This window comes from Pseudonocardia thermophila (genome assembly GCF_900142365.1).
Taxonomy (GTDB): domain Bacteria; phylum Actinomycetota; class Actinomycetes; order Mycobacteriales; family Pseudonocardiaceae; genus Pseudonocardia; species Pseudonocardia thermophila.
Genome location: NZ_FRAP01000017.1, coordinates 1 through 55,573, shown reverse-complemented (window position 1 = coordinate 55,573; position 55,573 = coordinate 1). Strand labels below are relative to the sequence as shown.

The window sequence follows — 55,573 nt, the reverse complement described above, 5'->3', positions numbered from 1 at the left end:
CGGCTGATGGAGTTCCGCAAGTTCCTCGGCCAGTGGCAGATCCTCGTGATGCGCAACCGCGCCGAGTCGATCGTCGGCGAGTCCATGCGGCAGATCGACGAGGAGTTCGCCGCGAGCTGGGACGGCATCGAGATGCTGCGCTCGCTCGGCCGCGACTTCGAGTCGACGATCGTCCCGATCGACGTGGACGCGCTCGAGCGGCAGATGAGCATCATCCGGGCCAAAGCGGTCGAGTCGCGGGAGATGGTCTGACCGCTGTCGGCCGCGACGGGCGCAGGTGCCGAGGGGGAGCGTCGTAGCCCTCACCCTCGGCACCGGGTCGTGCCCCCTCATGGACCGGCTCCGCACAGCGCCCGGGGAGGATCCACCGATGGTCACGCCCGTCCTGTCGGTTCCGCCAGATGCCCCGGCTGCAGGCCGCCCCGCCGCACCAGTCGCACGACCGCTGGCAGCGGGAAGACCAGCAGGTAGAGGTTCGGGGCCCACCACAGCGGGGAGAAGTCGCCCCGCAGCGTCCAGAAGGCGATCGCCATCAGCCCGGACGCCGAGGTGAGGACGAGCGAGACGAGCATGAGCGGCGCGCCCGTGGGCGATCCGCGCCGCAGCAGGACGAGGCTCGCGAGACCGGTCGCGCTCACGATCGCGTCGAGCCAGAGGAACGACCAGTTCCAGGCGACCATGCGCGGATCGGCGTAGTCGGCGAAGGCGAGTTCGGGCGGGATCAGGCCGAGCCCGGTGACGGAGAAGTAGACCACCAGGCCGGCGTCGGTCACGAGCATGAGCGCCTTGGTGAGACGGAAGCGATCACCCGGGCGGCCGGCCCGTCCCGGATCAACGCGCACCATCGTCGATCATCTCCAGCAGGCGCTGCCGGACCTGTTCGTGCAGCCCGCGCCCGGGCTCAGCGAGGCCGAGCAGCCGAGCCGCCCACCACCCGTCGACGGCGAGCCGCACGACGGTGGCGATCGCCGGGTCGACGCCGTCGCCGGCGAGGCGGCGCTGCCAGGCGGCGTAGCGCTCCCGCAGCGGCGCGAGCCCACCGGGATCGACCAGCACCCCGGCCAGCAGCGCGGCGGTGATGCGGTCGATCGGCCCACCCCCCTGGGTATCGGGGTGCTCGGGGATCGTCGCCGCGACGTACGCGCGCAGGAAGTCCCCGGGCCGCTCCCCCGCCCCCTCGAGCGCCCGGTCGAACGCCCCGACGAGCCGGTCGATCATGGCGGCGACCAGCGCCTGCTTGGTCGGGAAGTGGTAGAACAGCCCGCCTTTCGAGACACCGGCGCGACGAGCGACCGCCTCGAGCGTGAGCGCCTCCGCGCCGTCGGTGAGCAGCACCTCTGCGGCTGCGTCGAGCAGCCGGTCCTTGGAGCTCGGTCGTGGCACACCCATAACTATACCGGCCAGCCGGTATAGTTATGGTCCGCGCGGAAGGTGCAGCCGTATTCGCGTGCGCTCCGTGAGGATCCGCGCGAGGCACCCGCGAGCGGATCGGCGCTCGGTCAGCGGTTCATCGCGATCATCTGGTATCGCTGCGCGCCCACGGACTCCTCTGCAGAGCAGGACCCCGTCCACACGACGTGCTCAGCGCAGCAGCTCCGTCAGCTCCGCGGCCGCTTCCTGCAGCGCGGCGGCGATGCGCGTCCGCACCGCTGCGGGCATGCGGATGGTCGGCATCGAGATGTTGAGGGCGAACAGCGCACCGTTCGGGCCGACGACGGGAACCGCCACCGAGGCGACGCCGTCCTCACTCTCCTGCATGCTCGTCGCGTAGCCGCGCCGGCGAGCGGTGGCCAGCTCCCGCTCCAGCACGTCGCGCGAGGTGATCGTGCGCGCGGTCAGCGCCTCGAGCTCGGTGTCGGGGTAGCGGCGGTGCAGCTCCTCGGTGGAGAGGGTGCTGAGCATCGCCTTGCCCGTCGACGTGCAGTGGGCCGGCAGCGACCGACCCGTGCGGGAACCGACGCGCACTGCGCGGGTGCTCTCGATCGAGTCCAGGAACTCGACGACGGACCCGTCGAGGCGGCCGAGGTGCACGGTCTCGTCGTAGGTGGCGTGCAGTCGCTCGAGGATCGGCCGGGCCCTGACCCGCACGTCGACCCGCTGCTGCGTCGCTGCCGCGATCATGGTGAGCGCGCTTCCGGGCTCGTACGCGCGAGACACGGCGTCCTGCCGGACGAACCCCCGGTGCTGGAGGGTGGTGAGCAGCCGGTGCGCGGTGGAGGCGGCGACCCCGAGGTAGGTGCTGACGTCGGTCAACCGGACCCGCGGGCGCTCAGCGAAGAGCAGCAGGAGGCGCAGCGCGTTGTCCACCGACTCGATCGCCGACGGCGGGAGCTTCGAGGTCCCGGGGTCGTCCGGGGACGCCGGCGCCGTGCTCATCCCGCCAGCCTAATCCGCGCCGACATCTGCCCGTGCCAGCTCGTGACGCCACGCGGTGGCCACCGTGAAACCCGACCCGAGATCGGGCAGTTCGGCGAGATCCGCATCGGGCAGGTCCACCAGGCGCCCGCCGGAGGCGGTGATGCGCAGGGTCAGCCCGGCCAGGCGGTCGACGCTGATCGCCTGCAGCACCGCCTGCTCCACCCCACCCGCAGCGCTGGTCAGACCGTGGCCGCGCAGCAGCACCACCGGCCGGTCGCCCAGCGCGTCGACCATCTCCCGCGCTAGCCGCCGGTTGCGCACCAGCACGCCACGTGGATAGACGGGCACACCGCCCGCCGCGAGCTGGGCGCCGGGGATGTCGAAGGCACCCACGATCGGCCGGATGCTCAACCCGGCGAGATCAGCGGCGACGACGTCGGGCGGGTGGGCGTGGACGACGGCCTGCACGTCGGGGCGGGCCCGCAGCACCTCCGTGTGCAGCGGCAACTCGTTCGGCACAGCGTGCTCGGCGAGCTCCCCCTCCCCCGCCGGTGCCCCGTCGAGGTCGACGTGGCGGATGTCAGCGGGCTCGGTGAACGCTAGGCCCCGCTCGTGCGGGCCCCGGCAGCGCACGAGCAGGGTGTTCGGGCCCGTGCGCAGGCTGACGTGGCCGAGGACCCCGTCCGCGAGTCCCCGCGCGGCCAGCACTCGGCAGGCCGCAGCCACCAGCGCGCGTTCCTGGGCGAACCCGGTCACCGCACCCCCATTCCGCCGTCGGAGTGCAGCACGGTGCCGGTGACGCCGCGTGCTCTCGGTGACGCGAGGTAGACGTAGGCGCCGGCGTGGTCGGCCGGTTCCAGCGCGACCGCGAGCGGGGTGCGGGCACGCATCGACTCCGCCCGGCCGGGTGTGTCGGCGAGGCGGACATCGCCGAGACCGAGTGCCCGTGCGCCGCGGAAATCGGTGCCGAGCGTGCCACCCGGAGCGACCGCGTTGACCCGCACCTCGGGGGCGAGTTCGTGGGCCAGTGCGGTGACCAGTCCCCGCACGGCGAACTTCGAGGCCACGTACAGCACACCGCCGCGACCCGGGTAGTGCGCCGACGTCGACGTGGTCAGCGTGATCACGCCGTGGCTGCGTTCCAGGTGCGCCACCGCAGCGCGCACGGCGTGCAGGCAGCTGCGGACGTTCACCGAGAAGATCTCGTCGAAGGCGGCGTCGACGGCGGCCGCCGGCAGGTCCCTGACCCCGAGGTACTGGTCGAACACGCCGACGCAGACCACCAGGCCGTCGAGTCCGCCGAACGCCTCGACGGCAGCGGCCACGCCCGCCGCGCAGTCCTCGGCCGTGGTGGCGTCGCCCTGCACCGTCGGGATCCCGGCCTGCCGCAGGGCTGCGCACTTGGCGTGGTCGCGCTCCAGCACCGCCACGTGCGCGCCCTCAGCGAGGTAGGCGTCGACGACGGCGCGGCCGATCCCCGACCCGGCCCCGACGACCAGCGCCCGGTGGCCCGCCAGCCATACGGTCACGGGTCCTCCCGGTCACCGGGCTCGACGAGCGACTCGCGCGGCTTGCCGATCATGGCCGAGAAGGTCTCGGGCGCCTGCCAGGTCAGGGCCTCCAGCTCCAGCGGGCACAGCTCCACCGCGGTCCCGCTGCGCGGGGACTCGATGCGCAGCCGGGGCCCGTTCCGCCCGTCCACGCGGGTGACGCGGACCTCCGCGAACTCGTTGCCCACGAGGATCGGGCGGAGATCAGTATTCACAGGAACACCGCCAGGTTCTGCATCCGCAGCACCGACTCGTCGACGGTGATGGTGCGGTGCGCCAACCGCAGCCCGGCCGCGGTGCGGCGCAGCACGTCGCGCCGACCCGCCGAGAGCAGCGCCGACTCGCGGACGTCGCCCCGGCTGCGGAACAGCAGCACCGCCGACTCCGCGAGGAGCTCGTCGGCCGAATCCGTGGCGAAGGTGCGCACGTTGGTGACGAAGTGCCGCAATCGCGACGGCGGGTCCTCGGTCCAGGCGTGCTCGGTGGCGAACCGGGCCACCCGCCTGCCCAGGGAGTAGCGGTCCTCGTCGAAGTGCGCCATGCCGGGCGCGGAATCGAAGCCCGCGGCGCGACCGGTGGTGACCCGGACCGGCATCACGTACCGCACATCGTCGGTCATCAGGTCGAGCCACGCAGCGTAGTCCTGGGCGTCGAGCAGGTACGCCTCGTCCACCAGCCACTGGTGCACCAGCAGGTGCCGCTCGTCCCCGAACGGCAGGGGCCGGGCCGTCACGACCCGGTCCCGAACCCGACGGCGGACGGTGTGCGCACCGGGGTCTCCAGGCAGTCGGCCCACCGCGCGAGCAGAGCGCGCTGGTTGTACTCGCCGTACCCGACGTAGGCCGTGCCCGCCCCGGACCACTCCAGCGGCGCGACGACGGGCTCGTCGTCGGCCAGCAGCCCCATCCGGCTGTTGAGCAGCAGCCGACGCGCCATCGTGCCGGCCGCGGTGCTGGTGAGCGACACCCAGTTCTCCACGTCGTCCTGCTCGAACATGCCGGAGCTGCCGAAGCACATCAGGTACGCCTTGTACGAGAGCGCCTTGAACTCCTCCGGCGCCTCCTTGTCGACGGCGAACCACGACAGCACCTCGGTCTCGTCGGGCCCGACCGGCTGCCACTGGCGCAGCGAGATGAAGGGCAGCACATCGTCGCTCTCGCCGACCTTCGGCCAGTTGTGCACGAAGCTGAGGTTGGGGAACACCGACGCCGCTGAGACCATGAACCCGTCCTCACCGATGACAGCGCGCTGCGCGGGCGACCATTCCCGCAGCATCTTGTCGATCATGACGTCCGGGTAGCCGACGTACCGCAACCGCTCGCGCAGGTCCCCCGGCGGCAGCTTGTACGTGGTGCCACCGCCGCTGCCGGCCCAGTACGTGCAGCCGTCCTTGCGCTTCTCCGCCTTGGGTTCGCGGAAGAGCCCGATCTCCACGACGGAGGTGTGGGTGTGCGGCGTGTGGTACATGTCGCCGGCGAAGTTCTCGGCGCCGATCTTCCAGTTGGCCTTGATCCGCCAGCGCTGCGGGCCGCGCAGCTCGATGCCGCTCGGGCTCTGCCGGGTGTAGTAGTCCAGGTAGAACACGAAGTCGCCGAGGAACTCCCGCAGCGGCGGCGCGTCCGGGTCGAGGCTGGCGAAAACCAGGCCGTTGTAGGTGTCGAGCGCCGGGGCCGGCAGCAGACGCTGATCCGAACGGCGGAACCCGGCGTCCCCGCCGTAGGCCTCGCGGTGGAAAGGCAGTCCGACCAACCGTCCGTCGTTGCGGTAGGACCACCCGTGGTACGGGCACCGGAAGTGCGAGGCGTTGCCCAGTTCGGCCCGGCACACCTGCATGCCCCGGTGCAAGCACATGTTGAACAGAGCGTGCACCGCGCCGTGCTCGTCGCGCACGACGATGAACGAGTCATCGAGGATGCGGCGCACCACGTAGTCGCCGGGTGCCGGGATCTCCGACTCGTGTGCGAGGAACACCCAGCTGCGGGCGAAGATCCGCTGCGCCTCCAGCCGGAAGATCTCCTCGTCGTTGTAGACGTGTGCCGGGATCATGCCGCGACGCACGTCGGCCAGCACGGTGGTCAGATCGGCCGGGTCGTCCATCCGTCCCCCTGGGTCGGTCATCGGGTGCCGAGCTGCGGCAGTCCGGCGAACACCGCGAGCACGTCGCGGCGCGGCAGCCGTTCCACGTACCCGCCGGCCTTCAGCTCGACCTCCTCGCCCAGGTCGTGAACGACGAGGCCGCCGTCGAGCTCGTTCGTGCCGAGGTGCATCTCGTAGGCGACGAGCGCCCGGGCGGCCCTCAGGAACATCTCCCGCGGGTGCGGCAGGCGCCCGGCCGGCGTGGTGACCACGATGTGCTCGCCCTCCGCCGTGAAGGTGAAGCCGCCCACCCGTCCGCTGGGATCGGGCTCGACGGGGTGCGCGCCCAGATCGGCCCAGAACGGGTTGCGGGGCAGCACCTCCAGCGTGATGCGCCGCCGCCCGTCACCGGAGAACGTGCGGTGCGCGATCCCCGCTGGGAGCCGGAAGAGATCGCCGGTCCTGGCCAGGTAGTGGCCGTAGCGCCGTTCGCCCTCGGTCTCCTTGAACTCGACGCGGACGCTGCCGTGCACGAGGTAGAGGTACGCGTCACCGTCGTGGTTGGTGTTCCAGAAGGGCAACTGGTCGGCCGCCCCGGTGGACTCCCAGATCACGGCCGGGCCGAGGTCGCCCAGCTGCGCCGGCACGTGCGTGGGCCGGTCCGCAGCACCCCCGAAGGCGACGAGGTTGATCAAGTCGAACGCATCGTGCCGACCGGTGATGTGCATCTCGCCCGGGGTGCAGGGCACGTCGGCGAAGTCCGGGTGCAGCATCATCGGCGCAGGTCGTTCTGCTCGAGCCAGGTGACGACGCGATCCGCCACCCAGGCGACCAGCTCGGGCTGACCCTGCAGGTAGTGCGACCCACCCTCGACGGCGACCAGCTCCTTGCGGTCGTGCGGCACCGCGTCGTAGATGGCGCGGGCGTGCGCCGGGAAGCAGACCTGGTCGGCGGTGCCGTACATGACCATCGTCGGAACCGATGTGCGACCCAGGTGGTACGGGCCGTCGCAGTTCGAGTCGTCGATGCTCCACTGGCTCAGCCAGGAGCGCAGGCTGGTGTGGTGACCCAGCCCGGCGGGGATCATGTTGGCCTGCTTCGCCGGGCCCCACATGGTGCCGGCGACCCGGTCGGACGGATCGATGGTGACGTCGACGAACCGCGGGTCGGCGGTCGTGCCGTGCACCACGAAGGGCAGGTCCTGCACGCCGTCTGGGTCCTTCGCGAGCGCGGCGAGCTGATCACGCACCCACGCGGTGATGCGCCGGTTGCGGGCGAGCTGAGCCTCCCGGTAGCGCTGCAGGAACTCAGCCGAGAACGGCGGACCGTTCCGCGGGTCGAACAGGTCGAGTTCGGGATCGCGGCGCAGCGGATCGTGCTCGTCGACGATCGCCGGGTCGAGCCATTCCGTGTAGACGATCGCGCGCCCCGGGTGCGCCATCAGCTGCAGCAACCCGTCGGCGGGTGGGAGATCGGCCTTCGTCAGGTCGGGCGGGTCGCCGGCCGGGGTGCTGGTGATCGTGGGCGATTCGGCCTGGCTCTGGTAGAGCGCGGTGAGTCCGCCACCGCCGGAGTTGCCGCCGAGCACGATCTTCTCGTAGCCGCGTTCGCGCAGGAACCGCACGGCGGAGCCGATGTCCAGCACGCAGTTCTCCATGAGCAGCGTGCTGTCGTTGCCGATGTAGCGGGTGTTGAGCCCGACCGCGTCGATGCCGCGCTCGGCCAGGTGCGGCAGCAGGTAGTGGCCGAGGAAGTTCGAGCTCGGGTGCACGACGGCGACGACGGTCTTCGAGCCCCCCGGCGCGCGGTGCAGGGAGCCCCAGACCTTGCCGGCGATGCGCGAGACACCGGAGTAGACGTCGATGCTCGCGCTCGCGATCATCGGGATGCCGAGCAGTTCCACCACGGTCGTTGGTCTCCAATCCAGGGTCAGGAGATGAGCCGGCCGCCGTCGACGACCATCGTCTGGCCGGTCATGAACGCCGACTCGTCGCTGGCGAGGAAGAGCACGGCGTTGGCGATGTCGGTGGGCTCGCCGGGCCGTCCCATCACCAGCTTGCTGTTGAGGAACGCGAGCCGTTCCGGATCGGCGAACACCGGTTCGGTGGCGGCCGTGCCCTTGATCAGTCCGGGTGCGACGGCGTTGCAGCGGATGCCCTGGCGGCCGAAGTCGAAGGCCACCGAGCGGGTCAGCGCCACCACGCCGCCCTTGGCCGCGATGTAGGCCGCGAAGGTCGGCGTGGCCGCGAGCCCCGACGTCGACGCGGTGTTGACGATCGTGCCGCCACCGGCTTCCACCATGTGCGGGATGGCCGCCTTGCAGCCGAGGAACACGCTGGTCAGCGTCGTGGCGATGGCGCGGTCCCACTCCTGCATCGACGTGTCGACCACCGAGCGGCCCAGCGGCGCCCAGTAGGCGTTGTTGTGCAGCACGTGCAGCCGGCCGTACGCGGCGACGGCGCCGTCGACCATCGCCTGCACGGCGTCGGGATCGGTGACGTCGGTAGCGGCGAACCGGGCGGTGCCGCCCTCCGCCTCGATGAGCGCGACGGTCTCCGCGCCGCCCCGCTCGTCGATGTCGGCCACGGTGACGCGAGCGCCCTCGCGGGCGAACCGCCGCGCGGTCTCCCGCCCGATGCCCGACGCGGCACCGGTGACGATCACCGACTTGCCGACGAACCGGTCGCGCACGACGGTCGTGGTCACGAGCTCCCCTCCGATCCCAGGTAGCTGCGGACGAGTGCGGTGTCGGCGAGCAGCTCCGCAGCGCTGCCCTCCCCGGTCACGCGGCCGGCTGCCAGCACGTAGCCGCGGTCGGCGACGCGCAGGCCCTGCACCACGTTCTGCTCCACGAGCAGCACGGTCTGCCCCTCCGCGGCGAGCCCCCTGATCAGCTCGAACACCTCCGAGACGAGCAGCGGCGACAGGCCGAGCGACGGCTCGTCGAGCAGCAGCAGCCGTGGGCGGGCCATCAGGGCACGGCCGATCACGAGCATCTGCTGCTCGCCGCCGGAGAGGGTGCCCGCCTTCTGCGTGCGCCGGTCGGCGAGCCGCGGGAAACGGGTCAGCACCTCCTCCATCGCGGTGGCGGCCTCGGCCGCGCGGCGGGTGAACGCACCCAGCCGCAGGTTCTCCTCGACGGTCAGCCGCGGCAGCACCCGGCGGCCCTCGACCACGTGCACCATGCCGGCCCGCACGAGCAGGTCGCTGCGCATGCCGGTGACGTCGCGGCCGTCGAGCAGGACCTTGCCGGCCCAGGGCGTGATCATGCCGGACAGCGCACGCAGCACGGTGCTCTTGCCCGCACCGTTGGGCCCGAGCATCGCCACCAGCTCGCCGGGCCGCACGACCAGGCTCACGTCGTCGACGCCGGTGATGCGTCCGTAGCCGGCCCGCAGGCCGTCGACGCGGAGCACCTCGTGTCCCTGCTCAGGTACCAAGGTAAGCCGTCCTCACCTCGTCGCCCGCCAGCACGACGGCGGGCGGTCCCTCGGTCAGCGTGCGGCCGAAGTTGAGCACCGTGACGTGGTCGCAGACCTTGGCGATCACGTCCATGTCGTGCTCGACCACGACGATGGTCAGGCCCTGCCCGCGCAGCTCGTGCAGACGCTCGACGAGCGCGTGCCGCCCGTCGGTGGTCATGCCGGCGGCCGGCTCGTCGAGCAGCAGCACCCGCGGGCGGGCCGCCATGGCGCGCGCCATCTCCAGCTGCTTCTGCAGCCCGTACGGCAGTTCAGCCGCCCGGCGTGACCGGTAGGGAGCCAACTCGAACAGCTCGAGGGCGGCCTCGGCCTCGGCCCGCAGGGCTCGCTCCTGCGGTGTGGGGAACGGCCACAGCGACCGGAGACCGGTGCGCGCGCGGGTGTGCTGCCCGAGCAGGACGTTCTCCAGGACCGTCAGTCCCCCGTAGAGCCGGATGTTCTGGAACGTTCGCACCAGGCCGAGCGGGACGCGGAGCTGCGGGGTGAGCCGGGTGATGTCGCGCCCGGCGAGCTCGATCCGGCCTGCGTCGGGGCGCACGTAGCCCGACATCACGTTGAGCAGCGTGGTCTTCCCCGCGCCGTTGGGCCCGACCACGCCGTGGACGGTGCCCTCCTGCACCGCGAGGTCGATGTCGGCGAGTGCCTCGACCCCCTGGAAGCGCTTCGTCACCGCGGTGACGCGCAACAGCTCAGCCAACGGGCTCACGCTCCCGCTCCACCGCGACGGCCCCGTCCCGGCGCAGGCGCCGCAGCAGCGGGCCACCGCCGGACCGCTCCGAGCGTCCGATGAGCCCCTGCGGCCGCACGATCATGAGCACGACGAACAGGAGCCCGTAGACGATCATGTACCAGTCGTTGAGCCACTCGAACCAGATGGGCAGCACGCTCAGCACGATCGCGCCGACGGCGGCACCCCAGAAGTACTGCACTCCGCCGAGCACGCAGTAGAGGATGATCAGCAAGGCCTGCTGCGGCCCGAACAGCGACGGCGTGATGATCATCAGTTGGTGCGCGGCGAGGGCCCCCGCCACTCCGGTGACGGCCGCGGACGCCGCGAACGCACCTACCGCGATGCGGGTGATGCGCAGGCCGGACGCCGTGGCCGCGCGCTCGTCCTCGCGGATCGCGGCGTACGCGAGACCGAGCCTCGACCGGGTGAGCAGCACCAGGTACACCACGACGACGGCGATCGAGCTGTACACGAGGGTCAGCGTGGTGCCGGTCATCCCGATCATGCCGGTCGCGCCGCCGACGTAGTCCCACTGCGCGAACAGCAGCTCGACGAGCTGCCCGAAGATGAAGGTGATGATGGCCAGGTAGAGCAGCGACAGCCGCAGCGCCATCCAGCCGATCACCGCCCCGGCCACCGCGGCGACGACGGCAGCGACGAGCATCGCCACCGGCAGCGGCCAGGCGAAGTTGAGCGTGAGCATCGACGCTGCGTACGCCCCGATGGCCATGAAGGCGGCGTGGCCGAACGAGTACTTGCCCGTCGACACGGCGATCCAGTAGCCCAGCGCCAGCAGCACGTTGATGCCGACCTGCAGCAGGACGGCTTCCGCGTAAGGCGACATCACACCCGCTCCAGCACACCGGCGTTGCGCCCGAACAGCCCCTGCGGCCGTACCAGCAGCACGATCCCGACCAGCACGAACACGATGAGGTCCCGCAGAGTTGCCGAGAGGTAGGCGACCGTGAGCGTCTGCAGGACCCCGATCACCAGCGCGGCGATCACCCCACCGGTCACGCTGCCCAGCCCGCCGAGCACGATCACCATCAGCGCGGTGAGGGTCGAGGTGAACCCGTCGAACGGGCTGACCGAGTGGTACGCGAGCCCGGTGAGCAGGCCCGCTGCACCGGCGAGCACCCCGGAGAGGGTGAACGTCAGCAGGATGACCCGCTGCACCGGCACGCCGAGCAGCGCCACCATCGTCGGATCGTCGGAGACGCCGCGGATGGCGGTGCCCCACACCGTCCGGTCGAGGAACACGTACAGCCCAACCGTCATCAGCGCGGCGAGCACGATGATCACCAGCTGGGCGCCGGAGACGCGGAACAGCCCGAGATCGAGGTCCACCCCGGCGAGCACGTCGGGCACCGAGCGCTGGTCGCTGCCGAACACCTTGACCACCACCGCGGTGAGCACCAGACCCATCCCCAGGCTGGACAGGATCGACGCGGTCGGGAAGCGGTCGGAGACGTACCGGAACGACGCCACGTAGACGATCACGGCGAGCAGCCCTCCGGTGGCGATCGCGGCGAGGAACGCCACCGCGAACGGCAGGCCGGTCTCCATCAGGACCGCGCCGACCACCGCGCTCACCATCGCGGTCTCGCCGAGCGCGAAGTTCAGCCGGTCCATCGCCCCGACCACCAGGTTGAAGCCCAGCGCGACGAGGGCGAACGTCGCGCCGAGCAACACCCCGTTGAACAGCTGCTGACCGAGCATCAGCTCGCGGACTTGTCGATCACGAACTTGCCGCCCTGCACGACCGACCGCAGCTGCGGACGCTCCGCCGTGCCGTCCTCGGCGAACGTCGTGACGTCGGCCATCCCGACGTAGCGGTCCATCGCGTTCAGCCCCTCCTGGATCTGCCGGCGCGCGTTCGCGATGTCGGTGCCGTCGGGGGCGAGGTTCTTCTCCTTGATCAGCGTCGCGACCATGTTCACGGCGTCGAAGGCGTAGGCGAAGTTCAGCGGGATGTCGGCCTGACCGGTGTCGGCCTGCGCCTTCTCCAGCAGCGGCGCCGCCACGGGGTTCGAGCTGTGCGGGTCGTACTGAGCCGCGGCGATGGTGCCCTCGGTCGCCTCACCGCCGGCCGCGACGTAGGCGGAACCACCGGACTGCAGGGCCCCGGTGCCCAGGAACGTGGCGCGCAGCTTCTGGCTGCGCGCCTCGCGGGCGATGCGGCCCGCGTCGTCGGGTCCGGCGGCCAGGGCGAGCACGTCCGGATCCGCGGCGGCGATCGAGGTGATCTGCGAGGCGAAGCTCGAGTCGCCGGAGGCGAAGGTGGCGCGCTGCACGACCTGCACGCCGGTGTCGGCGAAGATCTGCGTGAACAGGTCGGCCTGCGCCTTCGTCGTGGCGTTGGCCTCGTCGGTGATGATGGCGGCGGTCGTGAAGCCCAGGTCGCGGATGGCCTTGCTGAGCACAGCGGTGCTGTTGGCGGCGTCCGGCTGAGCCAGCGTGAAGCCGTACGGCCGCGAGTTCGCGAGCACCCCGGGCCGCCCGGCCCCGGGACTCACGATCGGCACCTCGAGCTTGTTGGCCGTGGCACAGGCGATCTCGCAGCCCGCGCTGTCGACGGGCCCGACGATCGCGTAGACCTGGTCCCGGGTCGCCAGCTGCGGGATGAGGGTGGCGAGGCTGGTGGGGTTGTTCTGCCCGTCGACGGTGACCAGCTCGACCTTGTTGCCGTTGATGCCGCCGTTCTCGTTGAGCACCTTCACGGCGTATTCGGCGCCGGCGACCATCGTCGTGTGGTTGGCCGCGAACGGCCCGGTGGAGCTGGTGACGACACCGATGCGGTAGACACCGCCACCGGGCTCTCCGCCGCCCGGCTCCCCGCCGCCGCCGCACGCCGTGAGGGCGAGCGCCGCGGCGAGGACGACAGCAGCGCGTCCTCCTCGAAGCATCCTGACGTCCTTTCCTGTGGCCCCGCCCTGCGGGACCGTGCGACTCTGCACGAGAACGTGGGGGACTGCGGGCCGCGGGGGCGGCCGGTGCGGTGGATCAGGCCGAGACGTCGGAGTGCTCGGCGATCCACTGCTGGACGAGCTCCTCCCCGCGGCGGTGATCGTCCTCGGTGAGCGGGCGGCGCTGCCACGTGAACTCCAGACGCAGCCCGTTGGGGTCGAAGAAGTACAGCGACTGCCAGATGCCCTCGTGGTCGACCACGCCTCGCACCTCGACACCGTGCGACTCGAGGCGCTCCTTCCAGGCGAGCAGCTCCTCCTCGCTGTCGACGTTCATCGCGAAGTGGCGGATCCAGGAGGGCACGCCGTCGTCGCGCCCGGCGTAGGACTGGCCCTCGACCTCGAAGAACGCCATGCACGAGCCGTCCTCGAGGCCGAAGAAGGTGTGCAGGAAGGGAGTCCTGTCGCCGGTCGAGGGCACGACGTCCTCCCGGACGGCCGACAGGAGCCGGAAGCCCAGCACCTCCGTGTAGAAGCGGTAGGTCTCGGCCGTGTTGTTGGTCGGCATGGCCACGTGGTTGAACGACTGAGGGATGCGCATGGACGGGCTCCTCGGCGATGTCTCACGAGCGATGGACGGAGTTTGTACGCAATCAGAGGTCAGCGCAAGATGCAATTGCTCGAACCTCACGAGAAACGGCCTGCCTCGACGGGACTTGTACACACGAAGTTGTAGCAGCTCCAAGGCGTGGCGGGGCTACGACGGGGTCGTCCCCGCCGTACGAAGCGATTCCGTAGCACGGAAAGAGCTTCCGCCGTTGCAGCAGTCAGCTCATGTTTGTATGCACTGCGTCGGCCTGGCCGTCCTCGGCCGCGCGCGTCGACTCGACCACGGTCGAGCGTGCGGCCAGGATGTGCGCCCGCATGAGCGCCTCGGCCCACGCGCCGTCACGAGCCCGCAGCGCGTCGACGAGTTCGTTGTGGTGGCGCTGGCTGGCGCTCATCCGCTCCGGCGAGTAGTGCTGGAAGGTGCGGTAGATCAGCGGACGCTCCATCAGCCCGCGCACCAGGGAGTCGATCTGGGCGTTGCGCGAGGCCTTCACGATCGTGCGGTGGAACTCGCCGTTGAGCGCCGTCATCTCGTCGGCGCGCGCCGGGTCGGTGACCGCGATGGCCGACATGCGGCTGGCGATCGCGGCGAGGTGATCGAGCTCCTCCTCCGTGATCCGGCTGGCGGCCAGTCGCGCCCCGTACCCCTCGAGCAGCGCCCTGGCCTCGTAGAGGTCCTCCAGCTCGCGCTCGCTCCACGCGGCCACACGCGCCCCGCGGTTGGGCTCGAAGTCGACCAGTCCCTCCGCGTTGAGCCGGCGCAGGGCCTCGCGGACGGGAGTGCGCGACACACCGATCCGCTCCGCCAGGATCTCCTCGCGCAGACGCTCGCCGCGCGCGAGCTCCCCCGACAGGATGCCCGCCCTGATCGCGGCGTACGCAGACTCTGCAGCCTTGGCCACGGCCCACCGCCCTCCCCTAGTCCCCCCGCGATGAGGTGCAACGATCCCGTTCGTCCCCGGGTCGCGGTCACGGTACGTCGACCCGGCTCGGGGGGAACGTGCCGGCCCTCGGCAGCAGCGCGGGCACCTGCTTGCCGAGCAGCTCCCCGACCGTGCCCGACAGGGCGCAGAGCGCGTCGAGGTCGAGTCCGGTCGCCAGCCCGCTGCGGGCCAGGAGGTACGCGAGGTCCTCGGTGGCGACGTTGCCCGTGGCCCGCGGCGCGAAGGGACAGCCACCGATCCCGCCCACGCTCGCGTCGAGCGCGGTCGCCCCGTGCTCCACGGCGGCCCAGGCGTTCGCGTATCCGGTGTTGCGCGTGTTGTGGAAGTGGAACCGCAGACCGGCTGGGTTCCCCCACTCCCGCACCGCCGATGCCAGGTGGGCCACCTGGTCGGGGACCCCGCAGCCGATCGTGTCGGCGAAGGCGATCTCCCCGGCGCCGGCGTCCAGTGCGCGCCGGGCCAGCCCCAGCACCCGCGCCGGATCGATCTCCCCCTCGAACGGACAGCCGAACGCCGTGGCGATCGTGACCGTAGCGGCCAGCCCCGCTGCCCGGGCGTCCGCGACGATCTCGAGCGCCTCCGCCATCGACTCCTCGGTGCCGGCGTTCTGGTTGCGTCTGCTGAACGTGTCGGAGGCGCACACCACGACGTCGATCTCGTCCACACCCGCCGCGAGGGCGCGCTCGAGGCCCCTCCGGTTGAGCACGAGCCCGGCGTAGGTGACCCCCGGGAGGCGGCGGGCACCGGCCAGTACCGCCTCAGCATCGGCCATCGCCGGCACCAGGCGCGGATGCACGAACGAGGCGATCTCCAGCCGCCGCGCTCCCGCGGCCAGCAGACCGTCCAGCAGTCGCAGCTTGTCCGCCGTCGGGAGCACCACGGGCTCGTTCTGCAGCCCGTCGCGCAGTGCCACCTCGACGATCTCGACGGTGGGCGCGCTCACGACGCGTCCCGCTCCACCGGCAGGTCGTCGACCACCTCGGCCTGGTGCGCTCCCAGCTCCGGGCCGGTCCACCGCACCCGGCCCGGGGTCTCGCTCAGCCGCGGCGCCACCGCCTGCATCGGAACCGTGCCCAGCACGTCGTCGGGCACCTCGATGATGCTGGCCCGTGCCTGGAAGTGCGGATCGGCCAGCATGTCGGCCGCGGTGTAGACGCGCCCCGCGGGCACGGCGTGCTCGTCCAGCCGCGCCAGCACCTCCTCGGCCGGCAGCCCGCTCGTCCAGTCCGCGATCAACTCGTCCAGCTGCTGCTGGTGCGCACCCCGGGCGGCGTGCGTCGCGTAGTCGGGATCGGTGTCCAGCTCCGGCCGGCCCATGGCGGCCGCCAACCTGCGGAACACGGTGTCCTGGTTGGCTGCGACGAGCAGCAGCTCCCCGTCCCTGGTCGGGTAGACGTTGCTGGGGGCGATGCCCGGCAGCACCGCACCGGACCGGCCGCGGATGACCCCGGCGAGCGCGTAGTCCGGGACCAGCGCCTCGGTCATGGCCAGCACCGACTCGTAGATCGACACGTCCACCACCTGACCACGCCCCGTCCGGGAGCGAGCCTGCAGCGCCAGCAGCGCGCCGAACGCGGCGTGCATCCCGGCCAGCAGGTCGCCGATGGACACGCCGGTCCGGCTCGGCGGCCGGTCCGGTTCCCCGGTCAGGTGGCGCAGCCCGCCCATCGCCTCGCCGATCGAGCCGTAGCCGGCCCGGTGCGCGTACGGCCCGTCCTGTCCGAACCCGCTCACCCGCACCAGCACCAGCCCGGGGTTGGCGGCCGAGAGCACGTCCCAGCCGAGCCCGAACCGCTCCAGCGTGCCGGGGCGGAAGTTCTCCACCAGCACGTCGGCCTGCTCGGCTAGCCGGGCGACGGTCGCGACGCCCTCCGGGGTGCGCAGGTCGGCGGTGACGCACCGCTTGCCCCGGGCGATCACCGCCCACGACAGCGATTTGCCCTCGACCTGGTGGCCCCAGCGGCGCATCGGATCGCCCCCGCCGGGGGGCTCGACCTTGACGACGTCGGCGCCGAAGTCGGCCAGCAGCTGGCCGCAGAACGGGCCGGCGATGAGCTGGCCCAGCTCCACGACGCGGATGCCTTCGAGTGGAGTTCCCTGCACGGTGGTCATCAGCTGTGCACCCATCCCCCGTCGATGTTGAGCACCTGTCCGGTGAGGAAGTCGGAGTCCGCGCTGCAGAGGAACTCCACGACCGGCCCCAGGTCGTCCGGCGTCCCGAGCACCGGCAGGCACTGCTCGGCCACCACCCGCTCGCGCAGCGCCTGTGCGGCGGCCGGCGTGTGCACGTCCTTCGGCGTGGCGACCGGGATGTAGCCCGGCGCGATCGCGTTGACCCGGATGCCGTCCGGGCCCAGCTCCCTGGCCAGTGCGCGGGTCAGCCCGATGACGCCTGCCTTCGCGGCGGTGTAGGGCGTGAGCCCGACCGGGCCGCCCTTCGCCACCGTCGTCGACGTGACGTTGACGATCTTCCCGTAGCCCGCCGCACGCATGTGCGGCACGACGGCCACCGCGCACACCCACTGCCCGGTGAGGTTGACCGCCAGCACCCGGTCCCAGTCGGCGCGGGAGAACGTGTCGAAGGGCGCGGTCGGGAACAGGGCGCCGCCCGCGTTGTTGACCAGCGCATCGATGCGGCCCCACCGCTGCACCACGGCCTCCACGGCGGCCGCCACCTGCGCCTCGTCGGTGACGTCGGCGACGTGTGCGCCGACCTCTGCTCCCGTCCGCTCGCCGATCTCGGCGGCGGCGTCCCGCGCAGCGGCTCCCGCGACGTCCACGACCGCCACGGCGGCCCCCGCCGCAGCCAGCCGCGCGGCGTAGGCCCGGCCGAGGCCCTGTGCGCCGCCGGTGACGATCGCGACGCGCCCGGCCAGCTCGCCGCGGACCGTCGCCTCGGTCGATGCTGCCGTCATCGTGAGCCCACGATCTGCTCGTGGGCCTGCACGGCGCGCTGTGCGAGCCGGCCCGGGTCGAGCGCACCCAGCGGGTGGTCGACCACCACCAACGGGTACTCGGGCACCCCAGCGGCCGTCGCTGCGATCCGCGCGATCGTGACCAGCTCGCTCGTGACCACCACGTAGGTGGGGACACCGCGGCGCTCCAGCGCGATGGCGTCCTGCACGGTGCACGAGCAGCAACCCGCGCAGTCGCCGACGCCGGTCACCACGACGTCACAGCGCTTCGCCAGCTCGTCGATCAAGGCGGCGGGCGCGACCCGGCCGATGTTGGGCTTGCGCCGCACCACGTCCTCGCGGTGGCCCTCGTCGGCGAAGCGCTCCCCGAGCAGCGCCAGTACGCGGTCGCTGTTGGGCTTGCCGTTGTCGAGCCAGCCCACGGACAGGCCGGCGAACGAGGTGGGACGCGCGACGAGCTGTACGGAGCGGGTGGCGGCCCCCGCCGTCGGATCGAGCACGACGAGTGGTGTGGTCATGGTTCCTCCGTCAGGAACGTGGGTGCAGGGGTTCGGTCACGGGCGTGGAGTCGTGCCCACCGATCCAGTACGGGATGACGGCCGAGTAGCCGTAGAGATCGCCGCCGGCGACGGTCACGAGCACGTCCTCGGGGCGGCGGACGACACCGCGCCGCTCCTCGGCCGGTGCGGGGGTGTCCGGGGGCAGCCGCCCTGCCCGCACGAGGTCGGCGACGCTGCGGTGGGCGCGGCGGAACAACTCGGCCTGCACATCGGCCCGGCGCATGCCGGCCCGCGCCATGATCGCGGCGTGCAGGGGGCCGAGGACGACCAGGACGCAGCCTCCGGTGTAGTGCGAGACCAGCATGGCGTCGGCGATCGTGGCGAGCACCGGGCCCGGCTCGTGCGACCAGTCGTTGCGGGCGTTGATCGGGGCCTCCCCGGCGAACACGGTCACCGCCGACTCGTCGGCCGGCACGCCGCGGTCGGCGTGCAGCGGCTCCCAGGGGTTGGCGGTGCGGCTCTCGCCGATGCAGTAGCTGAACTTCCCGGGATGGCCGAACGTGGCCTTGTCGTAGAGACCCGGCACGCCGCCGCAGAGGTTCTGCAGGATCAGGCGCACTGCTCGGCCGATCGTCGCGTTCGCGACGTGCCCCGGGCCGAAGACGCTGTACGAGGTGTTGACGTTGATCTGCTCGACGATCGGGCCGCTCAGCACCAACAGGGGTGCGGTCGCCCCGCTCACCGTGGTGCTGTGCAGGCAGAACTCCTCGCGGGTGAGGGCGCGCACCGCCGCGAGGAGCACTGACATGTACTCCTCGCGGCAGCCGGCGGCCACCGCGTTGACGGCGATCTTCTCCACCGTCAGTTCGCGTGCCTGCTCGGGCAGCACCCCCACCACCTCGTCGGGGGCGCGCCCGGACGCGGCCACGAACCGCTCCACCCGCTCCGGCGTCGGCGCCACGACGGGCAGCCCGTCGCCCCAGCCGGTGCGCACGAAGAGGTCCTGCACCGCCTGCTCGTCGGCCACCTCGTACCTCGCCGAGGTGAGCGTGCCCGTCATCGTGCCCGCTCCTTCCGCTCGTCCAGCGCGGCCGAAGCGGCCGCGATCGTTCGTTCCACGGCCGCTGCCCACCCGGCCGGATCGGTCGCACCCGCGATCGGGAACAGCAGCACTCGATCGACTCCGGCAGCCGCGTAGCGGCCCAGCCGGTCGGTGAGCTCGGTCGTGTCGCCGTGCAGCAGGAAGTCATCGACGATCCGCTGGTCGACGGCGGCCAGCGCGCCCGCGCGGTCCCCCGCACGCAGCAGCCGGGCGATCTCGTCGATCCGCTCGCCGTGGCCGGTCGCCGCGAACAGGCGGGTGGCCGCGGGGTGCAGTGCGTAGCCGACGACGAGCTCGCGGCCAGTGGCGTCGGCATCGGCCCCGCTGCCGAGGCAGCACGGCACGAGGCACGTAACGCGCAGGTCGCCGCGATCGCGTCCGGCGGCGCGCAGTCCCTCCGTCACCCGCTGCAGCGCCGCGTCGACGCTCGCCGGGGTGACCAGGTTGAGCAGTACGCCGTCGGCGATCTCGCCGGCGAGCCGCAGCATCCGCGGCTGCAGGGCGGCCAGGTGCACCGGCGGTGCAGCTACGGCAGGCCGGTCGAGGACGAGGCCGCGCACCCGCGGGACGGCGCTCCCGCCGCCCGCGTCCCCGGCGCCGGCCAGCACCGCCCGCAGGACGGCGACGTACTCGCGAACGAACCCGACCGGATCCACCGGGTCGAGGCCGAGCGCCCCCTCGTTGAGCGCCGGGTTGGCGACCCCCAGGCCGAGGACGAACCGGCCACCCGACAGCTCGTGCAGCGTCGTCGCCGTCATGGCGGCGAGCGCGGGGTGGCGCAGCCGGGCGTTGACGATCGCGGTGCCGATCTCGATCCGCTCCGTCGCGGCCACCGCCGCTTGAGCCAGCGCGAGTCCGTCCGCGACCCGCTCAGCCACCGCGAACGCCGCGAGGCCCGCCTCCTCAGCCGCCGCCGCCGCGGCCGCGATCTCCTGGGCAGCGAGCCCGCTGCGGCTCGCCACCGCGATCCCCAGCTCCACGTCCTGCATCCCTTCGTCGTCGTTGACTTCCTTGGAACAGAATGTGTTTCCTTCTCCCGGAAAGCCAATCTGCGCCGATCGAGGAGCGCGTGTGAGCATCGAGCTGGAACCGCTGGGCACCCTCACCGTGGAGATCGACCACCAGACGGTGCTGCGGGACACACCCCAGGGCGGCCGCCTGGTCGGCGAGGCCACCTCCGCCCGGTGGGAGGGTGAGCGCGTGCGAGCGAGCATGGTCGGTCACGCGGGCCATGACTGGGTCCGCTTCCACGCCGACGGCTCGGTCGCCGTCGACGCCCGTCTGGTCCTGCGCACCGACGACGGCGCCACCATCGCCATGGCCTACCAGGGGCGCGCCGACAAGGCTCCGGCCGACGGCGGGATCATCCTGACCGCGCCGACGTTCGAGACCGACGACGAGCGCTACGCCTGGCTCAACCACGTCCAGGCCGTCGGCAAGGGTGTGCGCACCGGCCGCACGCTGGTGTACGAGCTGTACGCGCTGCGCTGAGCGGGTCAGTCGAAGCGGTACTCGCCGAGCAGCCGGTAGTAGTGGTGCTCCTGCGGCGAGGCGAGCCCGCCCAGCAGCTCGTTGATGCGGGCGCTGTTCGTGACGTGCTGCGGGCTCTTCTCCGCAGCCAGCACCATCTCGTGGGAGTCCCAGCCGCTGAACGCCTGCAGAGTGCGCCGGTCGTGGGAGATCATCCACGCGATCGACCGCATCCCGGCCAGCGACGACGCACTGGGGACGATCTTCTCCTGCAGCTCGGAGACCAGCTGCGCGAGCAGCTCGTCCGACGGCGGTTGGGCCAGGTGCCGGGTGGTGTTCAGGTAATGCATCGAGTTCCGCTCCTCGAGTCGTGATCGAAACGGTGGTCATCGCAGCGCCGCGGTCCACGCGGTCCAGCGCGCCCGCGGCCGGCCGGTGGCGGCCGGATCGAGCGCCAGCCCCACGTCTAGGCTCACGCCCTCGACCGGGTTCGGAGTGGTCGCCCAGTAGACCCGGTGCCCGTCGAGGTGCCACTCGACGAGCCCGGTGTCGTGCCGGTAGGTGATGGCGAGGCGGTGGCTCGCGTCGGGCACCGGCCCGCCGTCGAGCAGGACGCGGTGGGCGAAGCACTCCTCCGGCAGCGTCACGCCGGGCAGCGCGATCCGCTCGTGCACCGCGACCAGGCCGGCCGCGGACACCTCGAAGCCGAACCGGATCCCGCCCGGCTCGTCGTTCAGCCGAGCCCAGCCGGTGGCGCCCGGCGGTGCGGCCACCGCCATCCCGACCTCCGCGGAGAACTGCGTGCCCGGTGGGGTCGCGAACCGCTCCACGGACACGTAGCGGGTGGCGGTGCGGGTGGTCAGTGCGTCCGTGCCTGCGCCGTCCACCGGATCCGTCGTCCGCCAGCGGGCAGGATCGGCGTAACCACCCTCCAGCCGAGCCTGGGAGAGCCGGATCGACGACTGGTGGCCGCCGCGGTCGCCCCGCAGGAACACACCCTCCAGCCGCACCGGGTCGTACCCCAGCACGACGTCGGAGCCGTCGTCGAGCGCGGTGAACGGCACCCGCAACCGGCCGGCCTTGCGCGTGAACAACGCCCACAGCTCGTCGGGCGTGAGCGGCTCGGCGTCGACGTCACGGACGCGGAACGGCACGTCGTGCTCGACGAGGAAGCGCTTCACCCGGGCGCAGACGTGGCAGCCCTGACGCATGTACAGCACGACGCGGTCGGCGGTCAGCATTCGCACCGGATCCCTTGGTCGCTCTCCGGCCCGGTCGAGGACGCCGGCGCCGCCGCCCCGAGGTAGGCGCGGCGGACAGCGGGGTCGTGCAGCAGCGCCTCGGCGCTGCCGTGCACCGCGACCTCGCCGTTCTCCAGCACGTAGCCGCGATCGGCCACCCGCAGCGCCGCGACGGCGTTCTGCTCGGCGAGCAGCACCGTCAGGCCCTCGTCGCACAGGGTGCGCAGCGTCGCCAGGATCTCCGCGACGAGCATCGGCGCGAGTCCCGTGGAGGGCTCGTCGCAGATGAGCACGGTCGGCCGACCCATCAGTGCCCGGCCGAGGGCGAGCATCTGCTGCTCGCCGCCGGAGAGGGTGCCCGCATCCTGCGCCATCCGGTCGCCCAGCCGGGGGAACAGGGACACGACGCGGTCGAGGTCGGCCGCGTGCGGCACCGGTCGCCACCCGGTGTGCCGGACTCCGCCCAGCAGGAGGTTCTCCGCCACCGTCATGCCGCTGAACAGCTCACGGCCCTCCGGCACCAGGCCCATGCCGAGCCGGACGCGTTCACGCGTGGACAGGTCCGTCACGTCCGTGCCGGCGAAGCTGATCCGGCCCGCGGAGACGGGGGCGATGCCGAGCAGGGCGCGCAGCAGCGTCGACTTCCCGGCACCGTTGGCCCCGGTCAGCGCCACGAACTCGCCCTCGGCGACGGTCAGGTCGACCTCGCGGAGCGCCTGGATCCCACCGTAGTGGACGGTCAGTCCGGTGCACTCGATCATGCGGGAGCCCCCAGGTAAGCCTCGATGACCGACGGATCGGCCTGAACCTCCGACGGGGTGCCGCGGGCGATCACGGACCCGTGGTCGAGCACGACGATCTGTTCGGCCAGGTCCATCACCAGCGTCATGTCGTGCTCGACGAGCAGCAGGGTGATCCCCAGTCCCTGTACGCGGCGCAGCAGCCCGACCAGCTCGTCCTTCTCGATGCGGTTGAGCCCGGCGGCAGGCTCGTCCAGCAGCAGGACGGACGGCTCGGCCGCCAGGGCCCTCGCCAGCTCGAGCATCCGCTGGTGCCCGAACGGCAGGGTGCCCGCCGGCCGATCGGCGACGTCGGCCAGCCCGACGAAGGCCAGCCAGCGGCGGGCGCGGGCGACGATCTCCGCCTCTTCGCGCCGGTGCCGGCCGATCCGCAGCGCGGCCTCCACCGGCCCGGCACCCGTCCACGAGTGGCACCCGACCATGACGTTCTCCAGCGCCGTCATGTCCCGGAACAGCTGCACGTTCTGGAACGTGCGCACCAAGCCGCGGCGCACGACGTCGTGCTCGGCGACGGTGTCGAGCCGCTCACCGTCGAGCACGACGGTGCCGGCGTCGGGGCGCAGCGCTCCGGCGATGCAGTTGAACGCGGTGGTCTTGCCGGCGCCGTTCGGGCCGATCAGCGCGGTGATGGAGCCCCGTTCGACGGTGAGGTCCAGCGGCTGCAGCGCGCGCAGCCCGCCGAACGACTTCGCCACGCCCTGCAGCACCAGCACGGGGCCGGGCGGACCGGCGGGCCGCCGCGGCGGATCGGGGGGTTCCTCGGCCAACGCGACCGGTGTCATCGGCGCTGGCCGCCGCGTCCGCAGCCGGGCGCGCACCCAGGCCGCGCCGTCGCGCACCAGGCCGGTGATGCCGCCCGGGCGCAGCACCATCACGACGATGAGGACGAGTCCGAAGACGATCTGCTCGACCTGCCCGGCCTGCGCACCCGGCAGCAGCCGCTGGATCCACTCGGGTACGAGCGTCATGAACACCGCGCCGAGCGGCCCGCCCCACACCGTCTGCATGCCGCCGACCACGACCGCGACCAGGATGTTGATCGCCTGGAACAGGTCGAAGCTGCCGGGGTGGGCCAGCGACGCGTAGTGCACGTACAACGAACCGGCGATCGCTGCGAGCGCCGCGGAGATCACGAACACCTGCCGCTTCACCCTGGCCGGCTCGACGCCGAGCGCGACAGCGGCCTGCTCACTGCCCTTGATCGCCCGCATGGAGCGGCCGAACCGGGAGTTGACCAGCTGCAGCGCGAACACGACCGTCAGCAGCGCCAGCCCCCACGCGAGGTACAGGTTGGCTGTGGTGCTGCCGAACGTGAGGCCGCCGATCGAGAACGGCCGGATACCCGGGACCCCGTTGGACCCACCCGTCACCGACGTCCACTGGGTGGCGACGACGGTGAAGATGATGGTGAGGCCGAGCGTGGCCATGGCCAGGTAGAAGCCCTCGAACCGGAAGATGATGCGCGCGATCGCCCAGGCGATGACGCACGCGACGACCACGCCCACCAGCAGTGCGGCTAGCGGCGGCCAGCCCGCCTTCATCGTGAGGAATGCCGAGGCGTATCCACCCACTCCCATCAGCGACGCGTGCCCGAGCGAGATCTGCCCCGCGTAGCCGAGCAGGAGCACCACGCCGACGGCCACCATCGCGATCAGTCCGGCGAAGACGAACGCGGCGAGCGTCGCGCGGGACAGCACCAGCGGCATCACGGCGACCGCTGCGGCGACCGCGACCAGCCCCGGCAGGTTGCGGCGCAGACCCGCCGAGCCCGACAGGACGTCGGTCATCGACGTGGTCTCGGTCGCCGCGTGCGTCGCCCGGCCGCCGCGGACGAACCCCTGCGGCCGCACCAGCAGCACCACGAGCAGCACGACGAACGTCACCACGTCGCGGTACGCCGAGGACAGGTAACCGGCCGAGTAGGACTCCAGCAGACCGAGCAGCAGGCCGCCCGCCGCGGCGGCGGGGAAGCTGCGCAGCCCGCCGAGGATCGCCGCGGTGAAGCCCTTGAACCCGAGCAGCACGCCGACGCTGAACGAGACGAACGACAGCGGCGTGAGCAGCACTCCCGCGAGCCCGGCCAGGCCGCAACCCAGCGCGAACGCCACCCGGCCCATCCGCCAGCCGTCGATGCCGACGAGATCGGCCCCCGAGCGGTTCTCCGCGCACGCCCGCAGCGACAGCCCCAGCGTCGTGCGGGTGAAGAACAGCCAGAGCAGTGCCGCCACGATCGGTCCGAACAGCAGGATCCACAGCGCCTGCGGCGGGAGGGAGAACCCGAGCATGCTGATCGGCTCGCCGCCGGTGAACGGCGGCACGGGCAGCGGATCGGATCCCCAGATCAGCTGCGCGACCCCGCGCAGCAGGAACGACACCCCGATCGTGATGATCACCAGTGATTCGACGCTGGCGCCGCGCCCGGCGGGCTGCAGGGCGACGCGGTGGACCACCGCACCCAGCAGAGCTGTCGTGGCCACCCCACCCAGCAGCACGATCGGCCAGGGCAGTCCGACCTGGTGGAGGACGAGCGCCACGAACCCGCCGACCATCAGGAACTCGCCCTGGGCGAAGTTCACCACGTTGGTGACGCGGTAGACGGCGATGAACCCGAACGCGACGAGCGCGTAGATCATGCCGTTGACCAGCCCCGTTGCGGTCAGCTGCGCGAGGATCCCCATCGATCCGCTACCCGGCTCAGGAGGCGAGCGGGACCCAGGCCCCGCCGCGCAGCTCGCTCATGACGAACCCGGAGCGGTCGTTGCCGCGGTGGTTGTCCGGCCCGTAGGTCCAGGTCGACGCAGTGCCGACGTGCCCTCGGGTGGCCTCGATCTGATCGCGCACCTGCTTCGGGTCGGTCGGGTCGTCGGCCGCCTCCATCGCCTTGGCGAGGATGTGCACGGAGTCCCAGGCCAGCCCGCTGAACTGGTCGGGCCGCACGTCGCCTTCGAGGCTCGCGACGAACTCCTTGATCGGCGCGTACATCGGGTCGGCCGGGTCGAGCTTGTCGTGCAGGGACACCTTCCAGCCCAGGCACTTGATGCCCTCGGCGGCGTCGCCCGCGAGCTTGATGAACGAGTCGCTGGAGATGCCGGCGCCACCGACCTGCTGCATCGTCATGCCGAGTGCCTTGCGGTTGATCGCGATGACGGCGACCTGCTGCACCGATCCCGGAGTGAGCAGCACCTCGGCCCCGGTGGCGTTCAGCCGGGTGAGCTGCGCGGTCATGTCGGTGTCGGAGAGCTCGTAGGACTCCTTGCCGACGATCTCCATGCCGTGCGCCGGCAGCACCTTCTCCAGGATCGCGGCCTGGTCCTGTCCGGACGCGCCGTTGTCGGTGAGGACGGCGACGCGCTTCACCCCCTCCTTCTGGAGCCACTCGGCGAGCGTCTCCATCTCCTCCTGGTTGCCCGAGCTGGCTCGGAACAGGTACGGCTTGACCGGCTCGGTGATGGCCGTGGCCGAGCCGAGCCCGAACTCCGGGATCCCGGCGGCTTCGGTGAGCGGCGCGGCGGCCAGCGACAGCGGGCTGGTGATCGGCCCGACGACGGCGGTGACGCCCTCGTCGATCAGCTGGCGGGCGCACGTGACGACGCGGGCGACGTCGCCGCCGTCGTCGCAGAACGAGACCGCGAGCTTGCGGCCATCCACCCCGCCCGCCGCGTTGATCTTGTCGACGGCCGCCACCGCACCGACCCGGGCGGAGACGCCGAGGGCGCTCACCTCGCCGGTCTGGGCGAAGATCATCCCGACCCGGATGTCGTCACCGGCGCCGCCACCATCCGCCCCGGCACACGCGCTCAACGCCATCGCTGCGACGAGCAGACACCCTGACAATGCGCCCGAACCACGCATCGCGCCTCCGTCCATGACCACGCTTCGTTGTGTGGGGTGCCCTTCCTACAGCCCACTTTGTATGCACGTCAACAGTGATCTAGACGAAAACGTCGGGACTCTTCCTTGAATACCACCGCTTCGTATACAGTCCCGCGCAACCTCAGCGAGGAGGCACCCATGTACGTCACGCCCGTCGAACCGGCCGACCTCTCCCCGGCCCTGCGCGGGTTCTACGACGACGCGTCACCCGGCGGGAAGCGCTTCATCCAGGCCACGGCACACGCCGGGGAACACGCCGAGCGGTTCTTCCCGTACTACGTCGGGCTGCGGTTCGGCACCCGGATCGGTATCCGGCTGTGCGAACTGCTGCGGCTGGCGATCGCACAGACCACGCAGTGCCCGAACTGCCTCGCCGGACGCGTCGAGGCTGCAGGACTCACGGAGGACCTGATCGCACGGCTCGGCGAGCGCGACACGACCGGGCTCACCGAACGGGAGGCCGCCGTGGTCGACTTCGCGTTCCGGTTCGGCGCCGACCACTTCTCGCTCGGCGAGGCCGACCTGCGTCGGCTGCACGAGCTGTTCGACGAGCAGGAGGTCGTCGAGATAGGGATGCTCTGCGCCCAGTTCCTCGGGTTCGGGCGGATGGCGATGGTCTTCGGCCTGGAGACGCCCACCTGCCCGATCCCGGTGCGCCCCGTTGTCGAGCAGAAGGGCTGATCCGATGGGCACGCGGATCTGGTACCAGACCATGACCGACGTCGACACGTACCCGACCTACCGGGCAGCCTTGGAGGCGCACGCGCGACGGGTGCTGGGGCCGGAGTCGTCGGTCGCCGTGCACGGCGTCGCCCCCGGCACGTACGCCGGGCAGCCACCGGTCACCGTCCTCAAGTACCCCTACAGCTACCACGTCCTGCTCGAGCAGGTCATCGGCAACGTGCTGCGGGCGCAGGCCGAGGGCTTCGACGCGGTGGTGCTGGGCTCCTACAGCGAACCGTTCCTGCGCGAGGCCCGGTGCGCGGTCGAGATCCCGATCGCCTCGATGGCCGAGGCGACCCTGCTCGTCGGCTGCTCCGTCGCGGCCCGGGCGGCGCTCATCAGCGTCACCGACGACATCGCGTACATGGCCGAGAGGCTCGTCGACAAGCACCACCTGCGCGACCGGGTGGCCTGCGTGCGGCGCGTCGACCCACCCGTCAACGAGCAGGAGCTGCTGGCGATGTTCGCCGATCCGGCGGAGTTCGTCGAGCTGTTCACCGCGCAGGCCCGCGCCGTGATCGCAGAACGCGCCGACGTGATCATCCCGGCCGAGGGAGTGCTCAACGAGCTGCTGGTCGAGGGCGGTCTGCAGGAGGTCGACGGCGTCTGCGTCATGGACTGCGTCGGGGTCTCGCTGCTCTACGCCGAAATGCTGGTGAAGCTGCACCGCCACACGGGTCTGCACCCCGGACGGCGCTGGGAGTACCCGTTGGCACCGCCCGCGGTGACCGCACTGCTGGCCGAGCACGCCGCCCGGATCCCGCTCTCGGCCGCCGCGGCGAGGGCAGGACTCGTGACGAACTCCTGACCGAGGACCCCGGCCCCACCGGCGCTCCACACGACGGACCGGCTTCATCGGTCCCTGCCGGCGTGGCACCATCGCGCCGATGGGCACACCTCGCTACGTCGAGCTCGCGCAGAGGCTCATGCGCGAGATCGCCGACGGAACGCTTCCCGTCGGATCGCGGCTGCCCAGCGAGGTGGAGCTGGCCGAGCGGCACGGGTTGAGTCGAACGACGGTGCGGTCGGCGCTGGACCTGGTCGAGGAACTGGGACTGGTTTCGCGCCGCCGCAAGCTCGGGACGGTCGTCGAGGCGACGCGTCCGCGTGCGGAGTACGTCGCCTCCATGACCACCCTGCAGGAGCTGATCCAGTACGCCGAGCAGACCGAGCGGGTTCTGCACTCCGTGGACCACGTGGTCTGCGACGCCGGGCTGGCCCGGCGCCTCGAGTGCGCTCCGGGCGACGGGTGGATGCACGTCACCATGACCCGCGTCGAGCCGCAGCGCCGCGACAGCCCGATCTGCGTCACGGACGTCTACCTGGAGCCCGAGCTGGGCCACGCGGTGCGCGACCAGCTGAGCAGACCGGACGGCCTGATCTGCTCCATGGTCGAGCAGCGCTCTGGCCGACTCGTCGTGTCGATCACCCAGAGCTTCCGCGCCGTGCTGCTGACCGAGCGGCAGGCGGAGCTGGTCAACGCCCCGCCCCGCTCGGCCGGGCTCGAGATCACCCGCCACTACCGCGATCGGCTCGGCGTGATCTGCCAGATCACCATCAGCACGCATCCTGCCGACCGGTTCACCTACCGGTTCGACCTGCGCCGCGACCCGGGTGTCGAACGCGGCGTCACCGGGTTGGACCGCTGACCGCCGGCGGGCGAAGACCTCGCCAGACGCGTCGAACTCCGGGCGTCCTCAGGCATCGGTCCGGTCGAGGTGCAGCTCACGGCCGGCGACCAGCGCGCAGAGCGTGGTGCTCACCGGCACCGGGACCCCGAGCTCGGTACCGTGCCGCACCACGGCGCCGTTGATGACGCCGATCTCGGTCGGCCGCCCGTGTTCGAGGTCCACCAGCGCGGACGGCCGCGCGGCCGGCATCAGCCGGGCGAACTCCTCGGCGTGCGCCTCGGGGTCCTCGACCCCGTGCTCCACGCCCAGCGCGGTCGCCACCTCCCACGCCTCCCGCGCCGCAGCCCGACTCACCCGACCCAGTTGCGGATGATCCGCGACTCGCCCGATCGGGAGACCGGTGAGCGCACTGATCGCGCTGTAGGCGGCGTTGCGGATCAGCTTGGCCCACTGGACGGCCCGGATGTCCGGGACGATCTCGATGGTGAACCCGGCTCGGCGCCAGGCCTCGGCGATCGGCTCGAGATCGAGATCGGCGCCGCTGCCGAACGGCCCGATCTCCACGAGCCGCATCGCTTCGTGCGAGACGACGCCGGGCCGGCGCAGCTCAGCGCCGAACCCGCCCGCCACGCCGACGGCGAGGCGGTCGCCTCCCACGGCCGCGGCGACCTCGTCCGCGGAACCGATGCCGTTCTGGATCGTCAGCACCACGGTGCCCGGTCCGATCATGGGCTGGGCCTGCGCGGCCGCGCCGCCGACGTGCGCCGCCTTCACCGCGATCACGACGAGGTCGACTGGTTCGGCGGGTGCCGCGCGCACCGCCCGCAGCCGTGCTCGCAGGGTGCCGTCCGGGCCCTGCACCTCCAACCCGTCGGCCGCCATGGCCGCGACGTGCTCGGCTCCGCGATGGACACCGATCACCTCGTGCCCAGCGGCGGCCAGCCGCCCGGCGTACACCGACCCCATGGCACCGCAGCCGACGACGGCGATCTTCATCGAGCTCCTCCCAGGTCGATCAGCGTGCGGATCTCGATGTCGAGGTCGAGTTTCTCCTCCAGCCCGAACCCGGGCGCCTGGCTCGGCGCGATCCGCCCGACGGTGCGCAGCACGTCGTCGGGATAGCCGCCGAACGGCTGGAACACCCCCGGGTAGGCTTCGCATCCGCCCAGCCCGAGTCCGGCGACGATGTGCAGGTTGATGAGGTGGCCGCCGTGCGGGTGGAGCCATCGCCGGTCGAACCCGGCCTCCTCGACCGCCGCGATCATCCCGAGGTACTCGGTCAGGCCGTAGCTCAGCCCGGCGTCCATCTGCAGCACATCGCACCGCGGGCGCAGACCACCGTACGCCAGGAGGTTACGCACGTCCTGGACCGAGAAGAGGTTCTCCCCGGTGGCCACCGGACCCTGGAACGCCTCGACGACCTCGGCGTTCAGCCCGAAGTCGAGCGGGTCCCCAGGCTCCTCGAACCAGCGCAGACCGTAGGGCCGCAGTTCCTCCGCCACCTGCACGGCGGCGGCGCGGTCGAAGCGGCCGTTGGCGTCGACGGCGACCGCACCCGCATCACCGGCCACCTCGATGGCGGCCTCGATGCGGCGCAGGTCCGCCGCGAGGTCCGCACCGCCGATCTTGATCTTGAACTCGCGGTACCCGAGGTCCTGGTAGGCGCGAAGCTCGGCCCGCAACCGCGCCACGTCGTCACCGCAGCCGTAGTAGTAACCGCCCGCGGCGTACACCGCCACGTCGGACTGCGGCTCGCAACCGCGGACCCGCCGCGCGATCGTGCGGGCGGCCGGTTCCCCCATCGCCTTGGCCACCGCGTCCCAGCAGGCCAGCTCGAGGACGCTCGCCGCAGCCGCGCGATCGCCGTGACCGCCCGGCTTCTCATCCCGCATGCACGCGGCGAGCACCTTCGCCGGGTCGAGCAGCCCGTCCTCCCCGAGCAGGGTCTCCGGATCCGTGGACAGCACCCGAGGGATCAGGCGATCCCGCAGTATGCCGCTCTGCGCGAACCGGCCGATCGAGTTGAAGGCGACACCCACGACCGGCTTCCCCGCGCCCACCACGTCGGTGTGGACGGCGAGCAGGGAGACCGTGTGGCCGGAGAAGTTGACCAGGCTGTTGCGGATGCTGCCCCGAAGCGGCACGGGCCGCTCCACGATGTTGGTGATCCGCATGCCCCGTCCGCGTAGGTCCGCCGGTGCACGACCGGCTGAGTGGCCAGGTCACGAGGCACCGCGGCCTCGCGTCGAGCAGCCCTCCTGCGGCAGCCGATCGCGATCCGGCACGGGCCCGTCACCCACGTGTGGTCCGTATCGATCCTTTGGTACGGACCTTATTGGGCCCGCAGGGTCGGATTCAAGCAGCCGGGCCGTACGCCCGGACGACCGCAGCCGCCGGACGCCGCCACCCGAGCGGACGCGAGGCGCGGCCGTCACGGAGATCGCCGGGGTTCACAGACCCTGCATCGCGGCCGCGATGCGCGCGACCCGCTCTCCCTGGAACCGTGCAGCCGCACGGACGGCGGACGTCCCGTCCGATTCCAGCAGATCGTGACCACGCCCGACGTGGGCGCTGCCGTAGGGGTTGCCGTCCACGAACTTGACCGGATCCGTGTAACCGGGAGCCGCGACGACACCACCGAAGTGGTAGAAGGTCGTGTACAGGGCGAGGAGGGTGGACTCCTGCCCACCGTGCTGGGTGTCCGTCGAGGTGAATCCGGAGTAGACCTTCCCGGCCAGCAGCCCCTTCGCCCACTGCGGCCCCAGCGTGTCCAGGAACTGCTTGAGCTGGCTGGCAACGTTCCCGAATCGCGTCGGCGACCCGATGATCACCCCGTCCGCCCAGACCACGTCGTCGGCGGACGCGACCGGCACGGTCCGCGTGGCCGCGAGGTGCTCCGACCACGCCGGCTTCGACGCGATCGCGGCGGCGGGAGCCAGCTCCGACACCCGCCGGAGCCGCACTTCCGCGCCGCTGCCTTCCGCCCCGCGGACGATCTCCTTCGCGATCTCGTAGGTCGTCCCCGTCGCGGAGTAGTAGATGACGGAGATCCTCGCACAGCGCGCCACCGAATCCTCTTCTCCCGTTCCGCACCCGTCGGACGACACCCACGACCAGACCGTCGGTCGTGCCGCGCGCACCGCCCGCACGCACTCCGTCCACCCGGCACGTGACCCATCAGCTCGTCAGGTCCGCACGGCCGGCGTGGGATCCCGCCCGGCACGCGGGCCGCTGTGATCACGCGGAAACCGCGGTGATCCGGTGAGCCAGATCGACGAGGTCGCTCCCCATCAGGTCCGGACGCTCACCGATCCTGTCGAAGGGTCTGCCCGAACGGTTCACCCAGGCCGTCCGCATCCCCGCCGCCGCGGCCCCCACGACGTCGAAGGGATTGCACGACACCATCCGCATGGACGTCACCACCCGACCGATGACCTCGCCCGCGTGGCGGTAGACCTGCGGCGCAGGCTTGAACGCACCGACCTCGTCCACGCTGATCCAGCCGCTGAAGAACCCGGTCAGCCCGGCGCTCTCCAGCGAGCGCCGCAGCATCCCGGGACTTCCGTTGGACAGCACGTAGCAGTCGTGACCGCGCTCGACGAGGAGCTCGAGCGCGGGGCGCACGTCCGGGTAGAGCGCGAGTCGGTCGTACGCCTGCAGGAGCGCCCGGCGCACTTCGTCGGCCAGGTCGTGGCCCGTCGCATCCAGCGCGTGGTCGAGCGCCCGCGCGGTGACCCACTCGAAGGTCCGGTACCGCCCCATCAGCGTCAGGCGGAACGCGTAGTCGAGCTGCGTCCGCCGCCAGAGCGCCGCGACGTCGGCGGCCTCGTCGCCCGGAATCACCTCGCCCAGCGTCGATACGACGTCGAGGGGGTCCACGAGCGTCCCGTACAGGTCGAACACGAGCACCTCCGGGCCGTCGCCCGGAGCACCGAACGTCGGGTGACCACCGGGCGGCGCAGACGGCGCACCCGGTCGCGACGTCGTCATTCGTCATCTCCGTCAGGAGACAGCAGCGTGCACACTCGACATTCCTCTCTCCCGGTCCGCACCGGGAAGAACGAGATTCCTCTGGCAGATCCGATCGGTGCGGCGGTGTGTCAATCGCCGTAGAAGGTGGTGAAGTGCTCGACCGGTTCACGCGGTGTGCGCATCCGGTTGAGTTCGTGGTCGGCGTCCGCGTGTCCCAGCGCGAGGCCGGTGACGATGACGTGGTCGTCGGGGATCGTCAGGTTCTCGCGGATCACCGCCGAGAAGTCGATGAACGCCGCCTGCGGGCACGTGTCGAGCCCCGCCTGGCGAGCGGCGAGCATGAGGGCCTGGAGGAAGAGCCCCGCATCGACGAGTGCGCTGGCCATCGGGTGACGGCTGACGGTCAGGATGATGCCGACCGGCGCCCCGAAGAAGTCGTAGTTCCTCCGGTGGTGCCGGGCCCGTCCGGAGAGGTCGCTCGGGTCGCAGCCGAGGGTGTCCCGGTACAGCGTTTCGCCGAACCGTGCGCGCCGCGTCCGGAACGGCTCCTGCCACTCGTCCGGGGCCGGCTGGTAGGAGTACTCCCGCTGCGTCGCGCCGCTCCCGGCGTCGTACTGCCGCCAGATGGCCCTGGTCAGTCTCGATTTGGCCCGGCCGGTCAGCACATGCACGTGCCACGGCTGGCAGTTGGAGTTGCTGGCTGAGCGCGAGGCGAGCTCGAGCAGGCGCACCACCTCGGTCCGCGGGACCGGGGTCGGCAGGAAGGCTCGGACGCTCCGGCGGGACAGCAGCGCATCCTCGACCGTCAGGGCGGCCGGCACCGCACCCGAGGACAGCACCCCGGGCGCGGTGGGTCGGTTCCGCTCGCTCATGCCGCCACCTCGGATCAGGCCACCGAGGGTGGCTCGACGTCGTAGGAGATGCGCCCGGCGGGGAGGTAGAACAGAGCGATGACCGCACCGTTGCGCACCTCCGGGTAGTGGTGACTGCCGGGGTCCGGAGCGGTCCAGCCGGCGCCCTGCCATCCCCGGGGCCCGGCGAGCTGAGCATCCGGGTCCAGAGGCACGACCATGTTGAGCTCCCCGTACGGGTGCTGGTGGTACTGACCCCGGTAGACGGGCACGCTGTTCATGTAGACGGCGGTGATGCTGAACCAGTTGAGCTGCTCCGACGGTTCGGCGATGCGGCTGCGCCGGTAGTTGGGACCGTCGATCTCGACGTTCGCCGCCCAGCCGCTGCGCACTCCGTCCGTGATGATGCGGGCGAGGTCGTCCCACAACGGCGACCCCGGTCCTCGTTCACGGTTGAGCCAGCGCTCCAGTTCCGCACCCGCGGTGCGGTTCTTGATCTCGTCGAGGAACGGGATACTGCGGTCGATCAGGTCCTGGGGCGTACTGCCACCCATGTCGATCCCTCCGTCGATCAGACACTCTGTAGAGGTGCGCCGTGGGGCGCGTCGAGTTCACGGCGACCGGTTCGTGAGAAGCGGGAGCGGCGAACCTCAGCAGTAGATGGATTTGAGGCTCCGGTAAGCGGCGATGCCCTCCGGGCCGAGTTCGCGGCCGAGCCCGCTGTCCTTCACCCCACCGAACGGAGCGACCGGGTCGGGCAGGTACCGGTTCATGCCGAACGTCCCGGTGCGGACCTTGCGGGCGACGGCGAATCCCCGCTCGGGGTCGGCCGTCCACACCGTCCCCCCGAGCCCGAACCCGGAGTCGTTCGCGATGCGGACGGCGTCCTCGTCGCCGTCGTAGGCGATGATCGACAACACCGGTCCGAAGATCTCTTCCCTGCTGATCGTGGCGGCGTTGTCGATGTCGGCGAAGACCGTCGGCCGGACGAACCAGCCCGGGCGGTCCGGCCGTCCCCCGCCGGTGGTGACGCGGCCGCCCTCGGCCCTCCCCTTCTCGATGTAGCCCTCGACCCGCTCACGGTGGCGTTCCGTGACCATGGGGCCGATGTCCGTGCCGGGGTCGAGCGAGTCCCCGATCGTCAAGGTCTCCGCGAACGCGGTGAACACGTCCACGACCTCCTCGTACCGATGGCGCGGAGCGAGGACCCGGGTGCCGAGGAAGCAGGTCTGGCCGTTGTTGGCCAGCGTGGCGACGAAGAGCTCGTCGCCGATCACCGAGAGGTCGAGGTCGGCGTCGTCGAGCACGATCGTCGCCGACTTGCCGCCGAGCTCGAGCGTGACGGGGCGCAGCAGTTCACCGCAGGTGCGCGCGATCTGCCGCCCTGCGGTCGTCGACCCGGTGAAGCCGACCTTGTCGACGCCGCGATGCTCGACGAGGTACGCACCGGTCCGCCGGCCACCCGGCACGATGTTGATCACGCCCGCCGGCAGTCCGCCGGCCGCTGCGGCCTCGGCGATCAGGTAGGCGTCCAGGGCCGTCTCCGGCGACGGCTTCATGACGACCGTGCAGCCGGCGGCGAGCGCCGGGGCGTACTTGAACGCAGCGAGGGTCTGCGGGAAGTTCCACGGGGTGATCGCCGCGACGACGCCGATCGGGTCCCGCTCGACCCGGATACGACCGCCGAGCAGTCCCGCGCGGACGTCCTCGGGCTCGCTGTCGATCATCGCCGCGTAGTAGCGCAGCAGGGTGGTGGGATAGGTCGCCTCCAGCTGGGACGACAGGCGGATCGGCATCCCGTTCTGGGCCGAGACGGTCCGCGCGATCTCCCGAGCTCGTTCCTCGATCGCATCGGCGAAGCGACGCAGCAGCGCTGCCCGCTCCCCCGGCGCGGTGTCCGACCAACCGGGAAGCGCGGCTCGAGCCGCTTCCACGGCGAGGTCGACGTCCTGCGGCCGGGCCTCCGGGATGGAGCCGATCTCCTGCTCGGTGTTCGGCGAGACGACCGCGATGCGCGAATCCGTGCGCGGCCGCAGCCAGTCACCACCGATGTAGAGGTGGTCGCGATGGTGGATCACATGTGCTCCTTCGAGCGTGGACGGGTCGGGGCGGGACGGCGCACGCTCCGGGCGCGAGCGCTGCTGGCCCGGCCACCGGACCGGACGGCGTCCTCCGAGTCAGGGCAGGCGAGTCAGCAGGTGCAGCGACCGCCCCGCGAGCGCGGCGGCCGATGAGGCGGCACCGCCGGGTCGGCGGCGCGCCACAACGGGGGACGCAATGTCCGATTGCCGCACATGTGTTCGCCTAATAGGGTGGGTGTGACGACGAACGAGGGGTGTGCCATGGGGCGCTTGGCCGAGAAGGACAGTGCAGCACGCCGGGAACGGCAGCTCAGTTCGGCACCGAACCCTGCGGACTTCTCCGAGGCGCTGGCGCGGGGCATGGCCGTGCTGTCGGCGTTCGGCGAGACCCGCCGCCGCGTGACGCAGGCCGAGCTGGCCCGCGAGCTGGATCTCTCCCGCGCGACCGTGCGACGGATCGTCATCACCCTCGAGCACCTCGGATTCCTCGTGGCGGACGGGCGCACCTACGAGCTCACCCCCCGGGTGCTTCGTCTCGCGAGCAGCTACCTGACGTCGAATCCGGCCTCCGTCATCGCTCAGCCGGTCTGCGAGCGGATCTGCGCCTCGGTCGGCGAGGCCTGCTCGGTGGCCGTGCTCGACGGCTCCGACGCGGTGATGGTCGCGCGGGCCGTGCCGAACCAGCTGCTCGAGGCAGGCACCGGGATCGGCTTCCGTACCCCGGCCGCGATCTCCTCGTTGGGCAAGGTCCTCCTCGCGCACCTGCCGGACGACGTGCGCGCGGCGACGCTGGCGGAGCTGGCCGACGCCCCCTCCACCGAAGTCCTGGACCGGATCCGCGCCGATGGCTACTGCTACGTGGCCGATGAGATCGAGGTCGGCTCCCACTCCGTCGCCGTCCCGGTGCGTCGATGGGACGGCCGGGTCATCGCCGCGATGCACGTCGGTTGCCGCATCGAACGCATCTCGAAGGAGGACATGTGCGGCAGGGTGCTCTGCGTCCTCCTCGAAGCAGCCGACGAACTCCATGAGCAGCTGATCTAGATCCCAGCGGCGAAGACGGTCGTCGGCCGCGTCGCGGCGTCGTAGGCGGCGTGGCCGCCCGTCGCCCCGAGACCGCTGTCCGCGGCGGGTTCGTACACCCGCGCCGCTCCCCCCTGCCACTCGTTCACCCAGACGAGACCGGCCGGCAGCCCCGCCGCGGCCGCGGCGTTGCGGGGGTCGCGGGTGTACACCGTCGCAGCCAGGCCGTAGCGGGAGGCGGCGGCCCGCGCCAGACCTTCGGCGAACGAATCGACCACCTGCACCGGCGCGATCGGGCCGAACGTCTCCTCCGTCATCACGAGCATGGACTCGTCGACGTTCGTGAGCACGGTGGCCGGGTAGTAGTACCCCTTGCCGGGAGGAAGGTACCCACCGGTGAGCACGGTGGCCCCGCGCGAGACGGCGTCGATCACGTGCGCGTGCACGTGGTCGCGCTGGCGCGCGTCGACGAGTGGCCCGAGCAACGAGTCGTCGGACCCGAAGCCGAACCTACCGGCCGCCGCGACGAGCGCGTGCGTGAACGGCTCGGCGACGTCGCGATGGACGTAGATCCGCTCCATCGACGTGCAGATCTGCCCCGTGTTCATGAAGGCGCCGAAGGCCACCGCCTCGGCCGTGGCGACCGGGTCGACGTCGGCGTCCACCACGACCGGGTCCTTCCCGCCGAGTTCCAGCACGGCGCGGCGGAGCTTGTGACCAGCCACGGAACCGACCAGCCTGCCCACCTCCACGGAGCCGGTGAAGTGCACGAACGCGACGTCGTCGTGCTCGACGAGCGCCTTTCCCGCGCCCGCGTCACCGAGGACGAGGTTCGCGACGCCATCCGGCAGTCCGAGGACCTCGATGAGCCGGCTCGTCGACAACGGGGATCGCTCCGACGGCTTCACCACGACGGTGTTGCCCGCGGCGAGGATCGGCCCTATCGCCGTCACGACCGCGGCCACCGGGAAGTTCCACGGCGTGATGACGCCGGCCACGCCGAGCGGCCTGCGCAGCACGCGCGTTGTTCCGGAGCCGTCGGCGATCCGGCGCTCGAACGGGTAGGTGCGGGCGTCCTCGGTGCTCGCCCGCAGCTGCGCGGCAGCGCTCACCACGAAGGTCACGCCGATCGCGGCGGGCCTGCCCATCTCCTCGCACTCGAGCCGGGCGAGCTCGTCGGCGTGCCGTTCGATCCGGTCCGCCGCCGCCTCGATCAGCCGGAGGCGATCGCCGAGCGGCGTCATCCGCCAGTCGAGCTGCGCAGCCCTGGCCGCGGCCACCGCGGTGTCGACGTCCGCGGCGCAGCCGGCCGGGTAGACCGCGATCACCTCCTCCGTGGCGGGGTTGACCAGGTGACGGACCTCGTCGGACGCGGACCGGACCCACCTGCCGCCGATGCGGTGGCACAGCGTCAGCGGGTCCCGCACGTCCCGGTGCTGCACCGGATGTGCTTCGAGCGGCCTAGACAAGGCGGTCCGCCATCAGCTCGCCCACCATGATCGCGGCGAGGTTGGTGTTGGCCCGCGGGACCGTGGGGAAGATCGAGGCGTCCACGACGTGGAGTCCGTCGATCCCGAGGACCCGACACGCCGGATCGACGACGGTGTCCGGGTCCGACGGTGCACCCATGCGGCACGTGCTCGTCGGGTGCTGGGCGTCGAACGCGGTGCGGAGGAGATGATCGTCGAGCTCCGCATCGTCGTCGACGACCGCGAAGAGCGCCTTGTTGAGGTGCTCGATCGACGTCGACGTGATCTCTCCAACGGCGTCGCCGGACGCGAGCTCGACGAGCTGACGCGTCGCGCCGCGCATCCTCGCCAGGTCCCGCTCATCGGCGAGCATCCGTTCGTGCACCAGCGGCTGGACGGTGGGGTCGGTGGACGCCAAGGTGACCGACCCGCGCGAATGGACCTGGTTCGCCCACAGGTGGAAGGCACCCGCCCCGAACGCGAGGTCCGCGATCTCCATCGCGAGCACGTTCTGGTTCCCGGCGGTGATCATCACGTCGTTCTCCTGCGCGAACGGAGAATCGCTCGTGTAGCGGACGCAGACGTTCGTGTGCCTGTCGTCCGGGCTCGTGACCGCGGACCTCTCGTTGAGGGGGATCGCCAGCGCGATGACCGGGTGATCCTGCAGACCACGGCCGACGGGCAGGTCCGCGACGACGTCGATCCCGAGGCCCCGCAGCTCATCCGCCGGGCCGACGCCGGAGCGGAGGAGGATCGCGGGCGAGTGGATGGTGCCGGCTGACAGCACGACCCGGTCCGCGTACTCGGTGGTCGACGCGCCACCACTGACGACGGCCACCCCGACCGCCCTGCCGCCGGAGATGAGCACCCGGTCGACGAGGGAGTCGCCGCGGATGGTGAGCGTGGGCAACCGCCGCCCGCCCTCGAGGTAGGCGTCGTTCGTCGAGACCCGCCTGCCGTTGCGGGAGTTGATCGGGTAGGGCGACACACCGGTCGCGTCGGGGGCGTTGACGTCGGGCGCCCACGGAAGACCGGCCGCGAGAGCGGCTCGGTGGAGGGCGTGGTCGACGGCGCCCCACTCGCTCTGCGGTGTCCGGTAGATCGGGATCGGGCCACCGCGCCCGTGGTACGGCTCTTCGCCGAACTCCTCGTCGTCCTCGAGCTTGGCGAAGTACGGGAGCACGTCTTCGGGGGCCCAGCCCGCGCAGCCGGCCGCGGCCCACTCGGCGAAGTCGAGCATCGGGGGACGGATGGCGATCTGTCCGTTGACCGCCGAGCTGCCCCCCACGCCGCGGCCGCGCCAGAACGGGGCAGGTGCCTGCTTGTCGGTGCGCGTCGCGGTCAGCCCCTGCCAGATCAGGTCCGCCGTCGCGGCGGGATCGAGCAGAGCGCGCATGGGGTTCGGCGATCGCCATACCTCGGGCATGTCCTTCGAGCGGTAGTCCGGCCCTGCTTCCAGGAGCAAGACCTTCATCCCGCGCTCGGCTGCCCGCGTGGCAAGAGGCGCACCCGCCGACCCTGCGCCCACCACGATCAGGTCCCAGGTGTTCGGGCTCACATCACATCCTCGGTTCGTTCGATTATCGCACTCTTGTGCGGCGATCGAGCGCACCGTACGCCCACTCCTCCCCCGGGCGCAACCGCGAAAGATGCCCACGGCGGGCGCCATCGACCCGTTGCACCGCGCGGGGAGTTGTGCCATCCTCGCCAACTAACGCACAGTCGTGCGATAATCGAACTTCTCAGGAGCGCGAATGCCCGTGGAAGACGGACTGCGCGGCCTCACGGCGATCATGCCGAGCATCGAGGACCTCTACCGCGACCTCCACGCGAACCCGGAGCTCGCCTACGCGGAGCACCGAACCGCCGCGATCGTCGCCGCCCGACTCCGCGGCGACGGCTACACGGTGACCGAAGGGGTCGGAGGGACCGGTGTGGTCGGTGTGCTGCGGAACGGGGACGGGCCGCGCGTCATGCTGCGCGCCGACATGGACGCGCTGCCCGTGGCGGAGAAGACGGGCCTCGCCTACGCGAGCACCGTGACCGCGACGACCGAGTCGGGCGAGATCGTGCCGGTGATGCACGCCTGCGGCCACGACGTGCACGTCAGCTGCTTGCTCGGCGCGGCGAACCTGCTGGCCGGGTCCCGCCGGTCGTGGTCGGGAACGGTGGTGGCGGTCTTCCAGCCGGCCGAGGAGGGCCGCGGCGGGGCCAGACGCATGCTCGACGACAACCTGCTCGACCTCACCGGCCTGCCGAGCGTGGTGCTGGGCCAGCACGTCTTCCCCTACCCGGCGGGCACCATCGGCTACCGGACCGGCCCGTTCCTGGCTGCGTCCGACGGGTACGACATCCGGCTGTTCGGGCGCGGCGCGCACGGCTCCCGGCCCGAGTCCGGGGTCGATCCCGTCGTGCTCGCCTCGGCGGTGGTCATGCGGCTGCAGACGATCGTCGCGCGCGAGGTGGCGGCCAACGAGCAGGCAGTGCTCACCGTCGGGGCGCTCCACGCCGGCACCGCGCCCAACATCATCGCCGATCACGCCGACCTCAAGCTGAGCGTTCGCACCTACGACCGGGAGGTCAGCGCGCGCGTGCTCGCCTCGGTGCGCAGAGTGGTCGAAGCCGAGTGCGCCGCGTCGGGCTCGCCGAAACCACCGGAGTTCGTCGAGCTGTTCCGGTTCACCCCCACGATCAACGATCCCGCGGCGACCGAGATCGCGATGGCGGCGCTGCGCGCCGAGCTCGGCCCTGAATCGGTGCGTGAGGTCCCACCCATGATGGGCAGTGAGGACTTCGGCGAGTTCGGGGACGCGGCCGGGGCACCTTCTGTCTTCTGGGCGCTGGGCTGCGTCGATCCCGCCGAGTACGCGGCGGCTGAGGCGGCCGGCCGGCTGGACGAGCTGATTCCGTCCAACCACTCCCCTCTCTTCGCGCCGGTGATCCAGCCGACCATCGGTACCGGTATCCGGGCGCTGGTCGCAGCGGCGACCGCCTGGCTCGGCCACCGGCGATGACCACGCCCTCCCGGCGCACGTTCGCCAGCGACAACTCCTCCGGCGCCCATCCCGACGTGATCGCGGCGATCGCCGAGGCCAACCACGGCCACGCCCCGGCCTACGGCGCTGACAGCTGGACCGCGCGAGCCGAGGCGCTCCTCGAGGAGCACTTCGGTCCAGGGACCCGCGGCTACCTGCTGTTCAACGGGACCGGGGCGAACGTCACCGCCCTCGCCTCCGCGTTGCGACCGCACCAAGCCGTCGTCTGCTCCACCGACGCTCACCTGCACACCGACGAGTGCGGAGCACCCGTCCGGTTCACGGGGAGCACCGTCCTCCCCGTCACGGCGCACCACGGCCTGCTCACCCGAGAGACCGTGGATCGTGAGCTCCCGCCGGGCGACCGAGGCGAGCACCAGGTCGTGCCGGCCGTGCTGTCGCTGACCAACTCGTCCGAACTCGGCACGATCTACCGCCCGGACCACGTGGCCGACCTGTGCCGGTGGGCGCACTCCCGCGGCATGGCCGTGCACATGGACGGGGCCCGCCTGGCGAACGCAGCTGCGTCGGCGGGGTGCTCCCTCGCCGAGGTCAGCACAGCCGCCGGAGTCGACATCGTCACGCTCGGCGGCACCAAGAACGGACTCGTGTTCGGCGACGCGGTCGTGTTCGCCCCCACCTCGGCCGGCCGCGCCGCTTCGGAGGTGTTCCGCTACGCGCGCAAGCAGGCGATGCAACTGGCGTCGAAGATGCGCTTCATCGCCGCGCAGTTCATCGCACTCCTCGAAGGCGACCTGTGGCTGCGCAACGCCACCGCCGCCAACGCTGCGGCCAGGGAACTCGCCGGTGAACTGGCCGACGTACCGGGGATCGAGATCGCCTACCCGGTCGAGGCCAACGCCGTCTTCGCACGGATGACACCTCGAATCGCCCGTCCGCTTTCCCAGGAGTTCGGGTTCTACGCCTGGGATCCGCGTGCGGACCTGATGAGGCTCGTCTGCTCGTACGACACCGATCGCGCGGACATCGATGCACTCGTCGCCGCAGCGCGACGCCTCTCCGCCTGAGGGCTCCTACCGGTTGCGCGATCTCGTACCAAGGGAGAGCAAGGTCAATGACGACAGAAGAAAAGTCCTGCCGAGCGGGAGCCGGATTCCTCGGGCAGCCCACAGGATTGGGCACACTCACCGCACTCGGCCTGTGGGAGAGGTTCTCCTTCTACGGGATGCAGGTCGTCCTGCTGTACTACCTGTTCTTCCCGGTCGCGCAGGGCGGGCTCGGACTGTCCACCGCCGCCGCCACGTCCGTCGTCGGCGCCTACGGGGGCCTCGTCTACCTCGCGACCGTGCTCGGTGGCTGGGTGGCCGACCGGTTGCTCGGCTCCGAACGCACCCTGTTCTACAGCGCCATCACGATCATGGCCGGACACGCCTGCCTGGCCGTGATCCCCGGACTGCCCGGCGTGCTCGTCGGGCTGTGCCTCCTCGTCATCGGCAGCGGTGGCCAGGTCGGGAACGTGACCTCCCTCGTGGGCTCGCTGTACGACGCCCGCGACCGCCGCCGCGACCGCGGCTTCATGGTCTTCTACATGGGGTTGAACATCGGCGCCCTCGGCGGCCCGATTCTGACCGGGCTGACGCGCTCGGAGCTCGGTTTCCACTACGCGTTCGGGCTCGCAGCGATCGGGATGGCGATCGGCCTGTCGATCTACGCGGCCGGCCGCAAGAAGGTTCCCCCGCGGGGACAGCACGTTCCCGATCCGCTTCCGCGCGCCGAAGCACGTCGAGCGTGCGTCCTCGCCGGGGTAATCGCCGTCCTGCTCGCCGTCGTCGTCGCCGCCGGATTCCTGACGGCGGACAACCTCGCGGTCACCGTGACGATCGTGCTCGCCGTCCTCATCGTCTACTACTTCGCCGTCATGCTGCGCAGCCGGAAGGTGTCACCGGACGAACGGCGCCGCGTCTACGGCCTGATCCCCGTCTTCCTCCTGAACTGCGTCTTCTGGTCGCTCTACCAGCAGCAGTTCACCGTGGTCCAGGTCTACGCCGCGCAGCGCGTCGACCTGGACATCCTGGGCTGGAGCATGCCTCCCGAGTTCTTCAACTCCGCGGTGCCGGTGTTCGTCATCCTGTGCACGCCGGTGCTCGTCACGGTCCTGGCGAAGCTGGGGCCCCGAGAGCCGTCCAGCACGGTGAAGTTCCTCATCGGAACCATCCTGATCGGACTCGCTTTCCTGCTCTTCCTGCCGATGACGGCGACCTCCGGACCGGTGAACCCGCCACTCGCGCTCACCGGGATCCTGCTGGTCTTCACCATCGCAGAGCTGTTCGTGTCGCCGATCCAGCTCTCGCTGTCGACGCAGCTGGCACCCCAGGCGTTCCGTACCCAGATGGTCGCCCTCTGGTTCCTCTCCACCGCTGCAGGCTCCTCGGCGGCGGGCGCACTCGCCGGGCTGTACACCCCCCGGACGGAGGCGATCTACTTCATGATCACGGGTGCGACCGCGCTCGCGGCCGCACTGCTCTTCGCAGCAGTGATCCCCTGGGTGAAGCGGCGGACCCGGATCGTGGCGTCGGTTCCGTCGGCCGCCGCGGCGGGCTAGGTGCACTGCTCCGGAGCGGCAGTGCACCGGAGCGATGGTGTCGGCGCCCAGGTCCACGGCGAGTTCCGCCGAGCCCGGCCCACGTCTCTGCGACGTCCCACCGCGCGTCCTGAGCGGTGTCCAGGGCCGAGCCCGTGCCCGGTCCTGGCCGAGTCGTCGGCGCGAGGGCGGCGCGCGGCAACGGCTCTGGGCTGAGCGCTCACGAGTCGCGGGTCATGGCCCCGAGGACCGGTCGAGGCTGCTCATCGTCCTGCGGCGATGCCTCACAGGTCGCGGCCGGAGACCAGCACGCCCGTGACGCTCAGCCCGCCGACCCCGTCACCCGCGGTGAGCGGCGTTCACTCCATCGCCGACGTCGGACCGGATCCGGGAGTGCGGAGTCGCGGCAGATCGAAGCGTGGACCGGGCGAGCTGGCCTGTAAGCCGGATTCTGTTCACGGGCCCCTTACGGGGACACCGATCGGCGACCATCCATCTGGGCCCACCGTCACCGATGGGCTCTAGCGACCTACCCGCAGGCTCGGACGGGCCGCCCTCAAGCGCCTGCGCAGCGCCACCGGGGTGGCGCCTCTTGGTCTTGCTCCGGGTGGGGTTTACCGAGCCACCCCGGTCACCCGGGGTGCTGGTGGTCTCTTACACCACCGTTTCACCCTTACCCCGCACGTGGGTGCGAGGCGGTCTGTTCTCTGTGGCACTGTCCCGCGGATCACTCCGGGTTGCCGTTAGCAACCACCCTGCCCTGTGGAGTCCGGACTTTCCTCGACGACGATCGCTCGTCGCCGCGGCCGCCCGGCCAACTCGCCCGTACCTCCACCCTAGCTCTCCTCCGGCGGAGCGTCGGGGACGGGGGCGCCGCAGCGCCAGCAGGTCTCCTCGCCCCGGTTGGGCATGGCACCGCACTCGGGGCAGAGGCGGTTGAGCCAGCAGACCGCGTCGCCGCCCTCGTCCGGCTCCGGGCCGCCGGTAGGAGTGGAGGTCGTCACCATCCCGACGGTAGTCGTCGATCATTCGCTAGCGTTCGTCCGTGCTCGACGTGTCCCTCGGTTCACTGCTGTTCCTCGTGGTCGCGGGATTCGTCTCCGGCTCGGTCAACGCCGTCGCGGGCGGCGGGTCGCTGATCGTCTTCCCGGCGCTGCTCGCGGTCGGCTTCAACCCGCTGACGGCGAACGTCACCAACTCGATCGCGCAGTGGCCGGGGTACGCGGGCGTCGTGCTGGGCAACCGGCAGGACCTGCCCGGCCAAGGTCGCCGGCTGGTATCCACCGGCATCGTCGCCACCATCGGCTCGATCGTCGGGTGCTTCCTGCTGCTCGCCCTGCCCGACGCGGTCTTCGACGCCGTCGTGCCGGTGCTGGTGCTGCTGGCCAGCGCGCTGCTGGCCCTGCAGCCACAGATCAAGAAGTGGACCGGCGGAGGCGACAGCGCCCCCGACGCGCCCGACCGGATGGGCGTCCTGCTGCCCGCGATGTTCCTGGCCGGGGTGTACGGCGGCTACTTCGGCGGGGCGCTCGGCGTGATCCTCATCGCGACGCTCGCCCTCTGCACCCACGACCGGATCGTGCGGCTCAACGCGGCCAAGGGCGTGCTGTCGTTCATCGTCGCGACGGTCACGGTGGTGATCTTCGCGATCGGCGCGCCGGTCGTGTGGTGGGCGGTGCTGGTCCTCGCCCCGATGACGCTGCTGGGCGGATACGTCGGGGCGCGCGTGGCCCGCAAGCTCCCCGACAACGTCCTGCGCTGGGCGGTGGTGCTGCTCGGCATCGCCGTCGGCGTGTACTTGATGATCAGGTGATGCTCGTCGCGGCGCTGGCGCTGCTGGCGGCGGTGCTCGCGGCAGCGGTGGTGCGGCCCCACGGACTCCCCGAGGCCGTGATCGCGGTTCCAGCGGCGCTGCTCGCCGTCGGCGCGGGGCTGGTCGGCCCCGACCGGGCCGGGTCGGAGATCGCCGAGCTCGCGCCCACCGTCGGGTTCCTGGCGGCGATCCTCCTGCTCGGCCAGCTCGCCGCGGCCGAAGGCGTGTTCACGTGGCTCGGGGCCCGGCTGGCCGGGGCGACGCACCGGCCCACCGGGCTGCTCGGGCTCGTCACCGCGGCCGCGGCGGGCACCACCGCCGTCCTCAGCCTGGACGCGACCGTCGTGCTGCTCACCCCCGTCGTGCTCGCCACGGCGGCACGGCTGCAGCTGCCCGCCAGGCCGCACGTGTACGCGTGCGGGCACCTGTCGAACTCGGCGTCGACGCTGCTGCCCGTGTCGAACCTGACGAACCTGCTGGCCTTCGCGGCGTGCGGGCTGTCGTTCGCCGGCTTCACCGCCGTGATGACAGCGCCGTGGCTGGCCGCGATCGCGGTCGAGTACGCGGTGCTGCGCCTGTGGTTCCGTGAGGACCTGGGTCACCGGCCGGCACCGGTACCGGAGGACGTGCCGCCCGCGCCCCGGTTCGCACTGGCGGTGCTGACGGCGACGCTGGCCGGGTTCGGGCTGTCGTCGTACGCCGGCATCGAACCGGCGTGGATGGCCGCCGCCGGAGCGGCCGTGCTGGCGGTGCGGGCGCTGGCCCGCCGCGAGATCACCCCGGCCGGGATCGTGCGGGCCGCGGACCCGTTGTTCTGCCTGTTCGTGCTGGCGCTCGGCGTGGTGGTAGCCGCGGTGGGTGAACAAGGGCTCACCGGCGCGCTGCAGGCCCTGCTGCCCGAGACCGCCACACTGACCGGGCTGCTCGCCGTCGCCGGGATCGCCGCGGTGCTGGCGAACGTGGTCAACAACCTGCCGGCGACGCTGGTGCTGCTCACCGCGCTCGGCCCGGCGCCGCAGCCCGGGCTGGTGCTGGCGGTGCTGCTCGGGGTCAACATCGGCCCCAACCTCACCTACGTCGGCTCGCTCGCGACGCTGCTGTGGCGGTCCGTCCTCGGCCGCCACGGCGTGCGCGTCGACCTGCGCGAGTTCAGCACGCTCGGCCTGGCCACCGTGCCCGCCGCGCTGGTCGCCTCGACGATGGCGCTGTGGGCGTCGCTCGCTGTGGCGGGGTGATCAGTCCGGCACGTGGTGAGTGTCGTTGACCAGCCGCACGCTCGCCCCGCCGTCCGGGTAGAACTGCACCTCGGACAGCGACGCGAGATCCAGGTGCAGCCGGTAGAGCAGGCTCGGCCCGGCATCGAGCCCCGCCCGCAGCAGCATCTTGATCGGGGTGACGTGGCTGACCACGACGACCGTCCGCCCGGGGTACTCGGCCAGCACGGCGCGCCGCTCGATCTCGATCCGCCGCCCGACCGCGGCGAAGCTCTCCCCACCGGGCGGGGCCACCGTCTCGTCGCCCAGCCAGCGCCGGTGCAGCTCGGGGTCGCGGGCGCGGGCCTCAGCGAAGGAGAGGCCCTCCCACTCGCCGAAGTCGGTCTCGATCAAGCCCGGCCGGACGACGAGCGGGGCCCCGGTCGCCTCCGCGACGGCCTCCGCCGTGACCCGGGCCCGCTGCAGCGGTGAGGTGAGGACGGCCGCGATGTCGGGCTCGGCAGCCAGCCGCGCCGCCGCCCGGGCGGCCTGCAGCCGGCCCAGCTCCGTCAGCTCGGGATCGCCGTGCCCGGAGTAGCGGCGCTCGACCGACAGTGCCGTCTGCCCGTGCCGCAGCAGCAGCATCCGGGTCGGCTCCCCCACCTGCCCGGACCAGGCGACGACCGCGGGCTCGGCAGCCGTCGCCTCGACCGGGTCGTCGGCCTCGCCGGCCTGCGCGTCCATGGCGCGGTTGGCCAGTGCGTCCGCGCGGGCGTTGCGCTCCCGCGGCACCCACGTGAACGTGACCGACTCGAACCGCGCCACCAGCGCCTTCGCCTCCGCGGCCAGCGGCTGCATCGACGGGTGCTTGACCTTCCAGCGGCCCGACATCTGCTCGACGACGAGCTTGGAGTCCATCCGCACCTCGACGGTGGTGGCCCCCAGCTCGATCGCCGCCTGCAGCCCGGCGATGAGGCCGCGGTACTCGGCGACGTTGTTGGTGGCCGTGCCGATGCCGCCGGACCGCTCGGCGAGCACCTCGTCGGTGGCCGCGTCCACGACGACGGCGCCGTACCCGGCGGGACCGGGGTTGCCCCGTGATCCGCCGTCCGCTTCGACGATGACCTTCACAGCCCCGATTCCGCCGTCCGCACCAGGATCGTGCCGCACTCGGCGCAGTGCACGACCTCGTCCGCAGCGGCGGCCTTCAGCGAGGCGAGGGCCGTGCGGTCCAGCTCCAGCCGGCACGCCTGGCAACGACGCGCCACCAGCGGGGCCGCCCCGATGCCGCTCTGCGAGCGCCGCTTCTCGTAGACGGCCATCAGCTCGGCCGGGATCGTGGCCGCTGTCTGCTCCCGGTCACGGCGGCGACCGGCCTCGGCGGCGTCGATGTCGGCGAGCGCTGCGTCGCGGGCCTTGATCAGGTCGGCGACGGCCTGCTCGGCCGCCGCGAGCGCCGCCTTCGAGTGCTCGACGTCGCGGCCGACGGCCTCGCGCCGCTCCATGACCTCCAGCTGCTCGTCCTCCAGCACGCTCTGGCGGCGCTGCAGGGTCTCCAGCTCGTGCTGCAGGTCAGCGGCCTGCCGAGCGCTCACGCCGGGCCCGGCGAGCAGCGCCTTGTCGCGCTCGGTGCGCTTGCGGACGCCGTCGACGTCGCGCTCGATGCGGCGGATGTCCCGGTCGAGATCGCCGGCGAGGGTCTCGACCTCGACGAGCTTGTCCTTCGCGGTGCGCACGGCCGCCTCGGCCTCCGCGAGCTTCGCGTTCTCCGGCAGGTTGCGCCGGCGGTGCGCGAGCTGCGTGAGCTCCTTGTCGAGCTCGGCGACCGTCAACAGTGCACGTTGGACGGCGGGATCGGCCTTCATGACGGTCGGGTCCTCCCGAGGGTCCAGGGATCGGTGCGCAGGGTGGAGACGCGAACGTCGACGCTACCGCCCGTGGCCGCGCGCACGACGTCGGCCGCCTGCTCGCACCACGGCCACTCCGACGCCCAGTGCGCCACGTCGACCAGCGCCGGGCCGGACGGGTGAGCGAGCACGTGCTCCGCGGCGGGATGGTGGCGCAGGTCGGCGGTCACGTAGACGTCCACGCCGGCCGCGACGGCGGCCGACAACGCCGAGTCCCCGGCACCGCCGCAGACGGCGACCCGCTGCACGAGCAGGTCCGGATCACCGGCAGCGCGCACGCCCCACGCGGTGGCGGGCAGCGCCGCGGCGACCCGCTCGGTGAAGACGGAGAGCGGCTCCGGCTCGGGCAGTGCCCCGATCCGGCCGAGCCCGCGCGACGACGGGATCGGCGCCAGCTCCAGCAGGTCGAACGCCGGTTCCTCGTACGGGTGCGCGGCCCGCAGCGCCGCCACAACCGCGTCGCGGCGGTGCCGCGGCAGCACCATCTCCAGCTTCGTCTCGGCCACCCGCTCGAGCTGCCCGATCTCCCCGATGGTCGGGTTGGCGCCGGGCAGCGGCTTGAACTGGCCGGTGCCGGCGGTGGCGAACGAGCAGTGGCTGTAGTCGCCGATCTGCCCGGCCCCGGCGGCGGCCAACGCCTCGTGCACGGCGGTGATCGCGGGGCCGACCGGGACGAAGGTGACGATCTTGTCGAGCGGCGGCTCCGGTGCGGGCTGCAGCGGCCCCTCGACGGTGAGGCCGAGCGCCGCGGCCAGCGCGTCGGAGACCCCGGGATCGGCGGAGTCGGCGTTGGTGTGCGCGGTGAACAGCGCCGCACCGGCCCGGACGAGCCGGTGCACGAGCGCCCCCTTCGGCGTGTCGGCGCCGACCCCGTGCACCCCGCGCAGCAGCAGCGGATGGTGGGTGACCAGCAGCTGCGCCCCGGACTCGACGGCCTCGTCGACGGTGGCGGCCACCGGATCGACAGCGATCAGCACCGAGCGGACCTCGTCCGCCGGATCGCCGCAGACGAGACCGACGGCGTCCCAGTCGGCCGCGAGCCGCGGCGGGTAGGCCGACTCCAGCGCGGCGATCACATCGGCGACGGTCGTCATGCCCGTGCCCCCGCGAGCGCGTCGGTCAGCGCCGCGACCAGCCGGCGCCAGTCCTCGGCGGGCCGCACCGCGACCCGGATGTGGTCGGCGTCCAGTCCGGGGAAGGTGTCGCAGCGGCGCACCGCGATGCCGGCGTCCCGCAGGGCGAGCCGGACCCGTTCGCCGTGGCCGGTGGGCAGCCGCAGCAGCAGGTAGGGCGCCTGCCCGGGCAGGACCTCCACCCCGGGGACGGCGGCCAGCGCGGCGGCCTGCTCGGCGCGGGCGGTGACGAGCCGGTGCGCGGCCAGCTCCGCCTCGGCGACGGCGGCCGGCTCACTGCACGCCACGACCGCTTCCAGCGCGGGCGTCGAGACCGGCCAGTGCGGGCGGGCGTGCCCGAGCCGGGCGAGCACGTCCGGGGCGCCCAGGGCGTACCCGGCGCGCAGCCCGGCGAGCGCCCACGTCTTGGTCAGGCTGCGCAGGACGAGCAGGCCCGGGTCGCGCACGCCGGCCAGCGACTCCGGCTCTCCGGGGACGGCGTCGGCGAACGCCTCGTCGACGACGACGATCCGGCCCGGCGCGACGAGCGACCGCAGCGCGTCCGCGGAGTGCAGCACGCCCGTCGGGTTCGTCGGGTTGCCGACGACGACGAGATCGGCCTCCGCGGGCACGCCGCGCGGATCGAACCGGTGCCCGTCGGCGGCGTCGGTGAGCACATGCACCACCGGCACACCGGCGGTGCGCAGCGCAAGCTCCGGCTCGGTGAAGCCGGGGTGCACGATCGCGGCGAGCCGGGGCGCGAGCGCGGGCAGGAGCGCGAAGCCCTCCGCGGCGCCGGCGAGCACGAGCACCTCGTCGGGACGGCGGCCGTGCCGGGCCGCGACCGCCTCCCGCGCCCGCGCGTCGTGCGCGGCGGAGGGGTAACGACCCAGGTCGACGAGGGTGGCCGCGAGCCGGTCGCGCAGCCACCCCGGCGGGCCAGCGCCCTGCACGTTGACCGCGAAGTCGAGCATGCCGGGGATGGCTTCGACGTCGCCGTGGTGCCGCAGTGGATCGGCGCCGCTCTCCATGCGGATCACCCTACGGCGCCGGCCCCCACGCCCGTCCCGCGGCGGGCCCGAACGAGAGGACCACGCCGAAGGCGACGAGCCACCCGCTCCAGAGGACGTCACTGACGAAGTCGGCGGTGTCGGCGAGCAGCAGCCCCAGCGGCACGAGCAGCCCGGCGAGGATGAAGGACGGCCGAGCCGCCCCCGAGCACCACGAACCAGCGGCCGGCGAACCGCGTCCCCCGGCGAGGACCAGGCCCGTCCGGGTGGCCGTGAGCAGGTAGCCGCCCGTCTCGCCGATGGCGGTGCCCAGCACGTGGTTCGCCGTCGCGAAGGCGTCGGCGTCGCCCGCGGCAGGCCAACCGAGCACGAGCAGCAGCCAGCGCAGCAGCCCGATCACCTCTGCACTGCCGCGGCGGCGGCGCTGCGCAGCGCGCCCCCTGAACCGGTCGTTCTGGATGACGGCTTCTCATGCACGACCCAGATCAGGGTGGTTAGTTCGTGCGGTCGTCACACCTCGCGGAGCTCCTCCCCAACGGGAAACGCTGGTCCCGGGGTTCGCGGCTTGATCTGCTCTAGCTGGCCTGTCTCGCGCGAGACAGGCCAGGCCACAGCATCGGTAACAACGGGGTCACCAGCCTGTGCGGCCGCCATGCTGGGGAGTACCCGTGACGGGTGCTTCGTGCCCGCGGTTCGGTCGAGCCGCTGCGTACCGGCGCTCGCGCGGTTTGATCCCCACGCGTGAGTAAGACGGTGCGCCTCGACGTCCCACTGAGCGGCTAGATCACTGCTGAGGGACCGTGTCGGGCACTGGCGGCCTCCAGCCCGAGCCACTCGGTGGGGTTGTCCGCCCAGATGCCGGCTTCTTCGACGTACGCCTGCATGGTCTTGGGGGGCGGTCCAGCGGGTGATGGCCAGCTCCTGGACGCCGGCGGTGTAGGTGGCGGTGGCGTACCCGGCGGCACGCGCGTCCAGCTCCGCCAGCGGCACCGCCGTCCCCGCAGTGGCTCCCGCATCGACCCCGGACGAGGTCGTGACCAGCGGAAACACCCCATTAGGGACGGCGGGGCGCGGGTCGGCGGGCCTGGAGGTAGGGCCGGGAGCGGGGTTCCTGCCATAACGTGCCCCGGTCCCCTTCCCGCGCGCTGAATTCGGACATTCCTCGCGCGACCAGTGCTCTTGTCGGTATCGGCACGCCTGCCACGACACCGCTGCCATCGTGGGGTTCCCCTGCGCGACAGATGGCCACGGAGCCTCCTCGACGGCTTGCCGGCCGATGCCGTCACGACCCGACAGTCCGGTGCGAGGCCGCCGTCCGTCCCCTCGCGGCGGCCTCGCACCGTGTAGCGGTGATCGAGCCCGTCAGTGGGCGGGTGGCAGAATCCGGCGGTCCTGCAGCACCTTGAACCAGTGCACGAAGGACTCCTCGGTGTCCCAGGTGTCGGTGAATCCGGCCTGCTTGATCTTCACCGTGCTGACGAACGCCGGCGGCGGCGGCTCGGTGGCGCCGTAGGCGAAGCAGAAGTCGGCGTAGTAGTGAGACTCGCCAAGCAGATCGGTCATACCGATCTGGCGTAGCCCGTGCTTGGCGACGATCTTGTCCCACAGGTCCGCCTTGGACGGGAGGAACTCGGCCATGGAGAGCGGTTCGTCCGGGCCGGCTTCGACTCCGAGTGCCTCGGCCATGGCCGGCCACAGGTCGCGCCAGGCGAAGACCTCGCCGTTGGTGAGGTTGAAGTGTTGCCCAGCGGCCGTCGGCGCCTCGGCAGCCCACCGAATCGCGTTCGCGACCAGGCGGGTGTCGACGGCCTCCCACACATAGGGTGCCCCGCCGGGGAAGCCGAACGGGCGCCCCTCTTCCTTGCAGATCGCCGCGTACACACCGATCACCGGGGGCAGGTTCATGACCACGCCGATGTTCGGGCCGACGATGAGCTGCGGGCGCATGATGGTGAAGTCGAATCCGCTGGCGGCGGACTTGTCCTTGATGTAGTCCTCCTGCAGCCAGTAGAAGTTCGCGTGGTCGTCACGCGGGTGCCGCTCACGTGCGGGGATACGCATGGGGTGCAGGTGGATGCCGTAGGCCTTGGTGCCCTGCAGCAGGGTCACGTGCCGCAGGCTGGCGACCTCGCTGAGCGGCTCGATGAGGTTGCGCAGCATGGCCAGGTTGGTGTCCATCTGGTCTTGCTCGGTCCAGCCGGCGATCAGACCCGGCTTTTCATAGACCGCGGCGTAGACGACGTGCGTGACCTCACTCAGGCCCTGCACCGCTTCCCGGGTGGCTGCCGCGTCCTGCAGGTTGATCGGCAGATGCCGGAATGGCTTGGTGCTGAAGATCTCCGGCTGGCGGCGGGACACCGCGATGACGTCCCAGCCGTCGTCGAGGAATCGGTCGACGCAGGCGGCGCCGACCAGTCCACTGGCTCCGGCGATGAGAACGGTATTGGGCATATTGCTCCCCCAGTTCGGTGTAGAGAATCTGTGGCGATGGCTAGTCGGCGGATGCGGCTCGGGGTTTCTCCCGGAATTCGATCAACAGGCGGGCCACCGGTTGCGCATCCGCGATGAGATCAGGAAGTCTCGGTCAGGAAGTCAGAGATCGCAGGGTTGATGGTGTACGCCGGGCCCGGGGTCCCGGGCCCGGCGCGGTGATGGTCAGGGTCAGACGGTCTGCTTTTGCTGTTCGCGGGCACGAAGCTCTCGGCGCAACAGCTTTCCGGTGACCGTCTTGGGGATCTCGTCGAGAAATTCGATCTGACGTGGGTACTTGTAGGCGGCCATCCGTTCCTTGCAGAACGCGATGAGCTCGTCCGCGGTGGCGGTACGGCCGGGGCGCAGGCTGACGAACGCCTTGACCGTCTCCCCACGGTAAGGGTCCGGGACGCCGACAACGGCGGCCTCACGGACAGCTTCGTGCTCGTAGAGCACGTCTTCGACCTCGCGCGGCCAGACCTTGTACCCACCCGCGTTGATCTGGTCCTTCTTCCGGTCGACGATGTAGAACCAGCCGTTCTCGTCCATGTACCCGACGTCGCCGGTGTGCAGCGCCCCGCCGGGCAGGGCCTTTTCGGTCTCCTCCGGCTTGTTCCAGTAGCCGGCGACGACCTGCGGGCCGCTGGTGACCAACTCACCGATCTCGCCCGGCGGCAGGTCCTGACCATCATCACCGACGATCCGCACGATCGTGTTGTAGATGGGCACGCCCACCGACAGCGCCCCCGATGCCTCGTCCACCGGAGCCTGGGCCCCGAGCGGCACGGCGTGCGACGGCGAGGTGGTCTCGGTCAAGCCATAGATGTTGTGGATGTAATGGCCGAACGTCGACTGGAACGCCTTGACCGTGCTCGGCGGGATGGGAGCACCACCGGAGTAGATCTTGGTAAGGCTGGCGAGGGCGTCCTTGTCGGCATTAGGCGCGTTCATCAGTGCGATGAACACGGTGATGGAGCCGACCGTGAAGGTGGCTCGTTCGTCCCGGATCGTCTCGATCGTCAGCGTTGGATCGAGCCGGTACATGAGCACGAGCGGGGCGCCAATCAGCAACGAGATCGCGATGTGCCCGACCAACCCGGTGATGTGGAACAGCGGGGCAACGCCCAAAATCACGTCGTCCTGCCCCAGACCGATCCAGTCACGGTAAGCCTGGGCGTTGAACACAACGTTGCGGTGCGTGGTCATCGCGCCCTTCGGTGGACCGGTCGTCCCCGAGGTGTAGGTCAAGAACGCCACGTCGTCCGGCGCCAGCTCCACCGTTGGCGGCCGCCGTCCGGCGCACCGGGCCAACAGCTCGGCCATGTCGAGCGTGCCCTCGCACGAGATGCGTTCCACCCCTGAGAACACGCGCTGGTCGTTGCGGGTCTGGTACTCCAGCTCCGAGGTGGTGATCACCGTCTGGACGTCGGTGTTGCCGAGCACGGTTGCCGCCACGTCTCGGTAGAGAGACTGCAGGCACACCAGCACCCGAGCGCCGGAGTCACGCAGCAGCAGCTCCAGCTCGCGTTCGCGGTTCATCGGGTTGACCGATACAGCGATGCCGCCGGCCTTCCACGTCCCGATCTGCGCGATCACGAACTGCGGCACGTTCTGCAGGTACAACGCCACACGGTCACCCTTGGTGAACCCGGTGTCGAGCAGGGCGGCAGCGAAGGCGTCGGTCAGCTCGTCCAGCTCGCGCAGGCTGATCCGACCGTCGAAGTAGCGGATCGCATCCCCGTTCGGGTTCCGCTCGACCGACGAACGGAACATCGCCAATGCGTTGTCGAACTCGACCGTGATCGCTGCCGGCTGGCCGGGCGCATATCGCGCAAGCCAGGGCTTGTCGTCGTAGACGCTCATGATCGGCTCCTCAGCGGATCGCCACCGGGTTGACCGGGGCACCGGTGCCCTTGACCACCTTCAGCGGTGCCGCCACGTACAGGAAGCTCCATCGACCGTCCGCGGCGCAGGCGTCAGCGAGGTCGTCGAGCCAAGCGATCTCGGTCAACGCCACACCCAGGTTGCGCATCAGCGCACAGTGCAGCGGCAGCGCGACACCGGTGTTGGGCTCGTAAGTGACCTCGCTGGCGATGGTGTCCGTGACCAGGTTGGGGATCTCCTTGGTCTGGAACCACTCGACGAGCTCACGGGAGTAGGTCAGGCCGGGCTCGCAGAACCCG

Annotated in this window: 57 protein-coding genes, 1 other RNA gene and 1 pseudogene (1 of these 59 cut by a window edge); 11 read left to right on the top strand and 48 right to left on the bottom strand. The window is 71.5% G+C overall.

The window, feature by feature from the left end:
* A protein-coding gene (locus tag BUE41_RS21025) for a PAS domain-containing protein (RefSeq protein ID WP_073458878.1) crosses the window boundary here: on the top strand, positions 1 to 252 show its final stretch. It extends 1,119 nt beyond the left edge of the window; only the last 252 of its 1,371 coding nucleotides appear in the window; its start codon lies off the left edge, out of view; its stop codon occupies positions 250 to 252.
* Positions 253 to 374: 122 nt separating this feature from the next.
* Here the strand turns inward: BUE41_RS21025 and BUE41_RS21020 are convergent, their stop codons facing one another.
* From BUE41_RS21020 to BUE41_RS20905, 24 genes are all read right to left on the bottom strand, one after another.
* The gene (locus tag BUE41_RS21020; protein ID WP_073458954.1) at positions 375 to 779 is read right to left on the bottom strand and encodes a DUF5360 family protein; all 405 of its coding nucleotides are present in this window, start codon (positions 777 to 779) and stop codon (positions 375 to 377) included.
* Positions 780 to 831: 52 nt separating this feature from the next.
* Entirely contained in the window at positions 832 to 1,383 is a 552-nt protein-coding gene (locus tag BUE41_RS21015) for a TetR/AcrR family transcriptional regulator (protein ID WP_200804045.1), read from the bottom strand.
* A gap of 198 nt (positions 1,384 to 1,581) precedes the next feature.
* On the bottom strand, positions 1,582 to 2,376 hold the full coding sequence (locus BUE41_RS21010) for an IclR family transcriptional regulator (protein WP_073458876.1): 795 nt from the start codon (positions 2,374 to 2,376) through the stop codon (positions 1,582 to 1,584).
* Positions 2,377 to 2,385: 9 nt separating this feature from the next.
* The gene (locus BUE41_RS21005; protein ID WP_073458875.1) at positions 2,386 to 3,114 is read right to left on the bottom strand and encodes a 3,4-dihydroxyphthalate decarboxylase; all 729 of its coding nucleotides are present in this window, start codon (positions 3,112 to 3,114) and stop codon (positions 2,386 to 2,388) included.
* The gene (gene hcaB, locus BUE41_RS21000) at positions 3,111 to 3,887 is read right to left on the bottom strand and encodes a 3-(cis-5,6-dihydroxycyclohexa-1,3-dien-1-yl)propanoate dehydrogenase (RefSeq protein WP_073458874.1); all 777 of its coding nucleotides are present in this window, start codon (positions 3,885 to 3,887) and stop codon (positions 3,111 to 3,113) included. Before hcaB ends, BUE41_RS21005 begins: the two co-directional genes overlap by 4 nt.
* A complete protein-coding gene (locus BUE41_RS20995) occupies positions 3,884 to 4,123 on the bottom strand; it encodes a hypothetical protein (RefSeq protein ID WP_073458873.1) in 240 nt (79 codons plus the stop codon). Before BUE41_RS20995 ends, hcaB begins: the two co-directional genes overlap by 4 nt.
* On the bottom strand, positions 4,120 to 4,641 hold the full coding sequence (locus BUE41_RS20990) for a 3-phenylpropionate/cinnamic acid dioxygenase subunit beta (RefSeq protein WP_234997450.1): 522 nt from the start codon (positions 4,639 to 4,641) through the stop codon (positions 4,120 to 4,122). The genes BUE41_RS20995 and BUE41_RS20990 overlap by 4 nt, the downstream gene beginning before the upstream one ends.
* Entirely contained in the window at positions 4,638 to 6,005 is a 1,368-nt protein-coding gene (locus BUE41_RS20985; RefSeq protein ID WP_073458871.1) for a Rieske 2Fe-2S domain-containing protein, read from the bottom strand. Before BUE41_RS20985 ends, BUE41_RS20990 begins: the two co-directional genes overlap by 4 nt.
* Positions 6,006 to 6,022: 17 nt before the next feature.
* Complete coding sequence (locus tag BUE41_RS20980; RefSeq protein WP_073458870.1) at positions 6,023 to 6,760, bottom strand: cupin domain-containing protein; 738 nt, start codon at positions 6,758 to 6,760, stop codon at positions 6,023 to 6,025.
* Positions 6,757 to 7,890 carry a serine aminopeptidase domain-containing protein gene (locus BUE41_RS20975; protein ID WP_200804044.1) on the bottom strand — a complete coding sequence of 378 codons (1,134 nt, stop codon included), beginning with the start codon at positions 7,888 to 7,890 and terminating at the stop codon, positions 6,757 to 6,759. Before BUE41_RS20975 ends, BUE41_RS20980 begins: the two co-directional genes overlap by 4 nt.
* Positions 7,891 to 7,913: 23 nt before the next feature.
* The gene (locus tag BUE41_RS20970; RefSeq protein WP_084755503.1) at positions 7,914 to 8,690 is read right to left on the bottom strand and encodes an SDR family NAD(P)-dependent oxidoreductase; all 777 of its coding nucleotides are present in this window, start codon (positions 8,688 to 8,690) and stop codon (positions 7,914 to 7,916) included.
* A complete protein-coding gene (locus BUE41_RS20965; RefSeq protein WP_073458869.1) occupies positions 8,687 to 9,400 on the bottom strand; it encodes an ABC transporter ATP-binding protein in 714 nt (237 codons plus the stop codon). The genes BUE41_RS20970 and BUE41_RS20965 overlap by 4 nt, the downstream gene beginning before the upstream one ends.
* Before the next feature lie 13 nt (positions 9,401 to 9,413).
* Positions 9,414 to 10,172, bottom strand: coding sequence for an ABC transporter ATP-binding protein (locus BUE41_RS20960; RefSeq protein WP_084755501.1), 759 nt, complete (start codon positions 10,170 to 10,172; stop codon positions 9,414 to 9,416).
* The gene (locus BUE41_RS20955) at positions 10,156 to 11,040 is read right to left on the bottom strand and encodes a branched-chain amino acid ABC transporter permease (protein ID WP_073458868.1); all 885 of its coding nucleotides are present in this window, start codon (positions 11,038 to 11,040) and stop codon (positions 10,156 to 10,158) included. Before BUE41_RS20955 ends, BUE41_RS20960 begins: the two co-directional genes overlap by 17 nt.
* Complete coding sequence (locus tag BUE41_RS20950; protein ID WP_073458867.1) at positions 11,040 to 11,915, bottom strand: branched-chain amino acid ABC transporter permease; 876 nt, start codon at positions 11,913 to 11,915, stop codon at positions 11,040 to 11,042. Before BUE41_RS20950 ends, BUE41_RS20955 begins: the two co-directional genes overlap by 1 nt.
* Positions 11,915 to 13,102: an ABC transporter substrate-binding protein gene (locus BUE41_RS20945; RefSeq protein WP_073458866.1), complete on the bottom strand. Its 1,188-nt coding sequence runs from the start codon at positions 13,100 to 13,102 to the stop codon at positions 11,915 to 11,917. Before BUE41_RS20945 ends, BUE41_RS20950 begins: the two co-directional genes overlap by 1 nt.
* Positions 13,103 to 13,199: 97 nt before the next feature.
* The gene (locus tag BUE41_RS20940) at positions 13,200 to 13,703 is read right to left on the bottom strand and encodes a VOC family protein (RefSeq protein ID WP_073458865.1); all 504 of its coding nucleotides are present in this window, start codon (positions 13,701 to 13,703) and stop codon (positions 13,200 to 13,202) included.
* A 226-nt stretch (positions 13,704 to 13,929) separates the two neighbouring features.
* Positions 13,930 to 14,613 (bottom strand): GntR family transcriptional regulator, encoded by a 684-nt coding sequence (locus BUE41_RS20935; RefSeq protein WP_073458864.1) that lies wholly within the window; start codon positions 14,611 to 14,613, stop codon positions 13,930 to 13,932.
* A gap of 67 nt (positions 14,614 to 14,680) precedes the next feature.
* Positions 14,681 to 15,598, bottom strand: coding sequence for a hydroxymethylglutaryl-CoA lyase (locus tag BUE41_RS20930; RefSeq protein WP_073458863.1), 918 nt, complete (start codon positions 15,596 to 15,598; stop codon positions 14,681 to 14,683).
* Positions 15,595 to 16,767 carry a CaiB/BaiF CoA transferase family protein gene (locus BUE41_RS20925; protein ID WP_143172278.1) on the bottom strand — a complete coding sequence of 391 codons (1,173 nt, stop codon included), beginning with the start codon at positions 16,765 to 16,767 and terminating at the stop codon, positions 15,595 to 15,597. Before BUE41_RS20925 ends, BUE41_RS20930 begins: the two co-directional genes overlap by 4 nt.
* Positions 16,767 to 17,570 (bottom strand): SDR family NAD(P)-dependent oxidoreductase, encoded by an 804-nt coding sequence (locus BUE41_RS20920; protein ID WP_073458861.1) that lies wholly within the window; start codon positions 17,568 to 17,570, stop codon positions 16,767 to 16,769. Before BUE41_RS20920 ends, BUE41_RS20925 begins: the two co-directional genes overlap by 1 nt.
* Positions 17,567 to 18,088 carry a UGSC family (seleno)protein gene (locus tag BUE41_RS20915; protein WP_073458860.1) on the bottom strand — a complete coding sequence of 174 codons (522 nt, stop codon included), beginning with the start codon at positions 18,086 to 18,088 and terminating at the stop codon, positions 17,567 to 17,569. The genes BUE41_RS20920 and BUE41_RS20915 overlap by 4 nt, the downstream gene beginning before the upstream one ends.
* 10 nt (positions 18,089 to 18,098) lie before the next feature.
* The gene (locus tag BUE41_RS20910) at positions 18,099 to 19,130 is read right to left on the bottom strand and encodes a hypothetical protein (RefSeq protein WP_073458859.1); all 1,032 of its coding nucleotides are present in this window, start codon (positions 19,128 to 19,130) and stop codon (positions 18,099 to 18,101) included.
* Complete coding sequence (locus tag BUE41_RS20905; RefSeq protein ID WP_073458858.1) at positions 19,127 to 20,161, bottom strand: LLM class flavin-dependent oxidoreductase; 1,035 nt, start codon at positions 20,159 to 20,161, stop codon at positions 19,127 to 19,129. The genes BUE41_RS20910 and BUE41_RS20905 overlap by 4 nt, the downstream gene beginning before the upstream one ends.
* 82 nt (positions 20,162 to 20,243) lie before the next feature.
* Here BUE41_RS20905 and BUE41_RS20900 point away from each other — a divergent pair, with 82 nt between their 5' ends.
* On the top strand, positions 20,244 to 20,663 hold the full coding sequence (locus BUE41_RS20900; RefSeq protein WP_073458857.1) for a DUF3237 domain-containing protein: 420 nt from the start codon (positions 20,244 to 20,246) through the stop codon (positions 20,661 to 20,663).
* 5 nt (positions 20,664 to 20,668) lie between these two features.
* Here BUE41_RS20900 and BUE41_RS20895 read toward each other — a convergent pair whose 3' ends face one another.
* From BUE41_RS20895 to BUE41_RS20870, 5 genes are read right to left on the bottom strand one after another with little or no spacing between them, the layout of a single operon-like run.
* On the bottom strand, positions 20,669 to 20,992 hold the full coding sequence (locus BUE41_RS20895; RefSeq protein WP_073458856.1) for a hypothetical protein: 324 nt from the start codon (positions 20,990 to 20,992) through the stop codon (positions 20,669 to 20,671).
* Between the two features lie 36 nt (positions 20,993 to 21,028).
* Positions 21,029 to 21,883 carry a DUF6081 family protein gene (locus BUE41_RS20890; protein WP_073458855.1) on the bottom strand — a complete coding sequence of 285 codons (855 nt, stop codon included), beginning with the start codon at positions 21,881 to 21,883 and terminating at the stop codon, positions 21,029 to 21,031.
* Entirely contained in the window at positions 21,877 to 22,644 is a 768-nt protein-coding gene (locus BUE41_RS20885) for an ABC transporter ATP-binding protein (RefSeq protein ID WP_073458854.1), read from the bottom strand. The genes BUE41_RS20890 and BUE41_RS20885 overlap by 7 nt, the downstream gene beginning before the upstream one ends.
* Positions 22,641 to 25,361, bottom strand: coding sequence for a branched-chain amino acid ABC transporter permease/ATP-binding protein (locus BUE41_RS20880; protein ID WP_084755496.1), 2,721 nt, complete (start codon positions 25,359 to 25,361; stop codon positions 22,641 to 22,643). Before BUE41_RS20880 ends, BUE41_RS20885 begins: the two co-directional genes overlap by 4 nt.
* A gap of 16 nt (positions 25,362 to 25,377) precedes the next feature.
* Positions 25,378 to 26,427 carry an ABC transporter substrate-binding protein gene (locus tag BUE41_RS20870; RefSeq protein ID WP_159444940.1) on the bottom strand — a complete coding sequence of 350 codons (1,050 nt, stop codon included), beginning with the start codon at positions 26,425 to 26,427 and terminating at the stop codon, positions 25,378 to 25,380.
* 267 nt (positions 26,428 to 26,694) lie between these two features.
* Between BUE41_RS20870 and BUE41_RS20865 the strand changes: the two genes are divergently transcribed.
* The 3 genes from BUE41_RS20865 (at position 26,695) to BUE41_RS20855 (ending at position 28,928) form a co-directional block, all read left to right on the top strand.
* A complete protein-coding gene (locus BUE41_RS20865) occupies positions 26,695 to 27,237 on the top strand; it encodes a carboxymuconolactone decarboxylase family protein (RefSeq protein WP_073458852.1) in 543 nt (180 codons plus the stop codon).
* Between the two features lie 4 nt (positions 27,238 to 27,241).
* Positions 27,242 to 28,087 (top strand): aspartate/glutamate racemase family protein, encoded by an 846-nt coding sequence (locus tag BUE41_RS20860; RefSeq protein ID WP_073458851.1) that lies wholly within the window; start codon positions 27,242 to 27,244, stop codon positions 28,085 to 28,087.
* A gap of 79 nt (positions 28,088 to 28,166) precedes the next feature.
* On the top strand, positions 28,167 to 28,928 hold the full coding sequence (locus BUE41_RS20855; protein WP_073458850.1) for a GntR family transcriptional regulator: 762 nt from the start codon (positions 28,167 to 28,169) through the stop codon (positions 28,926 to 28,928).
* 48 nt (positions 28,929 to 28,976) lie between these two features.
* Here the strand turns inward: BUE41_RS20855 and BUE41_RS20850 are convergent, their stop codons facing one another.
* The 7 genes from BUE41_RS20850 to BUE41_RS20820 form a co-directional block, all read right to left on the bottom strand.
* Positions 28,977 to 29,906 (bottom strand): ketopantoate reductase family protein, encoded by a 930-nt coding sequence (locus BUE41_RS20850; protein ID WP_073458849.1) that lies wholly within the window; start codon positions 29,904 to 29,906, stop codon positions 28,977 to 28,979.
* Positions 29,903 to 31,084, bottom strand: coding sequence for an enolase C-terminal domain-like protein (locus BUE41_RS20845; protein ID WP_073458848.1), 1,182 nt, complete (start codon positions 31,082 to 31,084; stop codon positions 29,903 to 29,905). The genes BUE41_RS20850 and BUE41_RS20845 overlap by 4 nt, the downstream gene beginning before the upstream one ends.
* Before the next feature lie 276 nt (positions 31,085 to 31,360).
* Positions 31,361 to 31,978 carry an NAD(P)H:quinone oxidoreductase gene (wrbA, locus tag BUE41_RS20840; RefSeq protein WP_073458847.1) on the bottom strand — a complete coding sequence of 206 codons (618 nt, stop codon included), beginning with the start codon at positions 31,976 to 31,978 and terminating at the stop codon, positions 31,361 to 31,363.
* Between the two features lie 169 nt (positions 31,979 to 32,147).
* Positions 32,148 to 32,900: a haloacid dehalogenase type II gene (locus BUE41_RS20835; RefSeq protein ID WP_084755492.1), complete on the bottom strand. Its 753-nt coding sequence runs from the start codon at positions 32,898 to 32,900 to the stop codon at positions 32,148 to 32,150.
* 110 nt (positions 32,901 to 33,010) lie between these two features.
* Positions 33,011 to 33,754, bottom strand: coding sequence for a nitroreductase (locus BUE41_RS20830; protein WP_073458845.1), 744 nt, complete (start codon positions 33,752 to 33,754; stop codon positions 33,011 to 33,013).
* A 14-nt stretch (positions 33,755 to 33,768) separates the two neighbouring features.
* On the bottom strand, positions 33,769 to 34,287 hold the full coding sequence (locus tag BUE41_RS20825) for a DUF4863 family protein (RefSeq protein ID WP_073458844.1): 519 nt from the start codon (positions 34,285 to 34,287) through the stop codon (positions 33,769 to 33,771).
* 96 nt (positions 34,288 to 34,383) lie between these two features.
* A complete protein-coding gene (locus BUE41_RS20820) occupies positions 34,384 to 35,808 on the bottom strand; it encodes an aldehyde dehydrogenase (RefSeq protein WP_143172283.1) in 1,425 nt (474 codons plus the stop codon).
* Positions 35,809 to 36,075: 267 nt separating this feature from the next.
* On the opposite strand from BUE41_RS20820, the gene BUE41_RS20815 reads away from it, so the two are divergent.
* A complete protein-coding gene (locus tag BUE41_RS20815; RefSeq protein WP_073458842.1) occupies positions 36,076 to 36,858 on the top strand; it encodes an IclR family transcriptional regulator domain-containing protein in 783 nt (260 codons plus the stop codon).
* On the opposite strand, the gene BUE41_RS20810 is transcribed toward BUE41_RS20815, so the two are convergent.
* On the bottom strand, positions 36,855 to 38,279 hold the full coding sequence (locus BUE41_RS20810; RefSeq protein WP_234997449.1) for an aldehyde dehydrogenase family protein: 1,425 nt from the start codon (positions 38,277 to 38,279) through the stop codon (positions 36,855 to 36,857). The genes BUE41_RS20815 and BUE41_RS20810 overlap by 4 nt on opposite strands.
* A gap of 19 nt (positions 38,280 to 38,298) precedes the next feature.
* Positions 38,299 to 39,834, bottom strand: a complete 1,536-nt coding sequence (locus BUE41_RS20805) for a GMC family oxidoreductase (RefSeq protein ID WP_234997464.1) — start codon at positions 39,832 to 39,834, stop codon at positions 38,299 to 38,301.
* Between the two features lie 226 nt (positions 39,835 to 40,060).
* Between BUE41_RS20805 and BUE41_RS20800 the strand changes: the two genes are divergently transcribed.
* The 3 genes from BUE41_RS20800 to BUE41_RS20790 are packed head-to-tail and all read left to right on the top strand — an operon-like array spanning position 40,061 to position 43,904.
* Entirely contained in the window at positions 40,061 to 41,320 is a 1,260-nt protein-coding gene (locus BUE41_RS20800) for an amidohydrolase (protein WP_073458840.1), read from the top strand.
* Positions 41,317 to 42,369, top strand: coding sequence for a threonine aldolase family protein (locus BUE41_RS20795; protein WP_073458839.1), 1,053 nt, complete (start codon positions 41,317 to 41,319; stop codon positions 42,367 to 42,369). Before BUE41_RS20800 ends, BUE41_RS20795 begins: the two co-directional genes overlap by 4 nt.
* A gap of 47 nt (positions 42,370 to 42,416) precedes the next feature.
* Positions 42,417 to 43,904 carry a peptide MFS transporter gene (locus BUE41_RS20790; RefSeq protein WP_073458838.1) on the top strand — a complete coding sequence of 496 codons (1,488 nt, stop codon included), beginning with the start codon at positions 42,417 to 42,419 and terminating at the stop codon, positions 43,902 to 43,904.
* Between the two features lie 403 nt (positions 43,905 to 44,307).
* Here BUE41_RS20790 and rnpB read toward each other — a convergent pair.
* Positions 44,308 to 44,705, bottom strand: an RNA gene (gene rnpB, locus BUE41_RS20785) — RNase P RNA component class A.
* Positions 44,706 to 44,719: 14 nt separating this feature from the next.
* Positions 44,720 to 44,887 (bottom strand): hypothetical protein, encoded by a 168-nt coding sequence (locus BUE41_RS31425; RefSeq protein ID WP_200804043.1) that lies wholly within the window; start codon positions 44,885 to 44,887, stop codon positions 44,720 to 44,722.
* A gap of 41 nt (positions 44,888 to 44,928) precedes the next feature.
* On the opposite strand from BUE41_RS31425, the gene BUE41_RS20780 reads away from it, so the two are divergent.
* Entirely contained in the window at positions 44,929 to 45,696 is a 768-nt protein-coding gene (locus tag BUE41_RS20780) for a sulfite exporter TauE/SafE family protein (RefSeq protein ID WP_084755486.1), read from the top strand.
* Positions 45,696 to 46,931: an SLC13 family permease gene (locus BUE41_RS20775; RefSeq protein ID WP_073458837.1), complete on the top strand. Its 1,236-nt coding sequence runs from the start codon at positions 45,696 to 45,698 to the stop codon at positions 46,929 to 46,931. The genes BUE41_RS20780 and BUE41_RS20775 overlap by 1 nt, the downstream gene beginning before the upstream one ends.
* Here the strand turns inward: BUE41_RS20775 and BUE41_RS20770 are convergent, their stop codons facing one another.
* The 8 genes and pseudogenes from BUE41_RS20770 to BUE41_RS20735 form a co-directional block, all read right to left on the bottom strand.
* Positions 46,932 to 48,020, bottom strand: coding sequence for a bifunctional RNase H/acid phosphatase (locus tag BUE41_RS20770; protein WP_200804042.1), 1,089 nt, complete (start codon positions 48,018 to 48,020; stop codon positions 46,932 to 46,934).
* Positions 48,017 to 48,754: a zinc ribbon domain-containing protein gene (locus BUE41_RS20765; protein ID WP_073458836.1), complete on the bottom strand. Its 738-nt coding sequence runs from the start codon at positions 48,752 to 48,754 to the stop codon at positions 48,017 to 48,019. Before BUE41_RS20765 ends, BUE41_RS20770 begins: the two co-directional genes overlap by 4 nt.
* Positions 48,751 to 49,890 carry a Nif3-like dinuclear metal center hexameric protein gene (locus tag BUE41_RS20760; RefSeq protein WP_073458835.1) on the bottom strand — a complete coding sequence of 380 codons (1,140 nt, stop codon included), beginning with the start codon at positions 49,888 to 49,890 and terminating at the stop codon, positions 48,751 to 48,753. Before BUE41_RS20760 ends, BUE41_RS20765 begins: the two co-directional genes overlap by 4 nt.
* Positions 49,887 to 50,939 carry an Rv2231c family histidinol phosphate aminotransferase CobC gene (cobC, locus tag BUE41_RS20755; RefSeq protein ID WP_073458947.1) on the bottom strand — a complete coding sequence of 351 codons (1,053 nt, stop codon included), beginning with the start codon at positions 50,937 to 50,939 and terminating at the stop codon, positions 49,887 to 49,889. The genes BUE41_RS20760 and cobC overlap by 4 nt, the downstream gene beginning before the upstream one ends.
* A gap of 10 nt (positions 50,940 to 50,949) precedes the next feature.
* Positions 50,950 to 51,318: a hypothetical protein gene (locus BUE41_RS20750; RefSeq protein WP_073458834.1), complete on the bottom strand. Its 369-nt coding sequence runs from the start codon at positions 51,316 to 51,318 to the stop codon at positions 50,950 to 50,952.
* Between the two features lie 962 nt (positions 51,319 to 52,280).
* On the bottom strand, positions 52,281 to 53,369 hold the full coding sequence (locus BUE41_RS20745; protein ID WP_073458833.1) for an SDR family oxidoreductase: 1,089 nt from the start codon (positions 53,367 to 53,369) through the stop codon (positions 52,281 to 52,283).
* A gap of 210 nt (positions 53,370 to 53,579) precedes the next feature.
* Positions 53,580 to 55,253 (bottom strand): class I adenylate-forming enzyme family protein, encoded by a 1,674-nt coding sequence (locus BUE41_RS20740; protein WP_073458832.1) that lies wholly within the window; start codon positions 55,251 to 55,253, stop codon positions 53,580 to 53,582.
* Between the two features lie 10 nt (positions 55,254 to 55,263).
* A pseudogene (locus BUE41_RS20735) lies at positions 55,264 to 55,573 on the bottom strand (cyclase family protein); the annotation flags it as partial.

Coding starts and splice junctions, on each gene's coding strand:
- BUE41_RS20905 (WP_073458858.1), bottom strand. CDS start 20,161: ATGCAGGACGTGGAGCTGGGGATCGCGGTGGCGAGCCGCAGCGGGCTC.
- BUE41_RS20745 (WP_073458833.1), bottom strand. CDS start 53,369: ATGCCCAATACCGTTCTCATCGCCGGAGCCAGTGGACTGGTCGGCGCC.
- BUE41_RS20835 (WP_084755492.1), bottom strand. CDS start 32,900: ATGACGACGTCGCGACCGGGTGCGCCGTCTGCGCCGCCCGGTGGTCAC.
- BUE41_RS20945 (WP_073458866.1), bottom strand. CDS start 13,102: ATGCTTCGAGGAGGACGCGCTGCTGTCGTCCTCGCCGCGGCGCTCGCC.
- BUE41_RS20955 (WP_073458868.1), bottom strand. CDS start 11,040: ATGTCGCCTTACGCGGAAGCCGTCCTGCTGCAGGTCGGCATCAACGTG.
- BUE41_RS20915 (WP_073458860.1), bottom strand. CDS start 18,088: ATGACCACACCACTCGTCGTGCTCGATCCGACGGCGGGGGCCGCCACC.
- BUE41_RS20950 (WP_073458867.1), bottom strand. CDS start 11,915: ATGCTCGGTCAGCAGCTGTTCAACGGGGTGTTGCTCGGCGCGACGTTC.
- BUE41_RS20800 (WP_073458840.1), top strand. CDS start 40,061: ATGCCCGTGGAAGACGGACTGCGCGGCCTCACGGCGATCATGCCGAGC.
- BUE41_RS20815 (WP_073458842.1), top strand. CDS start 36,076: ATGGGGCGCTTGGCCGAGAAGGACAGTGCAGCACGCCGGGAACGGCAG.
- BUE41_RS20825 (WP_073458844.1), bottom strand. CDS start 34,287: ATGGGTGGCAGTACGCCCCAGGACCTGATCGACCGCAGTATCCCGTTC.
- BUE41_RS20920 (WP_073458861.1), bottom strand. CDS start 17,570: ATGACGGCAGCATCGACCGAGGCGACGGTCCGCGGCGAGCTGGCCGGG.
- BUE41_RS20870 (WP_159444940.1), bottom strand. CDS start 26,427: ATGATCTTCGCCCAGACCGGCGAGGTGAGCGCCCTCGGCGTCTCCGCC.
- BUE41_RS20765 (WP_073458836.1), bottom strand. CDS start 48,754: ATGAAGGCCGATCCCGCCGTCCAACGTGCACTGTTGACGGTCGCCGAG.
- BUE41_RS20980 (WP_073458870.1), bottom strand. CDS start 6,760: ATGATGCTGCACCCGGACTTCGCCGACGTGCCCTGCACCCCGGGCGAG.
- BUE41_RS20860 (WP_073458851.1), top strand. CDS start 27,242: ATGGGCACGCGGATCTGGTACCAGACCATGACCGACGTCGACACGTAC.
- BUE41_RS20940 (WP_073458865.1), bottom strand. CDS start 13,703: ATGCGCATCCCTCAGTCGTTCAACCACGTGGCCATGCCGACCAACAAC.
- BUE41_RS20830 (WP_073458845.1), bottom strand. CDS start 33,754: ATGAGCGAGCGGAACCGACCCACCGCGCCCGGGGTGCTGTCCTCGGGT.
- BUE41_RS20880 (WP_084755496.1), bottom strand. CDS start 25,361: ATGGGGATCCTCGCGCAGCTGACCGCAACGGGGCTGGTCAACGGCATG.
- cobC (WP_073458947.1), bottom strand. CDS start 50,939: ATGGAGAGCGGCGCCGATCCACTGCGGCACCACGGCGACGTCGAAGCC.
- BUE41_RS20845 (WP_073458848.1), bottom strand. CDS start 31,084: ATGCGGATCACCAACATCGTGGAGCGGCCCGTGCCGCTTCGGGGCAGC.
- BUE41_RS20865 (WP_073458852.1), top strand. CDS start 26,695: ATGTACGTCACGCCCGTCGAACCGGCCGACCTCTCCCCGGCCCTGCGC.
- BUE41_RS20910 (WP_073458859.1), bottom strand. CDS start 19,130: ATGACGGGCACGCTCACCTCGGCGAGGTACGAGGTGGCCGACGAGCAG.
- BUE41_RS20760 (WP_073458835.1), bottom strand. CDS start 49,890: ATGACGACCGTCGCCGATGTGATCGCCGCGCTGGAGTCGGCCTACCCG.
- BUE41_RS20890 (WP_073458855.1), bottom strand. CDS start 21,883: ATGCTGACCGCCGACCGCGTCGTGCTGTACATGCGTCAGGGCTGCCAC.
- BUE41_RS20985 (WP_073458871.1), bottom strand. CDS start 6,005: ATGGACGACCCGGCCGATCTGACCACCGTGCTGGCCGACGTGCGTCGC.
- BUE41_RS20795 (WP_073458839.1), top strand. CDS start 41,317: ATGACCACGCCCTCCCGGCGCACGTTCGCCAGCGACAACTCCTCCGGC.
- BUE41_RS20740 (WP_073458832.1), bottom strand. CDS start 55,253: ATGAGCGTCTACGACGACAAGCCCTGGCTTGCGCGATATGCGCCCGGC.
- BUE41_RS20885 (WP_073458854.1), bottom strand. CDS start 22,644: ATGATCGAGTGCACCGGACTGACCGTCCACTACGGTGGGATCCAGGCG.
- BUE41_RS20775 (WP_073458837.1), top strand. CDS start 45,696: ATGCTCGTCGCGGCGCTGGCGCTGCTGGCGGCGGTGCTCGCGGCAGCG.
- BUE41_RS20850 (WP_073458849.1), bottom strand. CDS start 29,906: ATGAAGATCGCCGTCGTCGGCTGCGGTGCCATGGGGTCGGTGTACGCC.
- BUE41_RS20895 (WP_073458856.1), bottom strand. CDS start 20,992: ATGCATTACCTGAACACCACCCGGCACCTGGCCCAACCGCCGTCGGAC.
- BUE41_RS20855 (WP_073458850.1), top strand. CDS start 28,167: ATGGGCACACCTCGCTACGTCGAGCTCGCGCAGAGGCTCATGCGCGAG.
- BUE41_RS20790 (WP_073458838.1), top strand. CDS start 42,417: ATGACGACAGAAGAAAAGTCCTGCCGAGCGGGAGCCGGATTCCTCGGG.
- BUE41_RS21020 (WP_073458954.1), bottom strand. CDS start 779: ATGCTCGTGACCGACGCCGGCCTGGTGGTCTACTTCTCCGTCACCGGG.
- BUE41_RS20925 (WP_143172278.1), bottom strand. CDS start 16,767: ATGACCACCGTGCAGGGAACTCCACTCGAAGGCATCCGCGTCGTGGAG.
- BUE41_RS21010 (WP_073458876.1), bottom strand. CDS start 2,376: ATGAGCACGGCGCCGGCGTCCCCGGACGACCCCGGGACCTCGAAGCTC.